Genomic DNA, 46,249 nt, shown 5'->3' on the forward strand with positions numbered 1-46,249 from the left:
ACCTCGTAGGTCACCTTCTGGTCCTCGGACAGCTCGCGGAAGCCCGACGAGTCGATGGCCGAGTAGTGCACGAACACGTCCGGGCCGCCGTCGTCAGGAGCGATGAAGCCGAAGCCCTTTTCCGAGTTGAACCACTTCACGGTTCCCTGTGCCATGACGATCTCCTTGGGAGCTAGAGGTGAACCGGCGACATCTCGCATGCCTGCCGGGGCCGGAGGGATCTCAGACGGCTGCTAACTCCAGCTTGACCAAAGAAAGCGGCTCACCCGCATCGATATCCTGCGAGCCTGCGCAAAACACGAAACAGAACTTACTGCGACCGGTGTTGAACTTACACGACTGCGGGCCGCGTTGCCCAGCGGACCGCCCGGATGCGACCGAATCGCGTCAGCCGCACCCGGGTGAGGACCGACTACTGCTGCCGCTGCGAGAGGCCCTTCATGCACCACTCGCCATCGGTCACGCCGAGGACGACGTCGACCGGGAGGGTCTGGGTCTGGCCCTGCGCGGTGAGCGTGAGCTCCACAGGGGTCACGGCCTCGCTGTCCAGCGACTGGACCGGCGGGCCCGACTGCTTGGCGGACTGGATGAGCTGCAACGCCTCCGGCGGGAGCTGCGGGGCCAGCGTGCCGTCCGGGCCTCGGCAGGAACTGGCCGCCAGACCGCTGGCGTCCTTGCCTGCCAGGGCCGCGGTGACCGCGGACGCCTTGTCATCCGGTTTGCCCGGACCGACGAGGAAGTTCGGCTTGACCAGGCCGGCGAACGCCAGCCCGGCGACGGCGCCCACGACCAGTCCGGTGCCGAGCCCGACGAGCAACCCCTTCTTGCCCCCGCGCTTCGGGGGCGCCGAGGCCTCCTCCGCGTCCGCAGACTCAGCCTCCCCGGACTCCGCGTCCGCAGGCTCGGTGTCCGCAGGCCCAGCCTCCACGGCCTTGGTTTCCGCGGACTCGGCCTGCACGGACGACTCGTCAGCGGATGATTCGTGCTGCGTGGCCTCGACCTGGCTTTCGGCCTGCTCAGCGCCCTTCTGCTCGGGGTTCTCCCCGACCACCGGCTCGCCGCTCGCCGACTCGTCAGCCCGGCTCGGTTCGGCCATGGTGCATACCTCCCACGACGCCCTGCGAGCGCCTACGCCTCGAACGTGACGCCCCTTCCAAGGCGCCCATGCTGTCAGCCAGCCTGCCCGGGCTCCCAGCGCACGTCCAAGAACACGCCGCGGAGAGTGTCATTCCTCATACGCCCTCCGCCGATCGACCCGGACGTCGATGCGGGACCCGTCGGCCCCACCGTACATCTCGCCCGCACCGGATAAGCATTGCCCAGCAACGAGAAGAGCGAACGGGTGGTTCGTTCCCGATGTCCTCTGTTCGTTCCGCGTAAGGCGATTCCAGCTCGGCCGAACCGCTGCACCATTCCTCACCCGGAGCACACGGCTCAGAATGTCCACTTCGGACAATCCTTGCCCCGGACCGGCATCGGAGACTGCGACACGGCACAGTCGACGCCGCGATCGCGGGTGCGTTCTCCGTGATTAATTCCCCGCCGAGCGGAATTCGCCGTGGTTCTCCCCTGATTCGCCACGCCCCCGGTCCTCGTCGTGCGCCGCCTCCGCATCGCGGAGCACACTGTCGATGGGCGTCCACGCTCCTCGAACGGAAGCACCCAGGAGGCCGCAGATGACCAGCGAACAGATTCGCGATCCAGAGACCGATGCGCTGTTGACTCCGAAGAACTCAGCAGTCGTCATCATCGATTACCAACCAGTTCAGGTGAACTCGATCGACTCGATGGACCGGCAGCTGCTCGTCAACAACATCGTCGGGCTGGCCAGGATCGCCCGCACCTACCAGCTGCCGATCGTCCACTCGACGGTCAACGTCAAGACCGGGCTCAACAAACCACCGATCCCCCAGCTCCGGAAGGTCCTCGACGACCTCCCCACCTACGACCGCACCTCGATCAACGCTTGGGAGGACACCGAGTTCGTCGACGCGGTCAAATCCACCGGCAGGAAGAAGCTGGTGATGGCGGCGCTGTGGACGGAAGCCTGCTTGACCTTTCCCACGCTCGACGCGCTGCGCGAGGGCTACGAGGTCTACCCGGTCGTCGACGCTGTTGGCGGCACATCGGTGGCCGCCCACGAAACCGCGCTGAGGCGGGTTGAACAGGCCGGAGCACGCCTCATCACCTGGGTGCAACTGCTGTGCGAGCTGCAACGCGACTGGGCCCGGAAGGAAACCGCCGAAGAGTTCATGAGCCTGTTCATCGACACCGGTGGCACCGCCGGCCTGCAGTTCGCCTACGACCGCGACTGACGTGCGCCGCGCCATGGGATTTTCATGACGTCCTGCCGGTCGGATGCGCGGCGAACAGGTGCTCGACCGTCGGGCGGGCCTCGGTGAACGATTCGGCGTGCTGTTCAATTTCGCGATCCGTGCCGGTGAGCCGGCCCTGGTGCTGGCGCAGGTGTTCGTCCCAGGAGCGCACCAGGAAGGTTTCGACGAAGCGGTGCGCGTCGGCGCCGTCCTGGTACAGCGACCAGTTCACGGCTCCGGTGCGTTGTCGCGACTTGCCCACGTCCGACATCGCAGCCCGGAAGGCTTCGCGTTGGGCCTCCGCAACGCGGTAAGTCTTCAGCACGAGCACCGGGCCGTCCTCGGGCATCGGTTCGAACACCAATACCGGTTCCGGCCAGTGCGCGCTGACGGCCCGATCCATCCGGGCCGTCTCCGGTCGCAACGGCCAAAGGCCCACCGTCACGGCGCTGACGAGCAGAAGTGCGGCGGCGAGCGCGAGCGCTGCGGCGAGGCCGGTGACGGCGGCCAGCGCGCCCCACAGGATCGAGCCCAGCGCCTGGCCGCCCATGAAGACCAGCAGGTAGGTGGCAAGGCCGCGGGCACGGACCCAAGCGGGCAAGGAAAGCTGCATCGCCGAGTTCAACGTCGACAGCACCACGAGCCAGGCGTAACCAGTGAAGAACAACACCAGCGCGGCCACACCCGCACTGGACACGACTGCGGGCAGGACGGTTCCGACGGCGAACAACACCGCGGCCAGAGCTAGCAGCTGGTTCGTCGTGAGGACGGACCGCACGCGCGACAACGTCGATGCGCCGGCAACTGCTCCGAGCCCGAGGGCTCCCAGCAAGACCCCGTAGCCAGCCGCGTCGAGGTGCAGAGCTCGGTTGCTCACGATCGGCAGCAAGGCCCAGATGGCACTGCCCGGGAGGATGAACAAGGTGGCCCGGAGCAGGATTCGTCGCACCACCGGGGCGTGACGCACGTAGCGAGCACCGGCGTGCAGTGCGGGCAGAAGCCGTTCAGGCGGTTGCGGCAGGTCAGCAGCAGGCCGTTTCCAGAACCAGAGCACCGCCACGATTCCCAGGAACGAAACCGAGTTCACCGCGAAGACGAAGCTGGGACCGAAGAGCGCGACGATCACCCCGGCGAGGGCCGGGCCGATCGCCCGCGCGACGTTGACGTTCATCGCGCCCAGAGCCGCAGCCGCAGCGATCTGCTCGCGGACGACGAGTTCCGGCTGCACGGCCTGCCACGCAGGACCGGTCAGCGCCTGCCCGCACCCCAGGAGGAACAACAGCAACAGCAGGACCGCGGGTGTGATGAGCCCCATAGCCGTCACCACGGTCAGCGCAGTCGCGAGAACCGCCATGGCCACCTGCACGCTGATCAGCAGGCGCCGGCGGTCGAGCAGATCGGCCAGCACCCCGGACGGGATCGCCAGCAGCATCACCGGGAGCGTCGCCGCGGTTTGGACCAAGGAGACCAGCAGCGCCGCGTCCGGTTCGCCCACGAGCAGCCACTGAGCGCCGACCGTCTGCATCCACGTCCCGACGTTGGATCCGAGCTGGGCGAACCACAGCGCGCGGAACACCCCCGAGGCCATGGGAGCCCACGACGACTGCTGGGCCGAAGATGCCCAGTGACGCTTCCCCGGCGCTGCCATCACAACCCGCCTCCCCGGGCACCGGTGCCACGCGGCCAATGCGGTCGCCTCGCTCGCTCCCACAAGCTAGGCGATGAACCGCCGATGAGCGCAGCGGAGCTCGTCCCGCTCACCGCGGGCAATCAGCGGTCGGAGTTCCAGAGGAGTTGCACCGGGCGCGATCCGTTCCGACGATTCTTATCTCGCCAGACAACCTCTTGCGAGCGACCTGCGGTCCGTTCGTCATGAACACCAAGGCCTAGGTCCTGCATGCCTCCGAGAACTGCCAAGCCAGACGCCTCGGCACCGTCCCCGCCGACGACCACCCGGGCCACGACGTCCTGTGACCACCTACCGCTGACCAGCAGGAACATCCAAACCGCCGCGCGCTCGGACCGCAGCGGCCCGCGCGCATGCCGAGCCGCGCTCTTCCCGGGCCCGACTCCGGCTGATCGATGCGCGCGCATGTTGTTCCCGGACCCGGGAGTCCAGCCGCGGACTTCCTCGGTCAGACCTCGACCGGCCCGCCGAGCAACCGGGCGAACACCGCGTACAGGTATTCCAGCTCCTCGCCGGAAAGCCGGTCGGCGAACGCTCGCTCGACCGCTGCCGCGTTCGTGCGCGCGGCGCTGCGCGCGAGCTTCTTCCCCTCCTCGGTGAGCTCGATCTCCACTACGCGCGAGTCGTCCTCCGCACCACCCCGCGCGACGAGCCCCCTGGCTTCGAGCCGGTCCACGAGTCGGCTGAGCGCGCTCTGGCTCAGGATGACCCGGTCGGTGAGCTCGCGGAAGCGGACCCCGGCAGCGGGAATGTTGATCAGCGCGTCGAACTCGTTCAGCGAGAGACCGTGCTTGTGCGCCAGATCCGCTTCGATCTCCCGCAGCACGGCGGCGTGGACCTCCATCATCGATCGCCACACGGCGACCTTGTACCGCCTCGACACCTTCGCAGCAGCTGAACGTCCCACGACCGACGACCTTACCTCGATCAGCGACCGCCCACGGATCCACCGACTTCCGCTATCGGCCGGACACCTGCGGTGACACTCCGATCACACCGGTACCGCTCCATCCCCCGCAACTCGACCCGCACCACCCATATCTATGCGTATGCATGGTGATGAGCTCATTTCTGTTGCTGCACAAGAATATTTCTCTTCTTCTACTGATGGGACTACCGGTGGAACGGCTTCCGCCGGGCCCAGCACCACGAGCAACCGGCAAGCGGAATCCGCTTGCCGGTTTGCTCGACGCATCTTCCTCGCTGCTGGTGTCAGCTCCTGCTCGGGTAGTCGGTGTAGCCAGTGGCGTCCCCGCCGTAGAACGTGCTCTGGTCAGGGGTGTTGAACGGTCCGCCGTCAGCCAGCCTGGCGGGCAGGTCCGGGTTGGCGATGAACAGGACTCCGTAGCTGAGCAGGTCCGCGGTGCCGTCCTCGAGGAGTTCGAGCTCCTCGACGCCGGTGGGGCGCCCCGGGGTGTTCGGATTGAGCACGAACGTCCCGTCGAAAGCACGGCGCAGGCCGTTGGTCAGCGACCGGTCCGCGGATTCGGCGATGTGCAAGTAGGCGAGGCCCAGGGGGTTGATCGCCTCGACCAGTGCGGTGTAGGTGGGTTCGAGGTCTTGTTCGCTGATGTCGTTGAACGGGTTTCCCGGCGAGATCCGCAGTGCGGTGCGCTGACCGCCGACAGCGTCGGCGACGGCTCGCGTGGTCTCGACCATCAACCGGAGCCGGCCTTCCAGCGAGCCGCCCCAGGCGCCAGTGCGCTGGTTGCTGTTGGATGCGAGGAACTGGTGCAGCAGGTATCCGTTCGCACCGTGCAGCTCCACCCCGTCGAATCCGGCCTCGATCGCGTTTCGGGCCGCGTTGGCGAAGTCGCTGATCGTGTCGAGGATCTCGGTTTCCGAAAGCTCCTTGGGCGTGACGCAGTCCTGCAGGCCGTCCGGGGTGAACACCTGGTGCTTCGCCGCGATCGCGGACGCACCGACCGGGATCAGGCCGTCCGGAAGGAGGCTCGGGTGCCCGATGCGCCCTGTGTGCAGCAGCTGGGCGAAGATCCGGCCGTCTTCGGCGTGCACCCGGTCGGTCACCTTGCGCCAAGCGGCCACCTACTCAGCGGTGTGCAGCCCGGGGGTGAACGGGTAGCCCTGACCGACGACCGACGGCTGAACGCCCTCGGTGATGATCAGACCGGCGGATGCGCGCTGGGTGTAGTACTCGGCCATGAGCTCGGTTGGCGTGCCATCGGTCGCGTTGGCGCGCGAGCGGGTCATCGGCGCCATGACGATCCGGTTTCGGAGCGTCGTGCCTCCGAGCTGGAACGGGTTGAACGCAGTTGTCATCTAGTTCTCTCCACCTGTGAAAAAGGGGACGGTCGAGCCGCCGGACTCGGCCCACCGCGCACAGGTCACGCGCGAGCTCTTCCTTCCCCGAACCGAACTTTCCCATCCCTTGCGACCCGAGGACTGGAGACTGTGGACGGTCGCGGGGCGGCGTTGCCCACGTCCCAGCGGGCAGACCTGGATCGCAATGGTCTTCAACCTGCAGAGCGTCGCCGCACCGTCACAGTCCTGCCCTGGTGTCGGGCTGGTGCCCTTCGCCAGCACGGCGGGCCATCCCGGGCTGTTCCGGTCCGCCGACTTCTGCCGTCTCAGCAACCGGGTTCGTCGATCGCATCGACGCAGCCGCATCCGAGTCGCGAACGCGCAGCGCGACCAGCAGGCCCAGCACGGCGAGCACGAGGGCGGCGACGAACGTGTCGCGGAAGGCGCTGAGCATCGCGTCCTGCCGGACGGCGTCGGTCACCACCGGTGCCAGCCCGTCGAGCCGCTGCTCGGTGCGGAGGGTCAGGATGGTGGCGACCAACGCCACCCCCGCGGCCGCGGCCACTTGACGCGTGGTCGCGAACACCGACGATGCCCGGGTCATCGCTTCGGGAGCCACCTGCGCGAAGGTCGCGGCCTGCAACGCGATCACCGTCAGCGCCATGCCGATGCCCATGGTGAGCATCGGAATCCGCACGGCCCACAGGCTGCTGCTCACGTCGACGGCGAGCAGGGCCGCGATGGACGCGGCGACGGCCCCGAAACCGGAGATCAACATCCACCGCGGGCCGACTCGCTGGTACAGCCGTCCGGCGAACGGCATCGTCGCGGTCATCCCCAGCGCCTGGAACATGGTGACCAGCCCCGACCCGGTGGCATCCGCACCCATCAGCGACTGCAGCAGCAACGGGGTCAGGAAGAGCGTGCCCATCAGGGCGCCCGACGACGGGAGCATCAGCAGGTTGCCGGCCCGGAACAGCCGGATGCGGAGCAGCCGGAGATCGATCATCGGCTCGGCGATGCGCAGTTCGGCGATCACGAACACGAGCGCGAGCAGCACACCTCCGAGGAGCGGCCCGAACGCGGTCGCACTCCCCCACCCGCTGGCCGAGCCCTGGTCGAGACCCACCAGCAGCAGCGCGAGCGCGCCACCGCCCGCCACGAAACCGATGACGTCGAAGCGCCCGGGGTGGTCGGTTCGCTCCTCGCGGATCATCGCCGCCGTGAAGGCGATCCCGGCCACACCGATCGGCACCTTCATCAGGAAGATCCAGCGCCAGTCGACGTTGTCGACCAACCATCCGCCCAGCACCGGTCCGAGAGCCGGCGCGAGACCGGTCGGGATCGACAGGACCGCGGAGGCCTGCGCGCGCTCGTCCGGCGGGAACGCCCGGAACAGCATCGCGGTCCCGACCGGCGTGAGCAGACCGCCGCCCACCCCCTGCACGATCCTGGCCGCCACCAACTCGGTCAGCGAACCAGCGAATCCGGCCCACAGCGACGCTGCGGTGAACACCGCCAGGGCGAACAAGAACGTTCGCTTGGACCCGAAGCGGTCAGCCACCCACCCCGATGCCGGGATGAACACGGCCATGCTCACGAGATAGCCGGTGACCAGCCATTGGAGGCTTTCCGTACCGACACCGAACTGCCGCCCCAAGGCCGGTAGCGCCGTGTTCAGCACGGTCATGTCCAAGATCTCCATGAACGCTCGCCGACGGCACCTCGCCCAGCAGAGGCGAGCGGCAGGCAGCGCACCCCATCCTCGGGCACTTACTTCAGAAATTGAAACATTCTGTGAGTGAAGTTATGTCCCCGGGTGCCGCACGTGGAGCGATGGAAAGCCCTCAGCCGGCCAGGGCAGGCCGAAACGCCCTGCCCGGCAGGAGCCGGCAGGGTCGGTGGTGGACGACGTCAGTCGCCGGAGGGATCCTGCGCCGCGCGCAGCAGCTGGACCAGGGCGTCTCGCTGCCCTGCATCGAGTTCGGAGGCGATGGGAAAACCGACTCCCAACCGCTTCAGCAGGCGCTCCCGCAGCTTCTCGCCCTTCGCCGTGAGCACGAGCAGCTTGGCGCGGCGGTCAGCCGGATCGGGCTGCCGCTCGAGCAGGCCCTCCGCCTGGAGCAGATCTGCGATGGCAGTCACGTGCGAGGGCTCGCAATGCAGAGTGGCCGCGAGTTCGCCCATCCGCTCCGGCTGCTCCAGCCGCAGCAGCGTGTGCGCGTGGGGAAGGCTCAGGCCGACATCAGCGGCCGCCGAATCGAGGTGTTCGCGCAACCTGGCCATCACTCCGAACAGGAGCGTCATCAGCTCCCGCTCTTCTCCGCCCGACCGCGTGCCCCGCCCCATCGACGCCCCTCCCGACCCTGCTTCACCAGCAATTTACCTCGGCGCTCGCACGTGCCGCAGACGGGCATGCGAGCACCAGCCGGCGCCTGCGCGAATGGCTTCCGAACCCAATCGCGAGCGTCGAATCGCAACCGGTCGACAACAGTGCGCGACCGACCCGGCGTTGGATCTCGCCCGAACCGCGAATTGGAGAGCTCCGATTTCCACTACCTCCCGAACATCTGCCGCGACCACGAACAGCACTCCAGCCACACGGGCCTCAACGCACCCGTGGCGACTCAATGCGCATGCATATAACTTCTATGTGGGCGCATGATTTTGATCGAATTCACCCTATTGCGCAAGGAAAATTTCCATCTCGTACAACACAGATCATCGGGGATTACCCGTTGGATCTCGGCGGTTGAGCCGACTGCGAGATCAGCATGCGGGTCTCGCACCCACCCGGGCGGACGACGTGGATCAGCTACCCAGGCCGAAAGCCCAACAGCAAGATCTCAATGATCGAACACAACGAGGTGCATTACTGATGCGCAAGATCAATCGCGTGCTGGCCGCTGGGGCGTTGACGCTCCCCCTCGCGCTCGGCATCGCCGGGGTGGCCTCCGCCGAGGGCCAGGACACCAACATCCGCGTCGAGAGCCAGGCGTCGGCCCAGGTCCACGGCCGCGGCTCGGTCAACGCCAGCAGCCAGGCGTCGGCCCAGGTCCACGGCCGCGGCACGGCCGAGGCCAACAGCCACGCGTCGGTGCTGGTGGCGGGCCGCGAGAGCCACTGGAACCACCGCGACGGACTCCGGGGCCACAAGTGGAACGACATCCGCTGGAGCTTCCACCAGGTCCGGGGTCACCACCACGAGGACCAGGACGAGCTGTGCTTCCTGGACCACGGCCTGATCGGCCACAACCCGCACACCGTTCGGTGAGCGCGGTTCGTTGACCGTCGGGGGATAGCGCGTGGTGGGGTCTCGCCGGGAACCGAGAACCCACCACGCCCCTTCACTCCTGTTCCGGCCACGGCCGGGCCAGGTACGAGGTCGCCACGCGGCTTCTCCTCCAGCGAACCATCGAGGCGCATCCGAACGCTTGGCGATCAACACGAACATCGAGCAGCACGAGGTGTCCTCCCATGTTCAAGATCAACCGAATTCTCGCGACGGGATTCCTGTCGTTGCGGTTCGCACTCGGCATCGCAGGGCCGACGTCCAACCGGTTGCAGCTGCGGAAGCCGACGTCGAAAGCCCGGCACCGGCGCGACCGCACAGCCACGCCCCGGCGAACCGAGAGCGTCGGGAAGCCGCACATCTTCATGATCAAGTCGACCGGCGGGATCACCCGCGCCGACACCACGAGCGCCGACCGGTTCAAGGCCATGTGATCCGCCGAGGTGGTGCCGGGCTGCTCAGAACCAGCCCGGCACAACGGAAAACCGCCGCAAAGGAAGCGACCTCGATCTCGACGTTCACCTGCGTCGATCAGGAATGAAACCCAGGTCGTCCTTCAACGAGCCTTACCTGCCGTGCGTTCGGGCGCCTTCCGGAATTCCCAGGGCGCTCCGCCCGGCAGCAGCGAATGCAGAGGAGTTTCAGGTGTCCTTGTTCGAACCCGTCCGCGTTGGTCGGTTGGACCTGCCCAATCGCATGGCGATGGCAGCGATGACCCGCAGCCGTGCCGATCAGGAGGGCGTCCCCTCCCCCAGCACGGCCACCTACTACGCCCAGCGCGCATCGGCGGGCTTGATCATCACCGAGGGCACGCAGCCCTCGCTGCAAGGGCAGGGGTACCCGTGGACCCCGGGCATCTACACCGATGCCCAGGTGGCGGGGTGGCGCGTGGTCACCGACGCCGTGCACGCGGCAGGTGGACGCATCTTCAACCAGATCCAGCACTCCGGGCGGGTGGGACACCCCAGCGTGCACGGCCTGCCCCCGGTCGCCCCCTCCGCCGTCCGCGCGAACGGGCAGATCTTCACGCCGACGGGGCCGCAGGACCTCGTCGAACCGCGGGAGCTGACCGTTTCCGAGATCCACGGCATCGTGGCGGAGTTCGCCGATGCCGCACGCCGTGCGATCGAGGCCGGGTTCGACGGCGTGGAGCTGCACAGCGCGATGGGCTACCTGCTGCACCAGTTCCTCGCCCCCAACAGCAACCAGCGCTCGGACGCCTACGGCGGCTCCATCCAGGGCCGGATCCGCTTCGTCGTCGAAGTCGCGGAAGCCGTGGCCGACGCGATCGGCTCCGACCGGGTGGGGTTGCGCATCTCCCCCGCCAAGCCGATCAACGACATCGCCGACACCGACGCGACGGAGCTCTACCCGGCGCTGCTGGGCGCCTTGGCGCCGCTGGACCTCGCGCACCTGCACCTGGTGGCCGCCGAGGACGAGGACGTGAACGACAAGATCCGCGCCGCCTGGCCGGGCATCCTCGTGGTGAACCCCCTCAACTCCTTCCCCGAGCCACCTGCCGACGCCGGCCGGGCGAACGCCGAGCAGTGGCTGCGGCGGGGGGCCGACCTGATCTCCTTCGGCCGCGGTTTCCTCGCCAACCCGGACCTGGTCGAGCGCTTCCGCATCAACGCCCCGCTCAACCCGGTCAACCCCGAAGGCCTCTTCGGCGGCGGTGACACGGGCTACACCGACTACCCCGCCCTCGGCTGAGACCGGCGTGGTGGATCGCGGTCGATGCCCGCGACCGCGGCGGTGAACTCGGCGAGCTGCCCAACTGCGCAGCTCGCCGAGTTCCGAGGAGTTGGCCGTCGCGTGCGGCACCGGTGGAGTCCGGTGCTGCCGCCGGTGATGCAGCCGGGCATCGGCCCGAGGAGCCGACGAGCGGATTCCGGATGCCCGGTGTCAGGCCCGGACCACCGGTGTGTCCACCAGGTGCTCGGCGAGGAACCACACCTGCATCTCCCCGGTGCGGATGATGTCGGAGACCAGGAGGTCGTTGGTTCCGTCGTCACCGCTGCTGGCCGCCCGCGCAGCAGCGTCGTGGGCATCGCCGAGGATCACCTCGTGCGCCGCCAGCAACCGCGACAGCATGGCGGGAACCTCCTCGACCCCGTTCGGCGGGCGCTGGATCCGGGTGATCTCCGCGACGTGGCGGGGGTCGCCGACCGCCACCCCGCCGAGCGTTTGCACCCGCTCGGCCAGCGAGTCCACCAGCGCCAGCTGCTCCCCCGCGTGCTTGTCCAACAGCAGGTGCAGCTGGTAGAAGGTGTGCCCGCGCATCAGCCAGTGGTGCTTCTTGTAGTGGGCGTACAGGATTTGGGTATCGGCCAGGATCTGGTTGAGCCGCTGGCAGGAATACATCCGCACGTCCCGTGACAACGCGACCGGGAGCTTCCGCACGGTGCCGAATTCCTGGATCTCCTGTCCTCGCTGGTGCAGCAAGGGCTCGCTGCCACCCGAACGATCAACTGCGGTGCTCATGGCGCTCCCCCTCGGCAGGCCGGTCCTGCTTGCAGCCCCATGATGCGGTGGGCACTTCACCTCCGAAACACGATCACGCTCTGGACCGCCTCCCGTGCGCAGCAACTGGTCGAGCCGTGTGGCGATGCTTGCACCACAGTGGCCAGCGATGGCAGATGTGGCTGGTGAGAACGGTGAGCCGTCGCCCCAGCGGACCAGCGGGGCTGTCCGGCCCGGCCGAGGATCGAAGCTGGGAAGCACTGGTCCAGAACACTTCGCGCACCGTGGCGGGAACGACGGTGGGGCAGGCGAGCAGGGCCGGTCGGGACCGGACTCCAAAGGATCACGCGCCATCGTCGGCGCGACAGAAATCCACTATGGACCTGTCGGCGCCAGCGATGAGGCGAACCCAGCTGTGCACCGCCCGAGTGGCTGGGCGTTCCGGCCCGTAGGAAAGTCGGCGTATGAACCGTACGCCCGGAGAGCTCTGGAGCTCCACATGAAGACGGTTGCCATCATCGGCTTCGGCGACATGGGTGAGCAGATGGTGCCCCACCTGCTGTCCCGCGGACATGCGGTGCGCGTCCACGACATCGATCCAGCCAAGCGCCAACGCGCCTCCGCCGCCGGGGCCGAGGTCCTGCCCACTGCGGCCGATGCGGCCCGCGGAGCCGACGTCGTGGTCGGTCTCGTGATGTCGGACGACATCCCGGCCGCCTACCTGGGCGAGGACGGCATCCTCGCGGGCACCGCTCCCGGGGCCGCCGTCCTCGTCTGCTCGACCACGACTCCGGCGCTGCTCGACTCCGTGGTCGCTGCCGCTCCGGACGGGGTGACCGTCCTGGACGCTCCGATCGTCGGCGGGGTGAAGTACGCGCGCGAGCGCCGCATCACCTTCCTCGTCGGCGCACCCGACGACGCCTTCGAACGAGTCCGCCCGGTGCTCGACGCCCTCGGCACATCGCGCCAGGTCGGCGGCGTCGGCTCCGGCGTGGCGTACAAGCTCATCACCAACGTCGCCATCATGGCCGCCGAAGCGGGCATCCGCGAAGCCCTCGACATGGCCGACTACCTCGGCCAGGACTACGCCACCGCGCTCGACCTCATGTCGGTCGGCCCCATGTCCGCCGTCGTCACCCGAGCCCTCGACACCACCAACCCGCGCCCGCTGCGCCGGTCCGCGGAGGACGACGACACCTTGCTGTCCGCGGTCGACGACCCGGCACGGCAACTGCCGATCTCCCACGCAGGTGCTACGCGTTTGTGGGAGGCCGTCAACGCGACCGAGGACTTCGAACCGGACTTCGTCGACCTGACCCGCCGCACGACAGCGCGACCGGAGTACCGGCGCGCGTGAATCACGCCCGCACCCCGTCGCTGAGTGTTGCTACGAAAATCCCGAGATCATCCACTGTGACACCGTGTCACGGGATGAGGACGAGCCGACCGCGCAAGCCACCTTCGGCCAGTCGCGCGTCGGCTGCCGCAGCATCTTCGAAGTGAATCGGGCCCGGCACCGCGGCGTCGAGCATGCCGTCCCAGCCAGCAGGTGCGAGCGACGCACCGCGGGACAGGACGTGGTCAGCGCCCCTGGTGACGAGGATCTCCCCGTCCCCAGCGGAGGCCAGCGCGGTCACCTTCAGCCCCTGCCGGTGCACGAGCTCCACCGCGTGCGCGCTGATCGACTGGGCAGGCACCCACCACGACGAGCTCTGCGAGAACCGAGCCAACTTCGACAACCACCAGGCTTGACGGAACATCGCGCACCAGCGCAATCCCGACCCGGCTGTCCCAGTCTGCCGTGAATCCCCGTGTGCCGGTTGCTGGGGGCGTCGCCGAGCTGGTGTCCTGGGCGGGCCGTCGCTGCCGGGAGCCGGAGGCTGATCATGGTGTTGCGTGCGCGGCTCGCGCTTTGCGCCGCCGCAGTGCTGGTGCTGGCCGGGTGCACCACTTCGGACTCGCCGGGGAGCTCGGCCCCGGACGGGCGCGCGAACATCGTGTTCGTGCTGGTCGACGACATGGACTCGGGCCTCGTCCAGTACATGCCGCACCTGCAGCAGATGCAGCGGGACGGCGTGACCTTCTCCGACTTTACGGTGACCGACTCGCTGTGCTGCCCGTCGCGGTCGTCGATCCTGACCGGGAAGTTCCCGCACAACACCGGTGTGTTCACCAACGAGCCGCCGGACGGCGGGTTCGGGGTGTTCCACGAGCGGGACGAACGGGACACGATCGGCACCGAGCTCCAGCAGGCGGGCTACCGGACGGGTTTCCTCGGCAAGTACCTCAACGGCTACCAGCCGCGCGCACCGCTCGGTGGCGATCGGCCTTTCGTGCCGCCAGGTTGGAACGAGTGGGCAGTGGCCGGCAACGGCTACGCCAACTACGACTACAACCTCAACGTCAACGGGCGGGTGGAACACCACGGTCGGCGTCCTGAGGACTACCTGACCGACGTCATCGCCAAGCGCGGCAACGCCTTCATCCGCGCCAACGCCGCCGAAGGAACCCCGTTCTTCCTGGAAGTGGCGCCGTTCGTGCCGCACAGCCCCTCGACTCCGGCACCGCGGCACAAGAACGCCTTCCCCGACCTGACCGCGCCGCGCGGCCCGGCCTTCAACGAAGCCGACCGGTCCGACAAGCCCGCGTGGCTGCGCGACCTGCCGCCGCTGTCCCCGGAGCAGATCGAGTCCGCGGACCAGAAGTACCGGAAGCGCGCCCGGTCCCTGCTCGCTGTGGACGACATGCTCGCGGGGTTCCAGCGCACGCTCGCCGAGACCGGCCAGGCGCAGCGCACGCATCTCGTCTTCGCCTCCGACAACGGCTTCCACCTGGGCGAACACGCGTTGGAGGCGGGCAAGCAGACCGCGTTCGACACCGACGTCCGCGTGCCGCTCATCGCCACCGGCCCGGGCGTGCCGAGCGGCGTGGTGGTCGACCGGTCGGTGCAGAACATCGACCTGCGCCCGACCTTCGCCGAACTAGCCGGTCTCCCGCCGCGACCCGACCTCGACGGCATGAGCTTCGCCGGTCTCCTCCGGGGCGGGCCACCCGCCGCGGACCGCGACGTCGCGCTGGTGGAGCACCACGCGCCCCGCAACGGGCCGGGCGACCCCGACCAGCAGAAGAACCAGGAGGGGATCCCGCCCACCTACACCTCGATCCGCACGCCGGAGGGCACCTACGTCGAGTACGCGACCGGCGAGCGCGAGTACTACGACAACCGGACGGACCCGGACCAGCTCGACAACACCTACGCGCAACTGCCGCCCGACCAGCGCGATCGGCTGCACCGGACGCTGACCGAACTCGCCGCGTGCCGCGGCAACGCCGAATGCACTGCCGCGGCCAAAGCCCGTTGAGATCAATCCTTTGTGGACACGTAGGGGCTCGACCTGCCAGCGCGGACAGGTCGAGCCCGATCCGGCTGGTTCAGCGGTCCGACTCCGTCCCGAACAGCCGCGCCACACCGACGACCCGCTCGATGATGACGACCGCCACCGCCGCGAACAGCACCATCAGCGTGCCGACCGCGGTGACCGTCGGGTCGTAGTTGTACTGCAGGTAGTTGAAGATGCGCACCGGCAGCGTCTGCATGTCGGTGGTGACCACGAACAACGCGACCGTGAGGTCGTCGAAGGACGTGATCAGCGCGAAGAACGCACCGGCGATCAGCGACCCGCGCAGGGCGGGCAGCGTGACGTGCCAGAACACCTTCGGCGGCGACGCGCCGAGACCGGCCGCGGCGCGTTCCGCGGAGCGGTCCAGGCCCGCGAGCCCGGCGAGCACCAACCGCACCGTGTAGGGCACGGTCAGCATCAGGTGCGCCAGCAGCAGCGTGACCGGGCTGGCCGCCAGGCCGAGTTGCGCGAACCACTGCAGCAGACCGATGCCGAGCACGATCGTCGGTACCGCGAACGCGCTGGAGAACAAGTTGTCCAGCACCGACCGGCCCGGGAACGGGTAGCGGTGGATCGCCAACCCCGCACCCAGTCCGAGCAGCGCGGACACCACCGCGGCGGCGGCCGCGACGCCGAGGCTGAGCGCGAACGAGCTCAGGAACTCCGGCCGGTGCAGCAGTTCGACGTACCAGCGCAGCGTGAGGCCCTGCGGTGGGAAGGACACGTAACTCGTCGTGGTCAGCGACGATGCGACCGTCACCAGGACCGGGGCGAGCAGGAAGAGGGCGACCAGGGTGGCGAAGCCGGCGCCCAGCGCGCGTGCCGTCCGGTTCATGCGAACGTTCCCCTCTCCCCGCGCCCCTGCAACAGCCGGGAGTAGACCGCGACCAGCAGCGTGGTCACCACGATCAGGATGAAGCCGATGGCCGCCGCGTACGGCCAGTCCAAGGTGTTCGTCGCCTCGGTGTAGACGAAGTAGGGCATCAGCTTGACCGTCGGGCCGCCCAGGATGGCCGGGGTGACGAAGCTGGACACCGTCAAGCTGAACACGATCAACGACCCGGCCAGCATGCCGGGCGCCGACAGCGGCAGGGTGATCCGCCAGAAGCAGCTCCACGCGTTCGCACCCAGCCCCTTGGCGGCCGGCACCAGCGTGGGGTCGATCCGGTCCAGGCTCCCGATCAGCGGCAGGACCATGTACGCGAACATCACGTGCACCATGCCGATCACCACGGCGGTGTCGGTGTAGAGCAGCGCGGGCGGATCGATGCCGAACAAGCCCAGCGCACCGGCGATCGGCCCGTTCGGGCCGAGCACCACCAGCCAGCCGTAGGCCCGGATCACCATGCTGATCAGCAGCGGGGAGAGCAGGATCAGCGAGAGGTAGTTGCGCATCCGCGGCGACCGGCCGCGCAGGTACATCGCGAACGGGTAGCCCAGCACCAGGCAGCCCGCGGTGGTCAGGGCGCCGATCCAGAGGGTGTGCCACAGGATGTCGCGGTAGAACGGGTCACCGAGGAACCGGACGTAGTTGGCCAGCGTCAGATCGCCCTGCTGCGTCCGGAAGCTGTTGAGCACCAACGTGAACAGCGGTGCGATGAACAGCAGGGCGCACGCCGCGATGGCCGGTGCCGCCAGCAGCAGTCCGGTGCGCCAGCGCCGTCCGCGGCGGGGCGTCAGGACCCCCGGACCGCCAGCGACGCGTGTTGCGGTTGCCACCTGCACTTCACCTCCTGCCCCACCTCCGGCACGGATTCGCCGAACGGCAGCGAAACTTCGACCGCACCGGCCACTGTGGACACCGTGCACCGCGCTTTGGCGCCCAGGAACCGGGTGTCCCGGACCGTGCCGGACAGCCCTTCTCCCGAGGACGCGAGCCGGATCGCCTCCGGCCGCACGTAGATCCGCACGTCGTCGCCCGGCCGCGGCTGCTCGCCGACCGGGTCCGCCGAGACGACGACACCGTCGGCGATCCGGCACGCCGCACCGCCCTCGGCGGTGCCGTCCAGCACGTTGACCTCGCCGATGAACTGGGCGACGAAGTCGGTGGCCGGTCGCAGGTACACCTCCTGCGGGGTCGCCAGCTGGTGGATCACGCCCTGGTCCATGACCGCGATCCGGTCGGAGACCGCCAACGCCTCCTCCTGGTCGTGCGTGACGAGGATCGTGGTGGTGCCGATGCGGCGTTGCAGCGCCACGACCTCCTCCCGCAGCCGGACCCGCAGCTGGGCGTCCAGGTTCGAGAACGGCTCGTCGAGCAGCAGCAGGTCCGGCTCGACCACCAGCGCCCGGGCCAACGCGGCCCGCTGCTGCTGCCCGCCGGAGAGCTGCCGGGGATACCGCTGCGCCATGCCGTCGAGCCCGACCATCTCGAGCGCGTCGGCGACCTTCGAGGCCCGCTCGGCGCGGCCGCTCCGGCGCATCCGCAGCCCGAAACCGACGTTGTCGGCGACCGTCATGTGCGGGAACAGCGCGTAGGACTGGAAGACCATGCCCATGGTGCGGCGATGCGCCGGCGTGGCGGTCAGGTCCCGGCCGTCGACCTCGACGGTGCCGGAATCCGGCAGCAGGTGCCCGGCGATGATGTTCAGCGTCGTCGTCTTGCCGCAGCCGGACGGGCCGAGCAGGGTGAGGAACTCGCCGGGCTCGGTGCTCAGCTCGATGCCGCGCACGATCTCCTTGCCGCCCAAGCTCTTCCGCAGTTCCGACAACCGCAGCCGACCGCGGGTGGCGGTTTCCGCAAGAGTCGTCACCGGTTCTCCACCTGCTTGTTCCACTGGTCGGTCCAGGCCGACCGCTGCTGGTTGATGACCTTCCAGTCGAGCTTGCGCAGCTTGCCGATCGAGTCGGGGCCGACGAGCTTCTCGGCCAGCGCGGGATCGATGGTCACACCCTTGACGGTCGGGCCGTCGTACGTGCTGCCGGCGACTGCGGTCTGCACCTTCTCGTCCAGCAGGTGGGCGACGAACTTCTGCGCCAGCTCGTTGTGCGGCGCCTTGTTGACGACGTTCGCGGTGGCCACCAGGGCGAGCGCGCCCTCCTCCGGGTAGACGAAGCGCACCGGGAAGTTCTTCTCCGCGAGCGTGGACACCCGGGACACGCCCCACACCGACGCCGCGGCCTGCCCCTGCAGGAAGTAGTTGGACACATCGGCCGTGGTGTCGAACGTGACCGCGTTGCCCGCGATCTTGCCGACCGCGTCGAACCCGGGCTGGATCGCCTGCTCGGAACCGCCGTTGGCCACGGCCGATCCGACCAGCAGCCCGACGCCGTAGGTGTTGGTGATCGAGGGCAGCACGAGCGCGCCCTTGAGCCGCGGATCGGCGAGGTCCATCCACTTGGACGGCGCCGGAACCCCGTGCTGCGCGAACCAGTCCGGGTTGTAGGCGATGCCGGTCGCGGTCATGCCGAATCCGACGCCGACGTCCCCGGGCAGCCGCGCCACGTCCACCACCTGGTCGACGGGGACGACCTTCGTGTCCAGCGGCGCGAGGAGCCCGGCCTCGACGGCTTGCGCCTGCGGCCCGTCGTCGAGCAGCGCGACGTCGATCTGCGGGCTCGCCTGCTGCGCCTTGAGCTTGGCGATGCTGTCGGTGGACGAACCGGGGATGTAGGTGATCTTGCAGGAACAGGTCTTCTCGAACTCGGGGATGACCGTCTCGCGCAAGGAAGTTTCGAACGAACCGCCGTAGCCGGCGATCACCAGGGTCCCGGCCTGGGCGGACGGGTTCGGCGGGGCGCACCCGGTGAGGCCGAGCGCGGCAGCGCCTGCGACGGCGACGATGGTGGTGAGCAGGGAACGGCGTGAACGCATGATCGTCTCCCGAACTGGCTCAGGGCGAGGGGTGCGGAGGGGCTCAGAACGGCGGGCCGTTGAGCGTGCTTTCGACGTAGAACCGGGAAGTTTCGGCGGGCAGGATGGCGCGGAGGTGCTCGACGACGTCGCCGTCGGCGCTCCAGGTGATCCGCAGCCAGCGGAAGACCGGGGTGCCGACGGGCAGCCCGAACAGCTCGGCGTGCTCGTCGTCCAGCGCGTGCGGCTCCACGTAGAGCCGGCTCCGCCCCAACTTGACCCCGCGGTTGCGGAGGTAGACGTGCGTGGTCGTGGTGACCAGCGGTTGGTCCAGCAGGTCGGGCGCGAAGCGGAACGGCAGCACGGCCAGTTCCGCGATCGCCACCCTCCCGCCGTCCGCGCTCAGCTTGTGGCGTTCGACCTGGACGACGGCTTCGTCACCGGCCAGGTCCGGCAACACCAGGGCGGCCTGCTCGGCGAGCAGCACCTGAGCGCTGATCACCCGGTGGTCACCGTGCATCTCAGCACCGCTGACCAGCAGTCCGGTCGCCCGGAGCAGGTTGTGCTCCCCGGCGGTCTGCGCGACGAACGTGCCGTGCCGCCGGTACCGCACGACCATGCCGGTATCGGCCAGGTCCCGGAGCGCGCGTTGCACCGTGATCCGGGAGACGCCGTACTGCTCGCCGAGCTCGGACTCGGTGGGAATCCGGGTCCCGGGCGCCCACCGACCTTCCTGGATGTGCGCCTCCAGCTCCCTGCGTATCCGCGCGTGCAGCGGGAGGTCACGTCCGCTCATGAACAGCAGATAGTGGGCACGCGCACATGATATGTCAATAGTGCGAAAAGATATGACTTCTGCGGCGGGCGCAGACCGCACCGCAGCAGCACTCCCCCTGCACCAGGGCGGCTTTCGCTCAGGCCGAGGATCCGTTGCTACCGCCAGCGCGACTCCCGGGTCGGGTCAGCGGCTCGCGCGGGTCAGAGGTCCGGCAGCGGATCCGGCGGGAAGTCCCGGGGCGACGTGATCTCCGAGTCGGCGGCGTTGACCACCGCGACGTACTCGTCGTCGATCTCGTAGTCGATGCCGTCGAGGGTGAAGCACGGGGTCGACTGCACGTCCACCGGGCCGAGGACGGTGTTGCGCGGCAACCGCGCGAGGACCGATTTCGGCTTCTTCCTGGACCAGAAGCCCGTCGAGAGCACCGTGACCGCCTTGCTGCTCACCACGACGAGCACGCTCGACTGCACGCTCATCAGGACGTCCGCGGGGAAGACGTACCTGATCTCGTCGTCCTCGCCGAGGAACGCCCGGATCTGCTCGCGCACAGCTGCGGGTACCGGCATGACCGGAGATTACCAACTCCCGGCGCCCCCGAAACCGGATCCGGCAAAACATGCACCGGTTCGACGCGAACTCCTCTTCTGCAGATCCAAAGGTCCTGACGTAGAGGGTTTTTCGCCCTCGTCAGCGATCCCTCGCCAGCTTTGTCGTATTCGCCGATGCGACCGAAAGTCCTTGTCCGGGAAGGGATTTTTCGCGCAGGTGCACGCTGTTGCGTCGAATTATGTATGCGCGGTGCATCTTCCTTGATATTTGTGGGCCTGCTCCGGCGTGCCAGACTGGGCTGGAAATCGATGCTCTGCACACCGCGTTCCCTCCCCGACGGCGCGGTGCCGACACCGCGAGTGGCGATCGCCGCCGAACACCGCTGACCGGCGCGATCCACCTGCGGAGTTCCGTGCGACCTGCGCCCGTTCCGCACGCCCGGCGACCCGGCCGCTCCGGGCCGCCGGAAGTCCGACCGGTCAGGCCGAGACGAACGTTCGAGAACGCGATCGTCCGGCGTAGGAGAGGAGGAACTGCTGTGGACCGATCCGCTGATGTCGTCGCGCTGTTTCCCGGGCAGGGCGCTTTCGACGGAGAAGCGCTGGCCGACGCGGCGAAGAACCACCCGGACGCCCAGGACGTGTTCGAGGAGATCGACGGCGTGACCCTCGCCGAAACCGGACGTCGCCTGTCGGACGTCGTGTTCGGCGACGAACCCCCGAAGCTCGGCGCCCTGCTCGCCGACGAACCGTGGGTGTCCCAGCTGGCCATCTACGGCACCGACGTCGCGGTCCACCACGCCCTCCGCAGCAGCGGTCTCCGCCCCGACCTGCTGCTCGGCCACAGCCTGGGTGAGATCGCTGCGCTGGTGTGCGCCGGTGCGTACACCGTCGCCGACGGCGCGCGGTTGATCTGGCACCGGGTCCGGGTCGTCGAGGAGACCGAGCTGCGGGACGGGTGCATGGCTGCGCTTGCCACCGACGCGGACCGCGCGCGGTCGCTGCTGTCCGCCGTCGGCGACGACGACCTGGTGATCGCCGCGGAGAACCACGACCGCCAGACGGTGGTGTCCGGCCCCGCGGAGTCGATGGCGCAGCTGCGCGCGGTGACCGGTGCGGTCGGTGTTTCGTTCGCGCAGCTCGAATCGCCCGCTCCGTTCCACAGCCCGCTGCTGCTGCCGACCACCGACCGGTTCACCGCGGCCATCCGCGACATTCCCCGACGACCGCTGCGGACCCGGGTCCACTCGCCGATCCTGGACCGGGAGTACCGCGACGACGAAGACATCTCGGCCGCGCTGGCGAGCCACCTCACGCTCCCGGTCCACTTCGCGGCGACCATCCGCCGACTGGAGGCCAAGGGCGTTCGGGCCTACGTCGAATGCGGTGCTGTGGGCTCGTTGAGCAAGTTCGTGCGGCAGCACCTGAGCAGCTCCGCACCCACCGCCGTCGCCGGTCTGCCCCCGGCGGGCATCGATTCCGCCTTGCGCGAGATGCGCGCAGCCGGTCTGCTGCCGGCCCCGGAAGCGGCCGGTGGAACGGCTTTCGACGCGTTCTGGGCGGACCGGGGCGCGCAGATCATCGAACTGATCCGGCAGGAGTTCGAGCGCTACCAGGACACCCGCACCACGCCACCAGAACCGGAAACCCCGCAACCGTCAGCAGAACCGGAAGCCCCGCAGTCGTCAGAAGATCCGGCCAGCAGCGCGGCGGTTCTCGACCCGGCGGAGGTCGCCGGGAAACTGCGCAAGATGTACTCCGACGCCTTGGAGTACCCGGAAGAGGTGTTCACCGACGACGTCGAGCTCGAAGCGGAACTGGGCATCGACTCGGTGAAGCAGGTCGAGCTGCTCACCCGCGTCTCGGAGACCTTCGGGCTGCCGATGCCGGCCGACGGCTTCCGGTTGGCCGACTACGACAAGATGGGCAAGGTCGTCGACCACACCGTGCGGCTGCTCTCCTCGGCGGAGTCCGCGCATGCCTGAGCGCAGCGAGCTCGGGGGGAAGATCGCGCTGGTCACCGGCGGTGCGCACAACGTCGGCAAGGCGATCGCGGCGGCCCTGCTCGCGCGTGGCGCACGGGTGGTGGTGAACTACTTCCACTCCCACGAGCAGGCGAAGCAGACCCGGGCGGAACTGTCCGGGACGGGCGAGATCGACCTGATCCGCGCCTCGGTGGCCCGGCCGGAACAGGTGGACCGGATGTTCGCCGAGATCGACGACCGGTACGGGCGGCTGGACATCCTGGTCAACAGCGCCGCCTCCGGCGCGCTCGTGGCCGACGACGAGGTCACCGACGCGCAGCTGGACAAGGGCTGGAACACCAACGTCAAGGGGGCGCTGCGCTGTTCGGAGCGCGCGGCCGAGCTGATGCGCCGGCACGGCGGCGGAGCCATCGCCAACGTCTCCACGCTCGGCGCATCGCAGTTCGTCATGGCCAACTACCTGGCTTGCGCACCGGCGAAGGCCGCGGTCGAAGCGCTCACGCGCTACCTGGCCGCGCGGTTCGCCGCCGACGGGATCCGGGTGAACACCGCGTCGGCGGCGATGCTGGTCAGCGACGTCGCGGACGCGTTCCCGCAGGCCGAGCAGATGCAGGCGGCCGTCCGCGCCGCCACGCCGTTCCAGCGCCTCGGCACCCCGGAGGAGTTCGCCGATCTCGTGGCGTTCCTGGTGGGTGACGACTCGCGCTGGATCACCGGGCAGACGGTGGTCGCCGACGGCGGGCTGTCGCTGGGTGTTCCGCTGCTCTCTCCCCCGCCTGCTCGACCTGCCGTGGAGCGCACGGCGGAGGAACCGCTCCCCGAAGAGTCCGAAGTGGACGAAGTGGCGGTCGTCGGGATGGGCATGGCGGTGGCCGGGGCCAACAGTCCGGACGAGTTCTGGGAGCTGCGGCAGACCGGCGCCGAGCTGTTCGTCCCGGTACCGCCGGACCGCTGGGACCGGGACTCGTTCCACTCGCCGGACGAGCACGCGGAGGACAAGGCCTACCAGGACCGGTGCGTGTTCATCACCGACTTCCGGCCCACGGACCGGCCTGTCGACGAGCGCGAGGAGTTCACCACCGCTTGGCTGCGGCACAGCGTCGTGCAGGCGATGCGCGGCGTCAGCACGGAGTCCAGCGACCGGGTCCGCTGCATCTTCGGCTACACCCCGGACGGCAACCAGCACCTCGAAGAGGCCGGGGTGCTCACTGCGGCGGTGGACCAGGCCGACGCCCTGCTCGCCGACCTCGATCCGGACCGGGCCGACGTGCTGCGCGGCGAGGTCCGGCGCACCCTGTCCGACCGCTACCGGCGCGGTGCCGAGGCGGAGGCCGCCCGCTTCCTGCCGCACCGGGTGGGCAGGCTGGCGATCGACGGCGTGCTGCCTGCCACGGCATCGGTGCAGATGGTCGACACGGCGTGCTCGTCGTCGCTCTACGCGGTGGACATCGGGGCCAAGGCGTTGCTGAGCGGAAGTACCGATGTCGCCGTGTGCGGCGGCGCTTTCGCCCTCGGACCGCGTGGCACCGTGCTGTTCTCGAAGCTGCGCGGCCTGTCGAAGCGGGGCGAGGTGCGCTCCCTCGACGAGGACGCGGACGGCGTGATCTTCGCCGACGGTGCCGCCGTCGTGGTGCTCAAGCGGTTGAGCCGGGCGCGCGCGGACGGCGACGAGGTCCTGGCCGTGCTGCGCAGCACCGGTACCTCCTCCGACGGGCGTGGGAAGGCCATCTACGCACCGAATCCGGAGGGGCAGGCCCGCGCGCTGACCAGGGCCCGGGCCGAGGAGCGGCCCGACTGGATCATCGCGCACGCGACCGGAACACCGGCCGGTGACCTCGCCGAGCTCAACACCCTGCACGACCGCTACGGACGGGATCCGGGCGCGGTCCCGGTCACCTCGAACAAGTCCCTGATCGGGCACACCGGGTGGGCGGCCGGGGTGGTGTCGCTCATCGAGGCGATGCTCGGCATGCGGCACGAGGTCGTCCCGCCGCAGTTCCGCTTCAACGCGCTCACCAGGGGTTTCACCGAGGGCAGTTCCGCGCTGAGCATCCCGGCCGAGGCGCACCCGCTCCCCGCTCGGGAGGACCGGGAGCGCACGGTCGCGGTCACCGGGTTCGGCTTCGGCGGCACGAACGCCCACCTGATCATCGCCGAACCACCGCGCCGGCCGATCGCGCGGACCGCGGCCGAGGCCCGACCGCGCAAGCGCATCGCGATCGTCGGGTGGGCCGCGCACCTGCCCGGACTCGACGACCGGGCAGCGGTCGAAGCCTGGCTCGACGGCCGGGCCCCCGGACCCGCCACGAGCTTCGGCGAGAAGTACCCGGCGCCGCCGTTCTCGCGGGTGCGGCTGCCGCCACCGACGGTCCGCACGGTGGACCGCTGCCAGCTGATGGCCCTGGAGTGCGGTCACCAGCTGCGGGACCAGCTCGGTGCCGCGTGGCAGGAGCACGCGGAGCGGACCGGGGTGTTCGTGGGTCATCTCGGCCCCACCCGCAACGGCATGCTCTACGCCAACCGGTGCTACCTGGACGACATCGGCAAGGCCCTGACCGGAAATCCGGCGCTCGCCGAGTCCGATCTGCTGCCCAAGCTGCTGCACGGTCTGCGGGAACGCGCGCACGACCTGGTGCCACCGTCCAACGAGGACTCGTTCTCCGGCATCATGCCGAACATCATCTCGGCGCGGGTGGCGAACTACTTCGACCTGCACGGTCCGAACCTCACGCTGGACGCGGGACTCGCCTCGACGCTGGCCGCGTTCGACGTCGCCGCCGGGTACCTGGAGGCGGGCGAGATCGACGTCGCCCTGGTGGGCGGGACGAACGGGAACGGCCTCGCCGAGTTCCGCCCGATGCTCGGCGACCTGGTGCCGGGGGCGGACCCGGCGGAGGGTGCGTTCCTGTTCGCCCTGGCCCGGGAGGAGGTCGCCGAAGCCGCTGGGCTGCGCGTCCTCGGCTGGGTGGACGACGTCGGCCCGGCCGACGCCCCGGAGTCCCGCGAGGTGGTCGAGTGCGGTGTGCCGGCGCCGGAGAACGCCCGCTATCTCGGCGGTGCGGGTGGTTTGGCCGTGCTGCGGCAGCTGATCACCGGCAGCGGACCGTCCACTGTGGTGTGCCACGCCGAGTCCGACTCCCCCGCGACCCGGCTGGACCTGACCGCCCCGGCGTCCACGCCCGGTCAGCTGGACGGCCGGTTCGGCAACGCCGTGGAACACGCGCCGGGCCGGCCGTGCCAGGTCAAGCGGCACGTCGCGGAGCTCCGGCCCGAGGCGCGCGAACCGGCGCTGCCAGATACGCCGTTCCTGCCGCCCGGCGCGGTGCTGCTCACCGATCGGCCGGAGCTGGTCGAGCCGCTGTCGCTGCCCGAGGGCGCGCGGGTGCTCTGCTGCGCGCCCGAGATGGTTCCCCGCCCCGGCTGGCACCACCTGCCGGAGGTCACGCCGGACGCAGTCGATTCCGCGCTCGCCGGACACCGCCCCGACGCGGTGCGGGTGGTCGTCGACCTGACCGCTTCGGCGCCGCCGCAGACGTGCCTCTCCGAAGGATCCGCGCAGGTCGACGCGCTGCACGACCTCACCTTCCTGGTCATGCAGCGGGCCTTGGACGCCTCGGTGATCGCCCTGCTGCTGGGTGCGCTGCCGGACGGTGTGCCGCATCCCCACCACGGCCTGTTCTCCGGGCTGATGAAGGCAGGGCACCTCGAATCCCCCGACGCCGTGCGGTTCGTGCTCGCCACCGACGAGAGAACGGCGGCAGCGGGACTGCGCGTCGCGGAGCAGGAGAGCCGGGTGCGGCGCACGCTTCCGGTGGTCTTCTACGACCGGGGTGAGCGCCACGTCCACGGGCTCGTCGAACGCCCGGTGGAACTGCCTGAGCCGGTTCCTGCGCGGTTCGGCCCGGAGTCGGTGGTCGTGGCGGTCGGTGGTGCGCGCGGCATCACCGCCGAACTGCTCAAGTCGTTCGCCGAGCAGTTCGGCGTGAAGCTGCACCTGATCGGCAGCAATCCGCTGGACAGCTATCCCCCGGAGGTCTTCGCCGCCGGTGACGACGAGTTCTCCGGCCGGCGCAAGGGCTGGCTGCGCGAGCAGCTGGCGCAGCGCCGCGGCACCTCCGTCGCGCAGCTCAACCGCGAGTACGACCGCATGGTCGAGGCGCGGCGGGCCCGGCAGAACATCGCCGAAATGAGCGCACACGCGAGCTCGGTGCACTACCACGCCTGCGACGTCACGGATCCGGTCGCCGTCCAGCGGGTGGTGGACGACATCTTCGCGGCGGAGCCGGCGATCGACCTGCTGATCAACGCGGCCGGGCGGAGCAGTTCAACCCGGTTGGAGCGCAAGGACTTCGGCGAGTTTCGGCGGGTCCGCGACGTGAAGCTGCTCGCCCACCGCAACCTCAAGCGCGCCCTGGCCGGGCGGCAGGTCGGGACGTGGTGCAACTTCGGTTCGCTGCTCGGCTTCTTCGGCCAGGTCGGCGAGACCGATTACGCCTCCGCGAACGACTACCTCGCCGCGGCGGGCGAGTTCGCCGCCCGGACCACCGGCGCCGACGAGCTGACCATCGGCTGGACGTTGTGGAGCGGCACCGGCATGGGGGCCGGCGGGCTGATCAGCAAGTACTACGAACGCGCTGCGTCGTACTCGAACATGCCGGTGTCCGAGGGGATCCACCACTTCGTCCGGGAACTGCACGCACCGGAGCGGGATCCGCACACCGTGCACCTCGGCGAGGCCGAGCGCAACACCGTCGCCCGGTTCTACCCGGACTTCTGGCAGCCCCGCACCGAGCCGGACCGCCCCGGTGGCTTCTACCTCCGGAAGGCGGTGTCCGAACAGGACGGTTCGGCGGTCCACGAGTGCCCGATGGACCTGACCACCGACGGCTACCTGCGCGGACACCTGGTGCGCGGCCACCCCACCCTGCCGGGCCTGTTCGTCGCCGAGCTCGCCGGCGAGGCCGCGCTGCGGCTGCGCCCGGACCTCGAGGTCGTCGGCTTCGCGGACCTGCGGTTCGACCGGTTCATCCAGGTCCGCGAGGACGTGCGGTCGCAACCGAAGCGGATCCGCGCGACCGTGCTGGACAGCTCCGACGACCTCGTGACCGTCGACGTGCGGATCACCTCGGACGTCGTGTCGCCGCGCGGTGTCCTGGCCGCCCGCGACAAGCCGCACTTCAGCTGCCGGGTCCTGCTCGCGCCGCGGTTCGCGGAGATGCGCTGGCAGCCGTGGGAACCGGACCCCGCCGAACGCGCCGTCCCCGACCCGTACCACCTGCCCGGGTCACCGGTCGCGTTGAGCGGACCGTTCGCCTGCACCACCGGCACCCGCTTGCACCCGCTCGGCAAGCGCGCCCGGTTCGCCCCGGACCTGGCCGGCGCCGACCCGGTCTGGTCGGCGTTCACCATGCCGAACCTGCTGCTCGACGGGATGGCCCGGATGGGCGTGCTGCACCTCGTAGACGACCGCTCGATGCCGGTGGCGGTGCCGACCGCGATCCGCCGCATCGACCTGTACCAGCGGGCGAACGACCGCGCCCTGGCCGGATCCGGCCCGGTCGAGCTCTACGCGTCACCACCGGAGATCACCTTCGGCACCCGGCAGGGCAACCGGTTCGTCGCCGCCGGGCCCGACGGCCGGGTGCTGGCCCAGATCAAGGACATCCAGGCGAAGGTGCTCGGGCACGTCGACATCACCACCGGGCAGTTCCACACCGCGGGAGGACCACATGGCTGACCGGAGCGCTCCGGGACCCGACGGCGGTCACCTGATCGGCGCGCTGAGCAAGTTCAAGAGCAACTCGCTCGGGCTGATCAGCGACCTGCAGCGCCGGTTCGGCGGAATCGCGCGGGTCAAGCTCGGCCCGTACCTGGTGCACCAGGTGACCGATCCGGAGCTCATCAAGCACGTGCTGCAGGACAACCCCGGCAACTACCGGCGGGGGCGCTTCTACCGGGGCTTCAACCTCTTCATGGGCCACGGGATGCTGACCACCGACGGCGCCGAGTGGAAGGCCCGCAGGCAGGTCGCGCAGCCGTTCTTCCAGCGCGCCCGGCTGGAGTCCGCCGCCCCGATCATCACCGAGTGCGTGGACGACCTGCTGGACAGCTGGGCCGAACCGGCGCGGGACGGCGAAGTGATCGACATCGTCGACGACGTGATGCGGTTGTCCATGGGGGTGCTCAGCCGCACCTTGTTCGGCGTCGACCTCCGGGACCGCGCCGACGAGCTGCTGCCCGTCGTGCGCTTCGCGATCAAGGCGATGATCATCACCGGCAAGGTGGAGCAGATGCTCCCGCGCTGGGTCCCGACGCGCTACCAGCGCGATCTCAAGAAGCACCAGGCGGTGCTCAACGGCGTGCTGGACGACGTCATCGCCCGGCAGCGCGCCCGCGGCACCGATGACGACAACCTGGTCGCCGCGCTGCTGTCGGCCGAGCACCCGGAGACCGGGCGTCCCTGGGACGATCGCGCGATCCGGGCCGAGCTGAAGACCCACTTCATGGCCGGGCACGAGACCACCGGCTGCGCCCTGGCGTGGACGCTCTACGCCGTGGCCCAGCACGCCGACGTGCGGCGGAAGCTGACGGCCGAGCTCGACGAGGTGCTGGCCGGGCGGACGCCGACCGTCGAGGACCTGCCGAAGCTGACCTACCTGCGGCAGGTGGTGGACGAGTCGCTGCGCGTCTACCCGCCGATCTGGGTCTACCCGCGCGATGCGGTCGAGGACGACGAGATCGGCGGCTACCACGTCCCGGCGGGTACCACGGTGCTCATCTCGCCGCACGCCGCGCACCACAACGCGGACGTGTGGGAGTCGCCGGAGGCGTTCGACCCGGAGCGGTTCTGCCCGGCGAACCGGCACACCACGCGCTACCGCTACCTGCCGTTCGGCGGCGGCCAGCGGCACTGCATCGGCCACCACCTGGCGCTGCTGGAGCTGCAGCTCGCCGTCGCCATGATCACCCAGCGGTACCGGCTGGACCTGGCGTCGGGCCACCAGGTGGTGCCGACCGGTCTGGTGTCGCTGCGCCCGAAGACCGGCGTCCAGATGCGCATCGAGCGGATCGACCAGGAATGATCACGGCCCGAGTGCAGCGGTTCGTGTGGGCCGGCGGGCCCGCACCGAACGGGCCTGCGCCCGACCTCTCCGGCCGCCGCGTGGCAGTGATCGGGGGCGCGACCGGGGCGGCGGAAGCAGTCACCGGGGTGCTGGTCGACCGCGGCGCGCTCCCGTGGCAGCTCGGCGACTCCGGGACACCGGATGCCGTCGTGGACCTCACCTTCGCCGAACCGTTCGCGCCGGACTCCCCCGACGCCGCGGAGGGCGCGCTGCTCCGCACCCTCGCAGTGCTGCGCGCCTGCTACCCGGACTGGAGCGAGGAGACCGACGCCCGTCGGCTGGCGTACCTGGCCGTCACCTACCTCGACGGCCGTTCCGGGTACGGGGACGGGCCCATCCACCAGCCGCTGGGCGGGATCTGGGCCGGTCTGGCCAAGACGCTGCACCGCGAGATCCCGAACATCAACGCCCGGGTCGTCGACGTCGGCCGCCCGGATGTCGCCGGGTTGCCGGACATCGCGGCAGCCGAGCTGTACGCGACCGGCCCGGCGGAAATCGGCCACCGCGACGGGATCCGGCACGCGCTGACACCGCGTGCGCAGGCCGTCGGGGAGCCGTCGGTGCCGCTCGGGGACGGCGACGTCGTGCTCGTCTGCGGTGGCTGGAGCGGCATCGGTTTCGAGCTGGCGAGGACCCTCGCCCGCCGCGGCTGCCGCGTCGTGGTCACCGGGCGGACCAGGCCGCCGACGGGCAGCGAGGAGTGGGCGCTCCTCGACGACGCGGAGTTCGACGACTACCGGCGAGACCTCATGCGCCGAGCCGCCGCCGACGGCACCGTCCGCGACACCCGGGAGCGGATCGACCGGCTGCGGCGGAGGCGCACGCTGCAGAAGAACCTGTCGGCAGCCGAAGGCGAAGGGCTGCCGCTCCGGTTCGCGCACTGCGACATCACCGCCCCGGACGCGGTGGCGGACCTGATCGCCGGGATCCCGGACCTCACCGGGGTCGTCTACTTCGCCGGGGTGGACCGGCCCGCTCGGCTGCCCGCCAAGTCGGACCGGGACTTCCTCGCCGGGGTCGCGATCAAGGTCACCGGGTTCCTCCGGGTCTTCACCGCGGTGCGGGACCGGGAGCTGAAGTTCTTCTGCAACTCGGGGTCGCTCACCGGTCGCCTCGGCGGGATGGTCGGCGAGCTCGACTACGCCGCGGGCAACGAAGCCCTCGCACGCCTCGGACTTTGGGCGCGCCGGGTCAGCGGGCTCGACGTCCAGACCCTGTGCTGGCCGCTGTGGCAGTCGCTGAGCGCATCATCCAATGTGGACGCCGCGGTGAAGTACATGCCCGCGATGGATCCCGCCGACGGGCTGGGGCGCTGGTGCGACGAGCTCGCCGCACCGCACAGCGGGGAGGTCGCCTTCCTCGGACCGGTCGACACCGGGATCAGCGTGGCGCAGGCCGGGCAATTCCCTGCCGAGCGTTCGCTGCCGGGTTTCGCCGAGGTGCATCCGCGGGTCTTCCACCTCGGAGATCCGGTCGAATGGCGTCCGGGGAAACGCCTGGTGTCCGAGGTCCGGTTCCGCGCCGAGGACACCCCGGTGACCGGGGACGTCCTGGTGGGCGGTGACCCGGCCCTGCCCATCACGCTCCTGCTGGACAACGCGCTCCGGTCGGCCGAATGGTTCGCCGGACCGGTGCGCGAACTCGTCGACGTCGAGGTGGACCTGCCGGGCCTGCGCCTGTCGGACGGCGAAATCCAGTTGCTCAGAACGACTTCAGCCGAATCCGACGGGTCGCTCCGAGTTGTGTTCCGCACCGGTGCGGGGGCGCAGATCGCCGCGATGACCGGGCGCTGCCGAGAACCGGACGACACCGCACCGCAGGTACCCGGCTCCGACGGTGAACCGCTCGGGGTCGCAGCGTCCACAGTGCACTGGCGGGGCTTGGTCGTGCCGCTGGCCCGGTGGCGGCAGCATCCCTGCGGCACCCGCACCGCGTCCCTCGCGCCGTGCGCGGATGCCGACCTGTGGGCGGCGGAGCCGCCGCCGACCTCGCTGCTCCCGACCACCGCGCTGGAGAACGTCCTGCGCATGGCGCTTTCCGGCACGTCGACCGACCGGCTGCTAATCGGGCGGATCACGATCGGCGGCGACCCGCAGCGGGCCGACCTCCTGGTCGCCGAGCCGGCCGGGAAGACCTGGTACGCGGTCGATCGCGGCACCCGGCAGGTCGCACTGGCCGTGCGAGGACCGGGCGCGGACGGGACGTGATAGCCGCGGACTGAACGCCGGAGCTGCCGCTTCCCGACCACCGCCCGCCGAACGAATCCCGATCTCTTGGAGCAGGAATGGCCGAGCTCACGATGGAGCAGATCTACGCCGAGGAGTGCATCAACGACCCCTACCCCCTGTACCGCAGGGTCAGGGAGACCGACCCCGTCTACTGGGACGAGCGGATGGGCGACGACGGCGGCTGGATGGTCACCGGCTACGACGTCGCGGTGACCGCGCTGCTGGACCCCCGGCTGTCGGCCGCGCGGCCGCAGTGGCTCGCCGAGCGGTTGCCGACCGACGCCGACGCCGGCCAGACCACCGCGATGAACGCCCTCTACCAACAGATCGTCACCACCGATCCGCCGAACCACAACCGGATCCGGCGCGAGCTCAAGGCACCGTTCATGCCGAAGCCGATCGACGACATGCAGGAGCAGATCACCGAGTCCGCGCACCGGCTGCTGGACTCCGCGCTCGCCGACGGCAACGGCGAGTTCGACCTGATGGCGGCCTACGGGTACGCCCTGCCCGCGCTCGGCCTCGGGCGGATGCTCGGTATTCCGGGCGGCGGCGACCAGGACTACCTGCACTGGATGCTCAGCCTCGGCCTGCTCATCGACGACGGTCCCGCCAGCCGGCAGCACCAGGCGAAGCTGCTCGGCGGCGTGCACGAGTTCTTCGAGTTCTTCCGCGGCCTGGTCTCCGAACGCCGCGGCGACCGGCGCGACGACCTGCTCCAGGTGCTCGCCGACTCCTACACCGGCGGCAACTGGGCCTCCGAGGAGGAGCTGCTCGGCAACCTGGCGTTCCTGCTGACCGCGGGGCAGATCAGCACCGCCCACCAGATCGGGAACACGGTGATCCACCTGCTGCGCGATCCCGACCTGTTCGAGCGGGTGCGCGCCGATCCGGCCGCGGTGCCGCGGATGTCGTCGGAGCTTATGCGCTTCGACTCCTCGGTCCAGCTCACCAAGCGACGGGTCGTCGAGCCCATCGAGCTGGGCGGGCACGAGCTGGCCTCCGGCGACGAGATCTTCGTCTGGATCGGCGCGGCGCACCGCGATCCGGCCCAGTACCCCGATCCCGACCGCATCGACCTCGACCGGGGCGAGGTCGCGCACATCGTGTTCGGCCGCGGCCTCCACTACTGCCTCGGCGCGCGGCTGGGCAAGCTCGTCCACGACCTGGCGGTGCAGGCGTTCGTCGAGCACGTCCCCCGACCGGAGCTGTCCGCGCCGGACACCGTAGACCGGTCGATCATGCCCACCTTCCGCGGCCCCTACCGGCTTCCGGTGCGCTACCGCGCGTCCTGAGCGCGCAGGTCGAGCTGCAAGACCCGTGCCCGTTCGATCCGCCCGGCATAGGAGGAGCGCCTTGTTCCACAGAGTCGCCATCGTGAACCGCGGCGAACCCGCGATGCGGATGATCCGCGCGATCCGGGAGCTGAACGCCGACGGCGAGGACATCACCAGCATCGCGCTGTGCACCGAGGAGGAACGCGGCGCGACGTTCGCCAGGGACGCCGATTCGGTGCACTGCATCGGCCCGGCCTCGGCACGTCCGTACCTGGACCTGGACCGCTTGGCGCACGCCCTGGTGGCCACCCGCGCCGATGCTGCTTGGCCCGGCTGGGGATTCGTGGCGGAGGAACCGGCTTTCGCCGAGCTCTGCGAGCAGCTCGGGGTCGCCTTCGTCGGCCCGAGCGCGGGTGTGATGCGCAAGCTCGGCGACAAGATCGAGGCCAAGCTGCTCGCGGAGGCCGCCGGTGTGCCGGTCGCTCCGTGGAGCCGGGGCGCGGTCGCGGACCTCGAATCCGCCCGGCGCGCGGCCGAGGAGATCGGGTACCCGCTGATGCTCAAGGCCGCTGCCGGCGGTGGCGGACGCGGCATCCGGGTCCTCACCTGCGATGCGGAGCTGGTCGAGGTCTACGACCGGGCCCGGCGGGAAGCCGAGCAGGCGTTCGGCAGCGACGCGGTGTTCCTGGAGCGGCAGCTCCCGGCAACCAGGCACGTCGAGGTGCAGGTGATCGCCGACGGGCAGGGCACGGCATGGGCGCTAGGCGTGCGGGACTGCTCCGTGCAGCGGCGCAACCAGAAGGTCGTCGAGGAATCGGCGTCGCCGCTGCTGACCGCCGAGCAGGTGGAGGAGCTCAAAGCCGTGGCGCAGCGATTGGCGCTGGCGGTCGACTACCGGGGCGCGGCCACCGTGGAGTTCCTCTACGACCCGCGCACCGAACGCTTCTCGTTCCTCGAGGTCAACACCCGCCTCCAGGTGGAGCACCCGGTCACCGAAGCGACGACCGGGGTGGACCTGGTCAAGGCCCAGCTCCGGGTGGCCGCCGGGAGCAGGCTCACCGGCCCGGTGCCCGCCGAGACCGGCCACGCCGTCGAGGTGCGGCTCAACGCCGAGGACCCGGATCGCGACTTCGCGCCCGCTCCGGGCCGGATCAAGCGGTTCGACCTCGCCGCAGGCCCCGGGATCCGGGTCGACGCCGGGTTCGCCGTCGGCGACGCGATCCCGCCGGACTACGACTCGATGATCGCCAAGCTGATCGCGTTCGGCGGCACCAGGGGCGAAGCACTGGCCCGGGCGCGCCGCGCGATCGCGGAGACCACGGTGCTCATCGAGGGCGGCACCACCAACAAGGGTTTCCTGCTCGACCTGCTCGGCACGCCGGAGATCGTCGAAGCCACGGCCGACACCGGCTGGATAGACCGGACCTGGAACCGCCGCAGCTCTCCGGACCACCGCGGGGTCGCGCTGGTCACCGCAGCCATCGACACCTACCTGGCTGCGGAGCGCGCACGGCGTCGGCAGCTGTTCGACAGCGCTCGTCGTGGTCAGCCGCAGTTGCCGCCGGACGACTCCCCCGTTCCGCTGGAGCTGCACGGCGCGGTGCACCAGGTCAAGGTCGCCCGGATCGGACCGAGCAGGTTCCGGGTCGCCGTCGGTCCCGTCGAGCGCGCCGCGGATGTCGGGTTCGAGCGCTACGACGACGTCAAGGCCCGGATCACGCTCAACGGTCGGGGATTCGACGTCGTGACCGACCGGCACGGTTCGCAGCACCTGGTGGAGGTCGAGGGCGTCCCGCACCGCATCGGCCACGACGACCAGGGCGTCGTCCGGGCGCCCGCGCCCGCGCTCGTCGTCGCCGCGACCGCGGCCGAGGGCTCCGAGGTAGATGCGGGTGACCCGGTGCTCGTGCTGGAGAGCATGAAGATGGAAACCGTGCTGCGAGCCCCGTTCGCGGCGCGGTTGACGGAGTTCCTGGTACCGGTGGGCAGTCAGGTCGAGGCGGACGCCCCGCTGCTGCGGTTGGAAGCGACCGGCGCCGAGCAGCCGGTTCGCACCACTGCCGAGGACCTCGGATTGTCCGAAGTGGACTGCTCTCCGACCGGCGCCGAGGACCTCCGCAACGCCCTGCTGGGGTTCGACGTCGACCCGGTGGACGAACGACGGCTCCTGGCCGACTACTTCGCCGCGCGCGGGGATCGGCCGCTCCCCGCCGAGATCGAGCTGCTGCACCTGTTCGCGGACATCGCCGAGCTGTCGAGCCGCAAGCCCGCAGCGCAGACCGAGGTGGCCGGTCCGCACGAGCAGTTCCACGCCTACCTGCGGACCCTCGACCTGGCAGCGGCCGGTGCGACGCCGGCCTTCGAGCAACGGCTGACGACGCTCCTGGGCCACTACGGGGCCGTCACGGATCCCGAAGCCGCCGTCTTCCGCATCTACCTGGCAGAACAGCGCCCCGCGTCGGCCGTCGCGACGGCCCTCCTCCAGCAGTGGTCGGCTGATCCGCCGCCGAGCGATGACCTGCGCGATGCCATGCGAGTGGTGCTCGAACGGCTGACCTCGCTGCGCGAGTGCCGCGAAGTGGCGGGCCTGGCTCGTCGAGTCGCGTTCCGCCAGATCGTGCAGCCGCCCCTGCGGCGCAAGCGCGCCCGCACCTATGCGCAGGTCCGCGCACACCTGCGCTACCTCGACGAGCACCCCGAAGCCGCGGACCGCGACGACCGGATCGCGGCCATGACATCCAGCGCGGAACCGCTGGAACGCCTGCTCGCGCAGCGCATCAACCGCAAGGGGATCGACCTCGGCCCGCTCCTCGAAGTGCTCGTGCGCCAGCGCTGTCCGGAGCTGCGACCGGCGGACCTGCGGTGCTTCGAGGTCGACGGGTGCACGTTCGTCTCGGCCGAGCACGGACCGGCGGCGCGCTCGCTGGCGACCGCGACCGATTTCGACAGGTTCGAAGCCGCGGCCGGAGCGATCGCGAAGGTGGCCGCCAAGCGGGACGAGGTCGACACCCTCGTCGAGGTCTACCTGAGCTGGGCCGAGCCACCGACGAGCCCCGATGCCACGGCGGACGAGCTGCGCCGCGTGCTGACCCGGGCTGCGCCGCAGACCGAAGTGGAGCGGTTGACCGTCTCGGTGCTCGATCGCGCCGGCGGCGCTCAGCACTTCACGTTCCATCCCGAGCCGGGCGGCATCGTCGAGGTGCGCACCGAGCGGGGCGTGCACCCCGGTCTCCGGGACCGGTTGGGCCTGCGGCGGTTGCGGAACTTCGACCTGACCCGCCTGCCGTCGGTGGACGCCGACGTCCACCTGTTCACCTGCGGCACCGAAGAGTCCACTTCGGACTCCTCAGTGGCGATCGCGCTGGTTCGCGACCCGACGCCGCTGCGCGACGACGACGGACGCATCGTCGCCCTGCCGGGTGTGGCGGACGCGCTCGCCGCCGCCACCGAATCCCTCGACGCAGCGGCGAACCGCGAGACCCAGGTGAGCAGGGTCTTCCTCGAAGTGCTCCCGCCGACCGGGCTGACCGCCGAGGACCTGGCCCGGGTCTCGCACCACTTCGCCCCGGCCCTGCACGCGGGCGTGGCGGAGGTCCGGCTCCGCGCGGACCGCGACGAGTTCCGGATCCGCCGCGAGCCGACCTCGGCCGCGGTCCAGGTGCACCCGGCCCCTCGCGAGCCGATCGAACCGCTCGACGACCTCGGCCGGAAGGTGCTGCGGGCGCACCGCCGCGGCACCGCCCACCCGGTCGACCTGATCGCCCTGCTCACCAGGGACGGCGGCACGTTCACCGAGCACGACCTGGCGGACACTGGCGAGCTGGTGCCGGTGGACCGGCCGGCGGGGCGCAATGCGGCCGGGATCGTCGTGGGCGTGACGAGCACTCCGACGCCCCGCCACCCGGACGGCGTGACCCGGGTCGTGCTGCTCGGCGACGCCACCAGGTCGCTCGGGGCCTTGGCCGAACCGGAGTGCGCGCGGGTGTGCGCAGCGCTGGACCTCGCCAGGCGAACGGGTGTCCCGGTGGAGTGGTTCGCGTTGTCCGCCGGGGCGAAGATCTCGATGGACTCCGGCACCGAGAACATGGACTGGGTCGCCCGCGCCCTCAAGTCGATCGTCACCTTCACGCAGGAGGGAGGCGAGATCAACGTGGTGGTCGCGGGCGTGAACGTCGGCGCGCAGCCGTACTGGAACGCCGAGGCCACGATGCTCATGCACACCAGGGGGGTCCTGGTGATGACGCCCGACTCGACCATGGTGCTGACCGGCAAGAAGTCGCTGGACTTCTCGGGCAGCGTGTCCGCCGAGGACAACTTCGGCATCGGCGGCCACGACCGGATCATGGGGCCCAACGGGCAGGCCCAGCACTGGGCACCGGACCTGGCGGGTGCGCTGGACGTGCTGCTGGACCACTACGACCACACCTACGTCGCGCGCGGGGAACAGGGGCCGCGCCGCGCCGCCACCACCGATCCGGCGGACCGGGACGTCCGCCGGTTCCCGCACCCCACCGCCGACGGCGATTTCGACTCGGTCGGCGACATCTTCTCCGCCGCGAAGAACCCGGACCGCAAGAAGGCGTTCGACATCCGGACCGTGCTGCGCGCCGTGTCCGACCAGGACCTGCCGGTGCGGGAGCGCTGGGCGGGCATGGAGGGCGCGGAGACCGCGGTGGTGACCGACGCGCACATCGGCGGATTCCCGGTGTGCCTGGTCGGCGTCGAATCGCGCCCGGTGCCGCGCCGCGGATTCCCGCCCACCGACGGTCCGAGCGCCTTCACCGCCGGAACCCTGTTCCCCGGGTCGGCGAAGAAGGTGGCCCGCGCGATCAACGCGGCCAGCGGGAACCGGCCGCTGGTGGTGCTGGCGAACCTGTCGGGCTTCGACGGCTCACCCGAGTCGATGCGGACGCTGCAGCTCGAGTACGGCGCGGAGATCGCCAGGGCGATCGTCAACTTCCGCGGCCCGATCGTGTTCTGCGTGATCTCCCGCTACCACGGCGGCGCCTTCGTGGTCTTCTCCAAGGCGCTGAACCCCCGGATGACCGTGCTCGCGGTGTCCGGCTCCTTCGCATCAGTCCTCGGCGGCGCCCCCGCCGCGGCGGTGGTCTTCGCCGGTGAGGTCGACGCCCGCACCGACCGCGATCCCCGGGTCAGCCAGCTACCGCGGTCCGATCCGCGCGCACGGCGCACCCGGGAATCGGTGCGGGCCGAGAAGCTCGCCGAGGTGGCGGCGGAATTCGACGCGGTGCACGACATCCAGCGCACCGTCGAAGTCGGCTCGGTGGACGAGATCATCGAACCGGAGGACCTGCGACCGCGGATCATCACGACCCTTGAACACGAACTCCGCGGGCAAGACCAGGGCTGAACAGCTCGTGCGTGCGTTGGGGCGCCAGGACCGGCCCCAACGCACGCGAGCGGATCAGCCGTCGGTCGCGGCGAAGCGGACCAGGGTGTTGTTCGGGCGGAGGTTCCGGATCGGCAGGGCGCTGCCCATGTGCGGGTTCAGGAACCGGAAGGTCAGGCCGCGCCCCGGCGGGTAGCCCACGTCCTGCACTTCCGCCACCGCCGGGTGCAGGGCGAACAGCCGCTTGCGCAACCGGTCGACGCTTTCTCCCCAGCGCAGCGGCGGCAGCTTGTACTTGTCCTCGGTGCGCTCCTTGCGACCGCGCATCATCAGGACGTCCAGCCAGCTGCCACCGGAGGTCTGGCGGGTCAGCCAGGCCGGCATCGCGTCGAACATCAGCCACGCACCCGGGAAGCGCTCCGCGCACTTGCGGATCAGGCCCCACGCCTCCGCTTCCTCGAGGTACATCAGCAGGCCCTGGACGCTGATGAACAGCCCGGCCGCCGGATCGACCTCGTCCATCCACGCCTCGTCGAGCGCCGAGCAGGACAGGTTGCGCAGCCGGTCGGTGTCCGGCAAGTACTTGCGGCGGACCTGCATGGTCTCCTCCAGGTCCACCGACAACCAGCGGACCCGGCCGTTGTCCACCCGCCAGAACTGGGTTTCCAGGCCGTCGCCGAGCGCCACCACGGTGCCGTCGGGGTGGGTCGCCAGGAACTTCCGGATCTGGTCGTCGAAGCACATCGCCCGGAGCGCGAGCGCGATGTGCGGGCGCCCGAAGTGCTCCTCGAAGGGGTAGTCGATGGAGTCGGCGATGGCCACCGACTTGGGGTCCGAGATCAGCGCGTCCGGGCGCCGGGACTCCGCCGCTCGGCAGTACAGCGGCCAGAGCAAGGTCTCCGGAACGCCCGCCAGATCAACTCTCGTCCTCGACTCGCTCACCCTGGTCTCCTCCGTTGTCGTTGTTCAGGACTCGGCGCAGCTGGCGGGACTGGGCGAGCAGGAGCCCGTTGCGGTCCCACAGGTCGGCTTCGTCGACGCACCAGCCCTGCCCGTTGCTGACGTTGCGCTGGACCACCAGGACGTCGTCGTCGACCGGCTGGGCGGCCAGGTCGACGTGCAGGTGCACGGACAGCTCGGCGGACACGATCGGCGCCGGTTCGGTCAGCAGGGGGTAGATCCCCGGCGGCATCACGTCGGCCAGCACGATCGCGACCAGGGCGTCGGCGGGCACGTCCGGCTGCAGCCGGAACCAGTACGCCATCTCCGAATCCGCCGAACCGGCCATCGGAATGCCGCCGCTGCCGTACCGGATGACGAACTGCTGGCCGAACGGGACCAGCTCGAGCGGGAACTCGATCTCCAGGCTGTCCTCGGGGCTCGGCACCTCGGGCGCCTCGACGCGCTGCTCGACCGGGGACCGGTCGGTGCTCCGCGCGAACACGAAGGAGGCCAGCAGGACCGGGGTGCCCTCCTGGATCCCGCGCACGGTGACGAACTGGCTGGTGCGACCGGCGCGTTCCAGGGTCGCGACGAACTCGATCGGCGCCTCCGACGGGCTGCGCAGGAACTGGGCGTGCGTCGCACGCGGCGCCGCCGCATCCTCGACCAGGTCGGCGGCGGCCTGCGCTGCCAGGGCGTTGAGCAGTCCGCCCTGCGGTCCGAGCCACGCCCACCACGAGCGCGGCACCTCGACCTCCCAGCGGCCGGGACCTTCGCGGACCGCTCCGCTCGACTTCACCAGTGGATGCGATTCGGCGTTCACAGCTGCGTCTCACTTCCCATCCGTCGAGCACACCGGTCGCGGTGGAGCGAGGGCGACCGGAACCGCGCTGAACAGCTTGTTCGCGGTGTGCAGGGTTTCGGCCAGGGTGTACGTCCCGGTCGTGTCGTGCGCGTCGAGCCTCGGCGTTCGATCACCGGCCCGGTCCAGCAGAACGGACAGCACTGCCGACAACCAGCCAGCGGAACCCGCGGGCAGACTATACAAACGGCGCTCCCGGTTGAACCACCACAAGCAGACGGAACTCGCCGCCGCGTGCAGCCAGCAGAAACGCACAGCCAGATCCCACCGCGCCGGATCCCCCGCCACGCCCCGCGCCCGCACCCGGTGCATCGCGCGGATCACGGCTCTCAACCGCGCATCGACTCGCTTGACCCTCGCGGCCGCAGCGGATCCGGTACCCAGTTCGGCGATCACCGCAGCGGAGATCCCGAAGAACCCGGCGGTGACCGGGTCCATCCCGCGCAGCGCGAGGTCCAGCTCCCCGAAGCGCACCGGTCGCAGCGGATCGCCCAACCGGAAGGTGGCGGCTACCTCCTCCGGAACCTCCATCTCCGGCGGGGATTCGGGGAACTGGGCGACCAGCGTCGCGATCGACCACAGGTTCGCGTCCGGTGCCGTGTCGATGTGGCGGACCACCGCGTTGTCCCGGCGCGCGACGTCGAAGGCCGCGAACGGTCCGTCGTGCAGCAGGCTCCTGGCCCCGAGGACGTCCGCGCAGAGCGCGAAGATCTCCGCCGACAGGTCCGTGGCCACCCGCTTCGCGATTCCCGACCAGAGGCACTGCGCCGCTGGCAGCGTGTGCATCGCACGCGACGCCGGCAGCGCAACGGCATCGCAGGCGAACAGCATCGCGGCGGCGGTCGCGAGAACACGTCGCGGCTGCGCGTGTTCGGCGAGCACCCGGCCGCCGAACACGTGCTCACCGGCGAAGTCCATCGCCAGCCGCAATCCGGTGTCGGCGCATCCCAGGTTGGCCGCCGTGCTCAGGACCCGCACGAGCTGCATGACCTTCAGGGCGATCTCCACTCCGCGACCGACGCCGCCGAGCACGCAGTCGGCCGGGACCTCGACGTCGTCGAAGGAGACGCTCGTCGAGTCGATGCCGCGCAGCCCGCTGGTGCGCCGCGCCTGATCGCGCCGGACTGCGGCCAACTGCTCGCCCTCGAGCAGCACTGCGGTGAACGCCGCCGGGCCGCGACCGCCGGTGCGCGCGACGACGACCAGCGCATCGCACCGGTCACCGATGCCGACCAGCCACTTCCGGCCGTTGAGCCGGAAACCGCCGGAATCGGCTGGGTCCAGCCGGCATTCGTTGGCCAGCAGGTCGCTGCCGTGCTCGGACTCCGCCATGGCGAAGCCGATGACCCCGCCCGCGGCCAGCAGCCGCGCGACCCGCTCCCGCTGCCCCGCGTCGCCCGCGAGCAGGACGCAACCCGCGCCGGTGACGCTGAACATGGTGGCCGGCATCGCGGCGCCGTCCCGCCGCGAGACCAGCCGCGCCAGAGTCAACGTCTCATCCATTGTGGACAGATGACCGCCGTCTTCCGGCGGGACGAACGAGAGACCGAGGTGCGGGGCCAGTTCGGTCGCGAAGGCTTCGGGGAACAGCGCAGCGCCGTCCCGCTCCACGACCGCCCCGAACCCGAACGGGTTGGTCGCATCGCGCGGATCGCCGAGCAGCCGCTCCAACTCCACCGCGGCCGGATAGGTGGCGACCACGTCGTCCAGCACCGTCATCGCGCACCTCCGGGAAGCGGCCGGTAGCGGGTGCAGCTGTTCGGCAGCCGGATTCCGGAAACACCGAGCTGGTGCACCCTTTCAGCGAAGGCCGCGCCCCGCATCAGCTGCTGCGAGACGTCGGCGACGTGCCGGTCCACCGCCGGCTCCAGGTGGCTACCGCGCACCCAGTCGTTGAACGCCCCCATCGCGGGCCCGCACCAGATCTGGTAGTCGATGGTCCGGTCCGGCTGCCCGCCGGTCGCCCACGCCGAGGACATCCCGAGGTACCACCGGAAGACCAGGGCCATCCGGCGCTTGGGGTCGTCTGCGGCGCGCTGCACCTGCGCCGGGTCCCGGCTGTCGAAGAAACCCACCACGTCGGACCAGATCTCGTCGAAGGATCGCCGGAACACCTGCTTCTCCAGCCGGTTCCGCTCCTCGTCGGGGATCTCGTCCAACCCGCCGCAGGTCCGGTAGAGCTCGTAGAGCCGCCGCGCCCGCATCGGGAACATGGTGCCCTTCTTGAGGGTCTGCACGTCGACGCCGAGCTCGAACATGTCCGCGGCGGGCGCCATCTCGCAGTCGCTGATCGTCGCCGCGGCGAGGAGTTCGCGCGCCGCCGGTGAGATGCCGGACTCCACGCAGGACTGGTTGACCGAGCCGGTCACCACGTAGTCGGCACCCAGGCTCAGCGCCGCCGAGATGGCCTCCGGGGTGCCGATCCCGCCGGCCGCTCCGACCCGGATCTCGACCGGGCGGCGGTACTCGCGGCACACCTCGTCGCGCAGCCCGGCGATCACCGGGAACAGCGCGGACAGCGGTCGGCGGTCGGTGTGCCCGCCGGAGTCGGCCTCCACGGTGATGTCATCGGCCATCGGCACGGTGCGGGACCACTCGGCCTGCTCGGCGGTGATCAGCCCCTCCCGCAGCAGCGCGGACACCAGCTTCTCCGGAGCCGGGCGCATGAACTTGGCGGCGACCTCCGGCCGGGAGACCTTGGCGATCACCCGGTTGGCGACGACGGGCTCGCCTCGATCTCCCCGGGCCAGCCCCGCCAGGCGGTACCGCACGATGCTCGGCGTGAGGTCCATGAACGCCGATGCTTCCACGCAGCGCACCCCGTGCTGGAGGTAGAGCTCGACGGTGCCGCGCTCCAGGGCGTCCTCGCTCGGGCTGTGGATCTGGTTGGCGGCGAACGGTTTTCCGGGTATCTCCCGCGCGAACCTGCGCTGGGCGGTGTCGATCCGGTCTGGCAGCAGACCGGCCGACCCGAACGAACCGAGGAAACCGGCGCGCGCCATCGCGATGACGAGTTCCTCGGACGCGACGCCGTTGGCCATCGCGCCGCTCATGCAGGCGAAGCTCACGCCGTGGTGGGCGCGGAACCGGGCCGATCCCAGCCGCTGCGGCGGCAGCGGTCCGACCGCGGCGAGGATCCGCGCGCCCGGCTGCGGCTGCTCGTTGGTGACGCCGATCCCCCGCTCGGTCTCCACCGCGAAGCACGGCGACTCCAACCGGTTCAGGACGCCGCGAATGCCGTCGGGCTCGGTGCGCACACCGTGCACCGGATGCACAGCAGCCGAGCCGTTCGCCGTGATCGACATCAGGACTCCTCCACATCGGACGCCCGCCGTGCTTCCACCGCGACCCCGCCGAGCTGGTAGATCCGCAGCCCGGACTTCCAGACGCTCGCGTCGGCGATCACCACCACCCGGTCGGTCTCGCGGCGGATCTCGGTGACGTGCGCCTCGAACGACATCTCCGGGTCGGTCCGCGAGACCTGCCCGCGGTACTTCCAGGTCAGCTCGACGTCGGTGGCCATCGCGAAGGCGGCGGCCCCCAGGTCGTCGGCCAGCCCCTCGTCGATCACGAACACCTGCAGCGCCTGGATGATCGACTCCACGCCCAGCGAGCCCGGCATCACCGGATCCAGGTGGAAGTGGCAGTCGAAGTACCAGTCGGCCGGGTCGATCCGCCGCTGACCGCGCACGTAGCCCAGGCCGTGCCGGCCGCCGTCGGCCACGACGTCGACCGAATCCACCAGCCGCAGGTGCCCGTCGGCCAGCCGCAGGCCGGTGCCGGGCTGCGGCTGGAACCACCGGTCGTCGGAGCGCACCGGCAGGGTGCGGACCCGGCTCGGCTCGACCTCCTGCGCCTCCAGCCAGCTCGGCACGTGCTCACCGCCGTCGAGCCCGACCTGGTTCGCCAGCGCCTGCTCGCTGAAGTAGCCGTAGGTGGACTCGCCGACGTAGCAGGTCCGGCCGTCGACTTCGAGGGTGTACCGGAAGCTCTGGATGATCGCGCCCGGCATGGCGTGGCTGGACAGCAGCACGGACTCCTGCCGGATCGTCCGGTCCCGGAGATCGACGTCGGCGACCAGCGTGGCCTTGCCGTCGAGGTTGCGGATGCCGTAGTCGGTGCCCGGATCGCGCAGCGTCGGGCCCAGGTAGTAGCCGAGCAGGATGGCCGACTGCAGCGAGGTCTCCATGAACACGCAGTTCGGCATGTGCGGGGAGGAGTTCTCGGTGAAGTACCAGTCCTCCCCCGGCGCGTCGTACTCGGTCACCAGCTTCGCGCCGGGTTCCAGGACTCCCCGGGTGCCCTCCAGCCGCAGCATGCGGTCGGTGAACAGGAAGTCGCCGTTGGGGATGTAGGGGGCGCGGCGACCGCGGTAGATCTCGAACTCCGGTCCCATCGCGGTGGCCAGGTCGCCCTTGGCGGCGTGCGCGGCGTGGAACTCGTTCATGATGACCGGCTCGCCGTGGTGGTTGCGGCGGCCGAGGAACGGCGGGATCCCGCCGCGTTCCGGCCGGTACGGGGTGCCCGGCTTCTCCCGTACCTGGATGCCGAAGTCGTTCATCACCATGATCGGCTTGTCGCCCTGGTAGACCGTGATGTCGGCGATCACGGTGGGCCGCGGCAGCAGGGTGATCTCGGTGATCTCGGCGTGGTACCGGATGTTCGGCGTGCCGGGGGTCACCTGGCTGCGGACCTTGAACTCGGTGCGCAGCTCCGGAACGGGTTGGAACTCGGCGTCCGGGAACACCAGGTGCAGGCCCAGGTACATGGCGAACACCTGGAGCAGCTGGGTGCCACCCTCCCCGATCAGCGATCCCGGCAGCACCGGGTCGCCGACGAAGTGGCACCGGAAGAACCAGTCGTCCGGGTCGATGTGCTGCACCGCTTCCAGCTCGCCGAGCCCGCACGGGCCGCCGAGCCGGTCGATGCGCACGACCTCGTCGATCATGCTCATGGCTTCGCCGGGCAACCGCACCGACGGGTTGCACCCGTCGGCGCGCTGGTCCCACGCCGCGCCGAAGACACCAGCGAGATCCCCGGCCGCCAGCTTCGTCAAGTCCTCTTTGGACAGCTGGGTCCGGTCGGTGCGGGCCAGCGGTTTGAACCGCCGCCGCACCGGCTCACCGCGGCGCGTCCTGGTCGGGTCCGGCATCATCACGCCCGGCGAGGCCGCCAGTTCTTCGTCGGTGAAGAACCCGCCGCAGCCGTCCATCAGCTCCAAGATCAGCTCGCCGTCCGCGTAGCAGCGGTAGCTGAAGAAGAAGATCAGCCGCTCGTCGTTCCAGACCATGCGGTCGATGGAGATGTCGTAGCGCAGCGTCTGCCCCTCGCGCGGCAGGTCGCCGTGGAACACCATCGCGCTGTCCAGCAGCCGGTACTTCCGGGTACCGCCGTGCCGCAGGTCGACGCCCAGGTAGGACGCCAGCAGCAGCACGCACTGGCCCGCCTCGACGGTCACCACGCCGGGCACCTGACCGTCGACGGTGAACCACGCGCCGGCCGGGACGTCGTACTCGGTGCTGATCTTCGGCGTCCCGGACTTCTCCAGCGCGACGACCCGCGTGGTGAACAGGAACGGCGGTGCGGGCAGCCGCACGCGGCGCGGGAGAGCGTCGATCTCGGCGGCCCACGGGCCGAACACCCTGGCCACGTCGCCCTCGGCGAACTCGACCAGGTCGCGCTCGTCCCACAGCACGTTCGGCTCGTCGACCGGCGGCTCAGCCAACCGGGCCAAGGCGATCTGCTGCATGGTGGCCTGCGTGCGCAGCACCGCCTGATGGGCTTGCGCGATGGTGCTGGACAGCACGGCCAACGGCCGCACCTCGCGCTGCTCGGACACCGCAGGCGCAACGGCTGGGATCGCGAGTTCGCTGCTCGGCAACGGCTTCCCGGGGTCCTCCGCCGGTCGTGAGCGGTTCGGGGTGCCATCACGCCCCGAACCG

30 protein-coding genes and 2 pseudogenes are annotated in these 46,249 nt (G+C 70.2%); 12 read left to right on the top strand and 20 right to left on the bottom strand.

Translation table 11 applies throughout. The features are described from left to right. The coding region (locus OU415_RS27065; protein WP_270952127.1) for a cold-shock protein at nt 1-155 on the bottom strand (155 nt) is incomplete at its 3' end. A 257-nt stretch (nt 156-412) separates the two neighbouring features. Next, a complete protein-coding gene (locus OU415_RS27070; RefSeq protein ID WP_270952095.1) occupies nt 413-1,096 on the bottom strand; it encodes a hypothetical protein in 684 nt (227 codons plus the stop codon). A gap of 580 nt (nt 1,097-1,676) precedes the next feature. Here OU415_RS27070 and OU415_RS27075 point away from each other — a divergent pair. Continuing rightward, a complete protein-coding gene (locus OU415_RS27075) occupies nt 1,677-2,315 on the top strand; it encodes a hydrolase (protein ID WP_270952096.1) in 639 nt (212 codons plus the stop codon). Nucleotides 2,316-2,337: 22 nt separating this feature from the next. Here OU415_RS27075 and OU415_RS27080 read toward each other — a convergent pair whose 3' ends face one another. The 5 genes and pseudogenes from OU415_RS27080 to OU415_RS27100 all read right to left on the bottom strand — a co-directional run bounded on the left by OU415_RS27080 (nt 2,338) and on the right by OU415_RS27100 (nt 8,550). Further along, the gene (locus OU415_RS27080) at nt 2,338-3,963 is read right to left on the bottom strand and encodes an MFS transporter (RefSeq protein ID WP_270952097.1); all 1,626 of its coding nucleotides are present in this window, start codon (nt 3,961-3,963) and stop codon (nt 2,338-2,340) included. 487 nt (nt 3,964-4,450) lie between these two features. Then, nucleotides 4,451-4,909, bottom strand: coding sequence for a MarR family winged helix-turn-helix transcriptional regulator (locus tag OU415_RS27085; protein ID WP_270952098.1), 459 nt, complete (start codon nt 4,907-4,909; stop codon nt 4,451-4,453). 305 nt (nt 4,910-5,214) lie between these two features. After that, nucleotides 5,215-6,282 (bottom strand): annotated as a pseudogene (locus OU415_RS27090) (alkene reductase). A 220-nt stretch (nt 6,283-6,502) separates the two neighbouring features. Beyond that, nucleotides 6,503-7,969: an MDR family MFS transporter gene (locus tag OU415_RS27095; protein ID WP_270952099.1), complete on the bottom strand. Its 1,467-nt coding sequence runs from the start codon at nt 7,967-7,969 to the stop codon at nt 6,503-6,505. A gap of 209 nt (nt 7,970-8,178) precedes the next feature. Continuing rightward, on the bottom strand, nt 8,179-8,550 hold the full coding sequence (locus OU415_RS27100) for a MarR family winged helix-turn-helix transcriptional regulator (protein WP_270952100.1): 372 nt from the start codon (nt 8,548-8,550) through the stop codon (nt 8,179-8,181). A gap of 592 nt (nt 8,551-9,142) precedes the next feature. Between OU415_RS27100 and OU415_RS27105 the strand changes: the two genes are divergently transcribed. From OU415_RS27105 to OU415_RS27115, 3 genes are all read left to right on the top strand, one after another. Then, the gene (locus OU415_RS27105) at nt 9,143-9,538 is read left to right on the top strand and encodes a hypothetical protein (RefSeq protein WP_270952101.1); all 396 of its coding nucleotides are present in this window, start codon (nt 9,143-9,145) and stop codon (nt 9,536-9,538) included. 203 nt (nt 9,539-9,741) lie between these two features. Further along, a complete protein-coding gene (locus OU415_RS27110) occupies nt 9,742-9,990 on the top strand; it encodes a hypothetical protein (RefSeq protein WP_270952102.1) in 249 nt (82 codons plus the stop codon). Nucleotides 9,991-10,201: 211 nt separating this feature from the next. Then, nucleotides 10,202-11,269 carry an alkene reductase gene (locus OU415_RS27115; RefSeq protein ID WP_270952103.1) on the top strand — a complete coding sequence of 356 codons (1,068 nt, stop codon included), beginning with the start codon at nt 10,202-10,204 and terminating at the stop codon, nt 11,267-11,269. A gap of 192 nt (nt 11,270-11,461) precedes the next feature. Here OU415_RS27115 and OU415_RS27120 read toward each other — a convergent pair whose 3' ends face one another. Beyond that, on the bottom strand, nt 11,462-12,040 hold the full coding sequence (locus OU415_RS27120) for a Dps family protein (RefSeq protein WP_270952104.1): 579 nt from the start codon (nt 12,038-12,040) through the stop codon (nt 11,462-11,464). Nucleotides 12,041-12,518: 478 nt separating this feature from the next. On the opposite strand from OU415_RS27120, the gene OU415_RS27125 reads away from it, so the two are divergent. Beyond that, complete coding sequence (locus OU415_RS27125; protein WP_270952105.1) at nt 12,519-13,376, top strand: NAD(P)-dependent oxidoreductase; 858 nt, start codon at nt 12,519-12,521, stop codon at nt 13,374-13,376. Nucleotides 13,377-13,443: 67 nt separating this feature from the next. Here the strand turns inward: OU415_RS27125 and OU415_RS27130 are convergent, their stop codons facing one another. Then, nucleotides 13,444-13,758 carry a hypothetical protein gene (locus OU415_RS27130; RefSeq protein ID WP_270952106.1) on the bottom strand — a complete coding sequence of 105 codons (315 nt, stop codon included), beginning with the start codon at nt 13,756-13,758 and terminating at the stop codon, nt 13,444-13,446. A gap of 147 nt (nt 13,759-13,905) precedes the next feature. Here OU415_RS27130 and OU415_RS27135 point away from each other — a divergent pair, with 147 nt between their 5' ends. Continuing rightward, the gene (locus OU415_RS27135) at nt 13,906-15,381 is read left to right on the top strand and encodes a sulfatase family protein (protein ID WP_270952107.1); all 1,476 of its coding nucleotides are present in this window, start codon (nt 13,906-13,908) and stop codon (nt 15,379-15,381) included. A gap of 70 nt (nt 15,382-15,451) precedes the next feature. Here the strand turns inward: OU415_RS27135 and OU415_RS27140 are convergent, their stop codons facing one another. The 6 genes from OU415_RS27140 to OU415_RS27165 all read right to left on the bottom strand — a co-directional run bounded on the left by OU415_RS27140 (nt 15,452) and on the right by OU415_RS27165 (nt 20,557). After that, nucleotides 15,452-16,255 (bottom strand): ABC transporter permease, encoded by an 804-nt coding sequence (locus tag OU415_RS27140; protein ID WP_270952108.1) that lies wholly within the window; start codon nt 16,253-16,255, stop codon nt 15,452-15,454. Next, on the bottom strand, nt 16,252-17,139 hold the full coding sequence (locus tag OU415_RS27145; protein WP_270952109.1) for an ABC transporter permease: 888 nt from the start codon (nt 17,137-17,139) through the stop codon (nt 16,252-16,254). The genes OU415_RS27140 and OU415_RS27145 overlap by 4 nt, the downstream gene beginning before the upstream one ends. Then, nucleotides 17,097-18,173, bottom strand: a complete 1,077-nt coding sequence (locus OU415_RS27150) for an ABC transporter ATP-binding protein (protein WP_270952111.1) — start codon at nt 18,171-18,173, stop codon at nt 17,097-17,099. Before OU415_RS27150 ends, OU415_RS27145 begins: the two co-directional genes overlap by 43 nt. After that, nucleotides 18,170-19,234 (bottom strand): ABC transporter substrate-binding protein, encoded by a 1,065-nt coding sequence (locus OU415_RS27155; RefSeq protein WP_270952112.1) that lies wholly within the window; start codon nt 19,232-19,234, stop codon nt 18,170-18,172. Before OU415_RS27155 ends, OU415_RS27150 begins: the two co-directional genes overlap by 4 nt. 43 nt (nt 19,235-19,277) lie before the next feature. Further along, nucleotides 19,278-20,009 (bottom strand): GntR family transcriptional regulator, encoded by a 732-nt coding sequence (locus OU415_RS27160; protein ID WP_270952113.1) that lies wholly within the window; start codon nt 20,007-20,009, stop codon nt 19,278-19,280. 182 nt (nt 20,010-20,191) lie between these two features. Further along, nucleotides 20,192-20,557, bottom strand: coding sequence for a hypothetical protein (locus tag OU415_RS27165; RefSeq protein ID WP_270952114.1), 366 nt, complete (start codon nt 20,555-20,557; stop codon nt 20,192-20,194). Between the two features lie 521 nt (nt 20,558-21,078). Here OU415_RS27165 and OU415_RS27170 point away from each other — a divergent pair. From OU415_RS27170 to OU415_RS27195, 6 genes are all read left to right on the top strand, one after another. Then, entirely contained in the window at nt 21,079-22,524 is a 1,446-nt protein-coding gene (locus tag OU415_RS27170; RefSeq protein WP_270952115.1) for an acyltransferase domain-containing protein, read from the top strand. Further along, nucleotides 22,517-28,261: an SDR family oxidoreductase gene (locus OU415_RS27175; RefSeq protein WP_270952116.1), complete on the top strand. Its 5,745-nt coding sequence runs from the start codon at nt 22,517-22,519 to the stop codon at nt 28,259-28,261. Before OU415_RS27170 ends, OU415_RS27175 begins: the two co-directional genes overlap by 8 nt. After that, a complete protein-coding gene (locus tag OU415_RS27180; RefSeq protein ID WP_270952117.1) occupies nt 28,254-29,606 on the top strand; it encodes a cytochrome P450 in 1,353 nt (450 codons plus the stop codon). Before OU415_RS27175 ends, OU415_RS27180 begins: the two co-directional genes overlap by 8 nt. Then, complete coding sequence (locus tag OU415_RS27185; protein WP_270952118.1) at nt 29,603-31,855, top strand: SDR family NAD(P)-dependent oxidoreductase; 2,253 nt, start codon at nt 29,603-29,605, stop codon at nt 31,853-31,855. Before OU415_RS27180 ends, OU415_RS27185 begins: the two co-directional genes overlap by 4 nt. A 77-nt stretch (nt 31,856-31,932) precedes the next feature. Then, on the top strand, nt 31,933-33,171 hold the full coding sequence (locus OU415_RS27190) for a cytochrome P450 (RefSeq protein ID WP_270952119.1): 1,239 nt from the start codon (nt 31,933-31,935) through the stop codon (nt 33,169-33,171). A 61-nt stretch (nt 33,172-33,232) separates the two neighbouring features. Continuing rightward, the gene (locus OU415_RS27195) at nt 33,233-38,524 is read left to right on the top strand and encodes an ATP-binding protein (RefSeq protein ID WP_270952120.1); all 5,292 of its coding nucleotides are present in this window, start codon (nt 33,233-33,235) and stop codon (nt 38,522-38,524) included. Between the two features lie 54 nt (nt 38,525-38,578). On the opposite strand, the gene OU415_RS27200 is transcribed toward OU415_RS27195, so the two are convergent. From OU415_RS27200 to OU415_RS27220, 5 genes and pseudogenes are all read right to left on the bottom strand, one after another. Beyond that, nucleotides 38,579-39,445 (bottom strand): class I SAM-dependent methyltransferase, encoded by an 867-nt coding sequence (locus OU415_RS27200; protein ID WP_270952121.1) that lies wholly within the window; start codon nt 39,443-39,445, stop codon nt 38,579-38,581. Beyond that, the gene (locus OU415_RS27205) at nt 39,420-40,244 is read right to left on the bottom strand and encodes an acyl-CoA thioesterase (protein WP_270952122.1); all 825 of its coding nucleotides are present in this window, start codon (nt 40,242-40,244) and stop codon (nt 39,420-39,422) included. Before OU415_RS27205 ends, OU415_RS27200 begins: the two co-directional genes overlap by 26 nt. A gap of 33 nt (nt 40,245-40,277) precedes the next feature. After that, nucleotides 40,278-42,026 (bottom strand): acyl-CoA dehydrogenase family protein, encoded by a 1,749-nt coding sequence (locus OU415_RS27210; RefSeq protein WP_270952124.1) that lies wholly within the window; start codon nt 42,024-42,026, stop codon nt 40,278-40,280. Further along, nucleotides 42,023-43,612, bottom strand: coding sequence for a PfaD family polyunsaturated fatty acid/polyketide biosynthesis protein (locus OU415_RS27215; RefSeq protein ID WP_270952126.1), 1,590 nt, complete (start codon nt 43,610-43,612; stop codon nt 42,023-42,025). Before OU415_RS27215 ends, OU415_RS27210 begins: the two co-directional genes overlap by 4 nt. Then, nucleotides 43,612-46,249, bottom strand: a pseudogene (locus OU415_RS27220) (polyketide synthase); the annotation flags it as partial. The gene OU415_RS27215 and the pseudogene OU415_RS27220, both read right to left, overlap by 1 nt.

This window comes from Saccharopolyspora oryzae (assembly GCF_027853915.1).
In the GTDB taxonomy this organism is placed as follows: Bacteria; Actinomycetota; Actinomycetes; order Mycobacteriales; family Pseudonocardiaceae; genus Saccharopolyspora; species Saccharopolyspora oryzae.

Excerpts from the sequence above, each read along its gene's own strand:
- OU415_RS27180 (WP_270952117.1), top strand. The coding sequence starts at position 28,254 with ATGGCTGACCGGAGCGCTCCGGGACCCGACGGCGGTCACCTGATCGGC.
- OU415_RS27190 (WP_270952119.1), top strand. The coding sequence starts at position 31,933 with ATGGCCGAGCTCACGATGGAGCAGATCTACGCCGAGGAGTGCATCAAC.
- OU415_RS27070 (WP_270952095.1), bottom strand. The coding sequence starts at position 1,096 with ATGGCCGAACCGAGCCGGGCTGACGAGTCGGCGAGCGGCGAGCCGGTG.
- OU415_RS27125 (WP_270952105.1), top strand. The coding sequence starts at position 12,519 with ATGAAGACGGTTGCCATCATCGGCTTCGGCGACATGGGTGAGCAGATG.
- OU415_RS27160 (WP_270952113.1), bottom strand. The coding sequence starts at position 20,009 with ATGAGCGGACGTGACCTCCCGCTGCACGCGCGGATACGCAGGGAGCTG.
- OU415_RS27175 (WP_270952116.1), top strand. The coding sequence starts at position 22,517 with ATGCCTGAGCGCAGCGAGCTCGGGGGGAAGATCGCGCTGGTCACCGGC.
- OU415_RS27215 (WP_270952126.1), bottom strand. The coding sequence starts at position 43,612 with ATGTCGATCACGGCGAACGGCTCGGCTGCTGTGCATCCGGTGCACGGT.
- OU415_RS27075 (WP_270952096.1), top strand. The coding sequence starts at position 1,677 with ATGACCAGCGAACAGATTCGCGATCCAGAGACCGATGCGCTGTTGACT.
- OU415_RS27210 (WP_270952124.1), bottom strand. The coding sequence starts at position 42,026 with ATGACGGTGCTGGACGACGTGGTCGCCACCTATCCGGCCGCGGTGGAG.
- OU415_RS27095 (WP_270952099.1), bottom strand. The coding sequence starts at position 7,969 with ATGGAGATCTTGGACATGACCGTGCTGAACACGGCGCTACCGGCCTTG.
- OU415_RS27110 (WP_270952102.1), top strand. The coding sequence starts at position 9,742 with ATGTTCAAGATCAACCGAATTCTCGCGACGGGATTCCTGTCGTTGCGG.
- OU415_RS27155 (WP_270952112.1), bottom strand. The coding sequence starts at position 19,234 with ATGCGTTCACGCCGTTCCCTGCTCACCACCATCGTCGCCGTCGCAGGC.
- OU415_RS27105 (WP_270952101.1), top strand. The coding sequence starts at position 9,143 with ATGCGCAAGATCAATCGCGTGCTGGCCGCTGGGGCGTTGACGCTCCCC.
- OU415_RS27080 (WP_270952097.1), bottom strand. The coding sequence starts at position 3,963 with ATGGCAGCGCCGGGGAAGCGTCACTGGGCATCTTCGGCCCAGCAGTCG.
- OU415_RS27100 (WP_270952100.1), bottom strand. The coding sequence starts at position 8,550 with ATGGCCAGGTTGCGCGAACACCTCGATTCGGCGGCCGCTGATGTCGGC.
- OU415_RS27185 (WP_270952118.1), top strand. The coding sequence starts at position 29,603 with ATGATCACGGCCCGAGTGCAGCGGTTCGTGTGGGCCGGCGGGCCCGCA.
- OU415_RS27140 (WP_270952108.1), bottom strand. The coding sequence starts at position 16,255 with ATGAACCGGACGGCACGCGCGCTGGGCGCCGGCTTCGCCACCCTGGTC.
- OU415_RS27120 (WP_270952104.1), bottom strand. The coding sequence starts at position 12,040 with ATGAGCACCGCAGTTGATCGTTCGGGTGGCAGCGAGCCCTTGCTGCAC.
- OU415_RS27135 (WP_270952107.1), top strand. The coding sequence starts at position 13,906 with ATGGTGTTGCGTGCGCGGCTCGCGCTTTGCGCCGCCGCAGTGCTGGTG.
- OU415_RS27165 (WP_270952114.1), bottom strand. The coding sequence starts at position 20,557 with ATGCCGGTACCCGCAGCTGTGCGCGAGCAGATCCGGGCGTTCCTCGGC.